The 57,671-nt window shown below is 72.3% G+C and carries 45 protein-coding genes and 4 pseudogenes (1 of these 49 cut by a window edge); 24 read left to right on the plus strand and 25 right to left on the minus strand.

Annotated features, from left to right (window positions below):
- On the plus strand, positions 1-1,426 hold a 1,426-nt coding region (locus tag C2142_RS40760; RefSeq protein ID WP_241002930.1), incomplete at its 5' end, for an OB-fold nucleic acid binding domain-containing protein.
- Between the two features lie 76 nt (positions 1,427-1,502).
- Here the strand turns inward: C2142_RS40760 and C2142_RS33555 are convergent.
- Positions 1,503-2,534, minus strand: a complete 1,032-nt coding sequence (locus tag C2142_RS33555; protein WP_148646560.1) for a saccharopine dehydrogenase NADP-binding domain-containing protein — start codon at positions 2,532-2,534, stop codon at positions 1,503-1,505.
- A gap of 97 nt (positions 2,535-2,631) precedes the next feature.
- On the opposite strand from C2142_RS33555, the gene C2142_RS33560 reads away from it, so the two are divergent.
- The gene (locus C2142_RS33560; protein WP_148646561.1) at positions 2,632-3,579 is read left to right on the plus strand and encodes a helix-turn-helix domain-containing protein; all 948 of its coding nucleotides are present in this window, start codon (positions 2,632-2,634) and stop codon (positions 3,577-3,579) included.
- 94 nt (positions 3,580-3,673) lie between these two features.
- On the opposite strand, the gene C2142_RS33565 is transcribed toward C2142_RS33560, so the two are convergent.
- Positions 3,674-3,892 carry a hypothetical protein gene (locus C2142_RS33565; protein ID WP_148646562.1) on the minus strand — a complete coding sequence of 73 codons (219 nt, stop codon included), beginning with the start codon at positions 3,890-3,892 and terminating at the stop codon, positions 3,674-3,676.
- Positions 3,893-4,243: 351 nt separating this feature from the next.
- On the opposite strand from C2142_RS33565, the gene C2142_RS33570 reads away from it, so the two are divergent.
- Positions 4,244-5,587: an FAD-dependent monooxygenase gene (locus tag C2142_RS33570; RefSeq protein ID WP_148646563.1), complete on the plus strand. Its 1,344-nt coding sequence runs from the start codon at positions 4,244-4,246 to the stop codon at positions 5,585-5,587.
- Between the two features lie 114 nt (positions 5,588-5,701).
- Here C2142_RS33570 and C2142_RS33575 read toward each other — a convergent pair.
- Positions 5,702-6,719: pseudogene (locus C2142_RS33575) on the minus strand (molybdopterin cofactor-binding domain-containing protein); the annotation flags it as partial.
- Positions 6,719-6,838, minus strand: a pseudogene (locus C2142_RS40765) (FAD-binding molybdopterin dehydrogenase); the annotation flags it as partial. The pseudogenes C2142_RS33575 and C2142_RS40765, both read right to left, overlap by 1 nt.
- 440 nt (positions 6,839-7,278) lie before the next feature.
- Here C2142_RS40765 and C2142_RS33580 point away from each other — a divergent pair.
- Positions 7,279-8,370: a vWA domain-containing protein gene (locus C2142_RS33580; protein ID WP_148646564.1), complete on the plus strand. Its 1,092-nt coding sequence runs from the start codon at positions 7,279-7,281 to the stop codon at positions 8,368-8,370.
- A 201-nt stretch (positions 8,371-8,571) separates the two neighbouring features.
- Here the strand turns inward: C2142_RS33580 and C2142_RS33585 are convergent, their stop codons facing one another.
- The 3 genes from C2142_RS33585 to C2142_RS41785 all read right to left on the minus strand — a co-directional run bounded on the left by C2142_RS33585 (position 8,572) and on the right by C2142_RS41785 (position 13,213).
- Positions 8,572-9,033: a hypothetical protein gene (locus C2142_RS33585; protein ID WP_148646565.1), complete on the minus strand. Its 462-nt coding sequence runs from the start codon at positions 9,031-9,033 to the stop codon at positions 8,572-8,574.
- A 111-nt stretch (positions 9,034-9,144) separates the two neighbouring features.
- Positions 9,145-10,017 carry a BTAD domain-containing putative transcriptional regulator gene (locus C2142_RS33590; protein WP_148646566.1) on the minus strand — a complete coding sequence of 291 codons (873 nt, stop codon included), beginning with the start codon at positions 10,015-10,017 and terminating at the stop codon, positions 9,145-9,147.
- A 250-nt stretch (positions 10,018-10,267) separates the two neighbouring features.
- Positions 10,268-13,213 carry a BTAD domain-containing putative transcriptional regulator gene (locus C2142_RS41785; RefSeq protein WP_148646567.1) on the minus strand — a complete coding sequence of 982 codons (2,946 nt, stop codon included), beginning with the start codon at positions 13,211-13,213 and terminating at the stop codon, positions 10,268-10,270.
- A gap of 132 nt (positions 13,214-13,345) precedes the next feature.
- On the opposite strand from C2142_RS41785, the gene C2142_RS33600 reads away from it, so the two are divergent.
- The gene (locus C2142_RS33600; RefSeq protein ID WP_162002617.1) at positions 13,346-14,764 is read left to right on the plus strand and encodes a BTAD domain-containing putative transcriptional regulator; all 1,419 of its coding nucleotides are present in this window, start codon (positions 13,346-13,348) and stop codon (positions 14,762-14,764) included.
- A gap of 76 nt (positions 14,765-14,840) precedes the next feature.
- Here the strand turns inward: C2142_RS33600 and C2142_RS33605 are convergent, their stop codons facing one another.
- Together C2142_RS33605 and C2142_RS33610 are read right to left on the minus strand one after the other, a co-directional pair.
- Positions 14,841-15,320, minus strand: a complete 480-nt coding sequence (locus C2142_RS33605) for a hypothetical protein (protein ID WP_148646569.1) — start codon at positions 15,318-15,320, stop codon at positions 14,841-14,843.
- 325 nt (positions 15,321-15,645) lie between these two features.
- Positions 15,646-16,014: a hypothetical protein gene (locus tag C2142_RS33610; protein WP_148646570.1), complete on the minus strand. Its 369-nt coding sequence runs from the start codon at positions 16,012-16,014 to the stop codon at positions 15,646-15,648.
- Between the two features lie 316 nt (positions 16,015-16,330).
- On the opposite strand from C2142_RS33610, the gene C2142_RS33615 reads away from it, so the two are divergent.
- Positions 16,331-16,828 (plus strand): hypothetical protein, encoded by a 498-nt coding sequence (locus tag C2142_RS33615; RefSeq protein WP_148646571.1) that lies wholly within the window; start codon positions 16,331-16,333, stop codon positions 16,826-16,828.
- On the plus strand, positions 16,825-19,074 hold the full coding sequence (locus C2142_RS33620) for a M48 family metalloprotease (protein WP_148646572.1): 2,250 nt from the start codon (positions 16,825-16,827) through the stop codon (positions 19,072-19,074). Before C2142_RS33615 ends, C2142_RS33620 begins: the two co-directional genes overlap by 4 nt.
- A 177-nt stretch (positions 19,075-19,251) precedes the next feature.
- Here the strand turns inward: C2142_RS33620 and C2142_RS33625 are convergent, their stop codons facing one another.
- Both C2142_RS33625 and C2142_RS33630 read right to left on the minus strand, forming a co-directional pair.
- Positions 19,252-20,205: a Gfo/Idh/MocA family oxidoreductase gene (locus C2142_RS33625; protein ID WP_148646573.1), complete on the minus strand. Its 954-nt coding sequence runs from the start codon at positions 20,203-20,205 to the stop codon at positions 19,252-19,254.
- Between the two features lie 52 nt (positions 20,206-20,257).
- A complete protein-coding gene (locus tag C2142_RS33630; RefSeq protein ID WP_148646574.1) occupies positions 20,258-22,894 on the minus strand; it encodes a tetratricopeptide repeat protein in 2,637 nt (878 codons plus the stop codon).
- A gap of 386 nt (positions 22,895-23,280) precedes the next feature.
- Here C2142_RS33630 and C2142_RS33635 point away from each other — a divergent pair, with 386 nt between their 5' ends.
- Complete coding sequence (locus C2142_RS33635) at positions 23,281-23,517, plus strand: hypothetical protein (RefSeq protein WP_148646575.1); 237 nt, start codon at positions 23,281-23,283, stop codon at positions 23,515-23,517.
- Positions 23,518-23,823: 306 nt separating this feature from the next.
- Here the strand turns inward: C2142_RS33635 and C2142_RS33640 are convergent, their stop codons facing one another.
- From C2142_RS33640 to C2142_RS33670, 8 genes and pseudogenes are all read right to left on the minus strand, one after another.
- Positions 23,824-24,072, minus strand: coding sequence for a hypothetical protein (locus C2142_RS33640; RefSeq protein ID WP_148646576.1), 249 nt, complete (start codon positions 24,070-24,072; stop codon positions 23,824-23,826).
- Positions 24,073-24,454: 382 nt separating this feature from the next.
- Positions 24,455-25,075, minus strand: coding sequence for an RCC1 domain-containing protein (locus C2142_RS33645; RefSeq protein WP_148646577.1), 621 nt, complete (start codon positions 25,073-25,075; stop codon positions 24,455-24,457).
- Positions 25,072-25,794, minus strand: a complete 723-nt coding sequence (locus C2142_RS33650) for a 2OG-Fe(II) oxygenase (protein WP_241002931.1) — start codon at positions 25,792-25,794, stop codon at positions 25,072-25,074. Before C2142_RS33650 ends, C2142_RS33645 begins: the two co-directional genes overlap by 4 nt.
- The gene (locus C2142_RS33655; RefSeq protein WP_153882839.1) at positions 25,791-26,174 is read right to left on the minus strand and encodes a tail fiber domain-containing protein; all 384 of its coding nucleotides are present in this window, start codon (positions 26,172-26,174) and stop codon (positions 25,791-25,793) included. The genes C2142_RS33650 and C2142_RS33655 overlap by 4 nt, the downstream gene beginning before the upstream one ends.
- Before the next feature lie 68 nt (positions 26,175-26,242).
- Complete coding sequence (locus C2142_RS33660; protein ID WP_148646580.1) at positions 26,243-26,785, minus strand: hypothetical protein; 543 nt, start codon at positions 26,783-26,785, stop codon at positions 26,243-26,245.
- Complete coding sequence (locus C2142_RS33665) at positions 26,782-28,416, minus strand: aminotransferase class V-fold PLP-dependent enzyme (RefSeq protein ID WP_241003321.1); 1,635 nt, start codon at positions 28,414-28,416, stop codon at positions 26,782-26,784. The genes C2142_RS33660 and C2142_RS33665 overlap by 4 nt, the downstream gene beginning before the upstream one ends.
- 75 nt (positions 28,417-28,491) lie before the next feature.
- Positions 28,492-28,806 (minus strand): annotated as a pseudogene (locus C2142_RS40775) (transposase); the annotation flags it as partial.
- Complete coding sequence (locus tag C2142_RS33670; RefSeq protein ID WP_148646581.1) at positions 28,734-29,738, minus strand: hypothetical protein; 1,005 nt, start codon at positions 29,736-29,738, stop codon at positions 28,734-28,736. The gene C2142_RS33670 and the pseudogene C2142_RS40775, both read right to left, overlap by 73 nt.
- 417 nt (positions 29,739-30,155) lie before the next feature.
- On the opposite strand from C2142_RS33670, the gene C2142_RS33675 reads away from it, so the two are divergent.
- On the plus strand, positions 30,156-30,293 hold the full coding sequence (locus C2142_RS33675; RefSeq protein WP_153882840.1) for a hypothetical protein: 138 nt from the start codon (positions 30,156-30,158) through the stop codon (positions 30,291-30,293).
- Between the two features lie 186 nt (positions 30,294-30,479).
- Here C2142_RS33675 and C2142_RS33680 read toward each other — a convergent pair whose 3' ends face one another.
- The gene (locus tag C2142_RS33680) at positions 30,480-33,161 is read right to left on the minus strand and encodes a glycosyl hydrolase (RefSeq protein ID WP_148646712.1); all 2,682 of its coding nucleotides are present in this window, start codon (positions 33,159-33,161) and stop codon (positions 30,480-30,482) included.
- Between the two features lie 266 nt (positions 33,162-33,427).
- Positions 33,428-33,589: a hypothetical protein gene (locus C2142_RS33685; RefSeq protein WP_208693244.1), complete on the minus strand. Its 162-nt coding sequence runs from the start codon at positions 33,587-33,589 to the stop codon at positions 33,428-33,430.
- 906 nt (positions 33,590-34,495) lie between these two features.
- Between C2142_RS33685 and C2142_RS33690 the strand changes: the two genes are divergently transcribed.
- The 3 genes from C2142_RS33690 (at position 34,496) to C2142_RS33700 (ending at position 37,405) form a co-directional block, all read left to right on the plus strand.
- The gene (locus tag C2142_RS33690; RefSeq protein WP_148646583.1) at positions 34,496-35,293 is read left to right on the plus strand and encodes a MerR family transcriptional regulator; all 798 of its coding nucleotides are present in this window, start codon (positions 34,496-34,498) and stop codon (positions 35,291-35,293) included.
- Between the two features lie 298 nt (positions 35,294-35,591).
- Complete coding sequence (locus tag C2142_RS33695) at positions 35,592-36,977, plus strand: SagB family peptide dehydrogenase (RefSeq protein WP_148646584.1); 1,386 nt, start codon at positions 35,592-35,594, stop codon at positions 36,975-36,977.
- Between the two features lie 74 nt (positions 36,978-37,051).
- Entirely contained in the window at positions 37,052-37,405 is a 354-nt protein-coding gene (locus C2142_RS33700; protein ID WP_148646585.1) for a hypothetical protein, read from the plus strand.
- An 87-nt stretch (positions 37,406-37,492) separates the two neighbouring features.
- Here the strand turns inward: C2142_RS33700 and C2142_RS33705 are convergent, their stop codons facing one another.
- A complete protein-coding gene (locus C2142_RS33705; RefSeq protein ID WP_162002618.1) occupies positions 37,493-38,413 on the minus strand; it encodes a cupin domain-containing protein in 921 nt (306 codons plus the stop codon).
- Positions 38,414-38,839: 426 nt separating this feature from the next.
- Between C2142_RS33705 and C2142_RS33710 the strand changes: the two genes are divergently transcribed.
- The 9 genes from C2142_RS33710 (at position 38,840) to C2142_RS33750 (ending at position 50,967) form a co-directional block, all read left to right on the plus strand.
- A complete protein-coding gene (locus C2142_RS33710) occupies positions 38,840-39,850 on the plus strand; it encodes an LLM class flavin-dependent oxidoreductase (protein ID WP_241003322.1) in 1,011 nt (336 codons plus the stop codon).
- A 78-nt stretch (positions 39,851-39,928) separates the two neighbouring features.
- A complete protein-coding gene (locus tag C2142_RS33715) occupies positions 39,929-41,248 on the plus strand; it encodes an NtaA/DmoA family FMN-dependent monooxygenase (protein ID WP_148646588.1) in 1,320 nt (439 codons plus the stop codon).
- A 451-nt stretch (positions 41,249-41,699) separates the two neighbouring features.
- On the plus strand, positions 41,700-43,112 hold the full coding sequence (locus tag C2142_RS41790; protein WP_148646589.1) for a phenylacetate--CoA ligase family protein: 1,413 nt from the start codon (positions 41,700-41,702) through the stop codon (positions 43,110-43,112).
- 13 nt (positions 43,113-43,125) lie between these two features.
- Positions 43,126-43,674 carry a nucleoside 2-deoxyribosyltransferase domain-containing protein gene (locus C2142_RS33725; protein ID WP_148646590.1) on the plus strand — a complete coding sequence of 183 codons (549 nt, stop codon included), beginning with the start codon at positions 43,126-43,128 and terminating at the stop codon, positions 43,672-43,674.
- Between the two features lie 40 nt (positions 43,675-43,714).
- Complete coding sequence (locus tag C2142_RS33730) at positions 43,715-44,521, plus strand: HlyD family efflux transporter periplasmic adaptor subunit (RefSeq protein WP_148646591.1); 807 nt, start codon at positions 43,715-43,717, stop codon at positions 44,519-44,521.
- Positions 44,522-46,729 carry an NHLP family bacteriocin export ABC transporter peptidase/permease/ATPase subunit gene (locus tag C2142_RS33735; RefSeq protein ID WP_148646592.1) on the plus strand — a complete coding sequence of 736 codons (2,208 nt, stop codon included), beginning with the start codon at positions 44,522-44,524 and terminating at the stop codon, positions 46,727-46,729.
- A gap of 3 nt (positions 46,730-46,732) precedes the next feature.
- The gene (locus C2142_RS33740; protein ID WP_148646593.1) at positions 46,733-49,732 is read left to right on the plus strand and encodes an NHLP bacteriocin export ABC transporter permease/ATPase subunit; all 3,000 of its coding nucleotides are present in this window, start codon (positions 46,733-46,735) and stop codon (positions 49,730-49,732) included.
- Positions 49,729-50,739 carry a hypothetical protein gene (locus tag C2142_RS33745; protein WP_148646594.1) on the plus strand — a complete coding sequence of 337 codons (1,011 nt, stop codon included), beginning with the start codon at positions 49,729-49,731 and terminating at the stop codon, positions 50,737-50,739. Before C2142_RS33740 ends, C2142_RS33745 begins: the two co-directional genes overlap by 4 nt.
- A gap of 81 nt (positions 50,740-50,820) precedes the next feature.
- Positions 50,821-50,967 (plus strand): hypothetical protein, encoded by a 147-nt coding sequence (locus C2142_RS33750; RefSeq protein WP_153882841.1) that lies wholly within the window; start codon positions 50,821-50,823, stop codon positions 50,965-50,967.
- A 404-nt stretch (positions 50,968-51,371) separates the two neighbouring features.
- Here the strand turns inward: C2142_RS33750 and C2142_RS33755 are convergent, their stop codons facing one another.
- A complete protein-coding gene (locus C2142_RS33755; protein WP_148646595.1) occupies positions 51,372-52,715 on the minus strand; it encodes a hypothetical protein in 1,344 nt (447 codons plus the stop codon).
- 787 nt (positions 52,716-53,502) lie between these two features.
- On the opposite strand from C2142_RS33755, the gene C2142_RS33760 reads away from it, so the two are divergent.
- Positions 53,503-53,934 (plus strand): hypothetical protein, encoded by a 432-nt coding sequence (locus tag C2142_RS33760; protein ID WP_148646596.1) that lies wholly within the window; start codon positions 53,503-53,505, stop codon positions 53,932-53,934.
- 438 nt (positions 53,935-54,372) lie between these two features.
- Here C2142_RS33760 and C2142_RS40790 read toward each other — a convergent pair.
- Positions 54,373-54,474, minus strand: a pseudogene (locus C2142_RS40790) (site-specific DNA-methyltransferase); the annotation flags it as partial.
- Positions 54,475-54,631: 157 nt separating this feature from the next.
- Here C2142_RS40790 and C2142_RS33765 point away from each other — a divergent pair.
- A complete protein-coding gene (locus tag C2142_RS33765) occupies positions 54,632-55,315 on the plus strand; it encodes a hemerythrin domain-containing protein (RefSeq protein WP_162002619.1) in 684 nt (227 codons plus the stop codon).
- Positions 55,316-55,413: 98 nt separating this feature from the next.
- Complete coding sequence (locus C2142_RS33770) at positions 55,414-56,358, plus strand: TIGR03619 family F420-dependent LLM class oxidoreductase (protein ID WP_148646598.1); 945 nt, start codon at positions 55,414-55,416, stop codon at positions 56,356-56,358.
- A gap of 121 nt (positions 56,359-56,479) precedes the next feature.
- Here C2142_RS33770 and C2142_RS33775 read toward each other — a convergent pair whose 3' ends face one another.
- Positions 56,480-57,671, minus strand: partial view of a BTAD domain-containing putative transcriptional regulator gene (locus C2142_RS33775; RefSeq protein WP_148646599.1) — the 3' portion only. Its footprint extends 2,192 nt past the window's final position; 1,192 of the gene's 3,384 nt are visible here — the last part of the coding sequence; its start codon lies beyond the right edge, outside the window; the stop codon is at positions 56,480-56,482.

Raw genomic sequence — 57,671 nt, forward strand, 5'->3', positions numbered from 1 at the left:
CTACCAGGAGCAGGTGCAGCGCGCCGCCCAGGTGCTGGCCGGCTACTCGCTCGGCCAGGCCGACCTGCTCCGCCGCGCGATGGGCAAGAAGAAGAAGGAGGTGCTGGAGAAGGAGTTCGTCCCCTTCCACGCGGGCTGCAAGGAGCGCGGCTACTCCGACGAGGCCATCCAGGCCGTGTGGGACGTCCTCGTCCCCTTCGCCGGCTACGCCTTCAACAAATCGCACTCCGCCGCGTACGGCCTGGTCTCGTACCAGACCGCCTACCTCAAGGCCAACTACCCCGCCGAGTACATGGCCGCCCTGCTCACCTCGGTCGCCGACGACAAGGACAAGATGGCCGTCTACCTGGCGGAGTGCCGCCAGATGGGCATCAAGATCCTCTCCCCCGACGTCAACGAGTCCGTGGTCGACTTCACCGCCGTCGGCAGCGACGTCCGCTTCGGCCTCAAGGCCGTCCGCAACGTCGGCGTGCCGGTCATCGAGTCGCTGGTGAAGACCCGGAAGGAGAAGGGCAAGTACACCTCCTTCGCCGACTTCCTCGACAAGGTCGAGCTGGTGGTCTGCAACAAACGCACCGTCGACTCCCTGGTCAAGGCCGGCGCCTTCGACTCCCTCGGACACACCCGGCTCTCGCTCAGCACCGTCCACGAGACCGCGATCGACGCCGTGACCGGGCTGAAGAAGCAGCAGGCGATCGGCCAGGACGACCTCTTCGGCGCCCTCGACGGCGCGGAGGGCTCCGGCCCGGCCATCGGGCTCGACTTCGAGCTCACCGACCGCGAGTGGCCGCGCCGCCAACTGCTCAGCCTGGAACGCGAGATGCTCGGCCTCTACGTCTCCAGCCACCCGCTCGACGGCGCCGAGCACATCCTCTCCAAGAACCGCGACACCTCCATCGCCGAACTCCTCGGCTCCGGCCGGACCGAAGGCGAGGTCCGGCTGTCCGGCCTGATCACCGCCGTCGACCGCCGGATCAACAAGGCCGGCAACGCCTGGGCGATCATCACCCTCGCCGACCGCGACGGCTCGGTCGAGGTGCTGTTCTTCCCCGCCACCTACAACCTGATGGCCGAGCAGATGGTCGAGGACAACGTCATCTCGGCCCGCGGGCGCCTCAACGAGCGGGACGGCTCACTGAGCATCTTCGGCCAGGAGATCACCACCCTCGACGTCTCCTCCGCCGAGCTCGGCACCAAGCCGCCGGTCCAGATCAACATGCCGCTCGGCAGGATCACCGCCAACACGGTCGCCGAACTCAAGCTCGCCCTCCAGGCCCACCCCGGCGACGTCCCCGTCCGCCTGCTGACCACCAACTGGGACAAGGACACCCTCTACGAGCTCGGCTTCCTGGTGAACCCCGACAACGGCCTCGCCTCGGACATCAAGACGCTCCTCGGCACGAACTCCTGGGCGGGGACGGTCTAGGCGGCCGCGGCGGGCGGCTGCCGGGGACGGTCGGACCGGCCGGAACAGGCAGCCGCGTCCGCGGGCGGGTGGCCCGTCAGCGCGGGAGCTCGACCGCCAGGTGCGGGGCCAGCGACCGGAGGAAGTCCGCGGCGTCGAACATCGCGCCGGCCGAGGCCAGGCCCGTAGTCCGGGTCCGCCCGGCCAGGATGCGGCGGACGGCCTCCACCGCGAGCGGTGCGGTGATCGCGTAGATGTCCCGGCCGCGGGCGGTGGCGCGGCGCTCGACGCCGTCCGCGCGGACCAGCACGTCGACGACGAAGGTCTGGTCCGACCGCCCCAGGTCGTCGACCGCCTCCGGCGCCGGCGTGTCCTCCCCGGCCAGGTCCCGCGCGGCCTCGACGGTCATGTGGGTACGGACGTCCGGCACGGCCAGGTGGCTGGGCACGGTGACGACGTCGGCCATGGTGAACTCCGCGACCACGGCGCGCCGGCCCAGCGGCTCCGGGAAGTGCCAGTCCCGCTCCGACGCCTGGTCGTCGTGGTACTGCAGCGCACCGTCCGCGAACCGCACCCGGCGGCCCGCGCGACGCCGGTGGGACACCTCGCCGGCCGTCCGGGTGCCCGGCGTGGGGTGCCAGCCGCTCAGCCCGTACGCGACCTCCACCGTGTCCGCCGCCGTCCACTCCCCCATCGCCGCGGTGACCAGGAGGTCGCCCAGCCCGCCGTAGAAGGCCATCGCCGGCACCACGGGCGTGCCCGTCCGCCGGGCCGCCTCCGCGTGGTCGGCGAACATCGCGGCGTTCGCCTCGATCTCCGCCGCGACGTCGACGTACGGGATCCCCGCACGCAGGGCCGCCTCGACGACCGGCCCTCCCGTCACCGCGAACGGCCCGGCACAGTTGATGACGGCCGCCGCACCCGCGAGGGCCCGGTCCAGCGCGTCCGGGTCGTCGACGGCTGCGGGCCGCACGTCCACGTCGCCCCACTCGGCGGCCAGCGCCTCCAGCCGGGCCGCGTCACGGCCGGAGACCACGGCGGCCAGGCCGCGCCTGCGCAGTTCGGCGACCACGAACCGGCCGGTGTGCCCCGTCGCCCCGTAAACCACCACTGCCGTCGTCGTACTCATCGTTCCCCCGCTCTCGCCGTGCTGACGGATTCAGTCTGGCCGCCGGCGGGACCGGAGCGTGATGGTCCGAAAGGACGTCACCCGTACACTTTCGGACATGCCCACCGTCGCGCTGCTGACCGCCGGTCACCTGCTGCACTTCGAACTGGCCGTGGCCCACGAGATCTTCGGCAACCCCCCGCGCGAGGTCACGGAGGGCTGGTACGACGTCCTGCTCTGCGGGCCCGGGCCGGTGCGGGTCGGGCCGTTCACGGTCGAGCCCGACCACGGCCTGGAACGCGCGGCCGGGGCGGACACCGTGATCGTGCCCGCGTGCGCCGACATCGACGAGCCGCCGCCGGCCGAGCTGGTCGAAGCCGTGCGCACCGCCCACGCGGCGGGCGCCCGGGTCGCCTCGCTCTGCACCGGGGCGTTCGTGCTCGGGGCCGCGGGCCTGCTGGACGGCCGGCGGGCCACCACCCACTGGGCCCACGCCGCGGAGCTGGCCGCACGCCACCCGCTGGCCGTGGTCGACCCCGACGTGCTCTACACGGACAACGGCAGCGTTCTCACGGCTGCGGGCAAGGCCGCCGCCGTGGACCTCTGCCTGCACCTCGTCCACCTCGACCACGGTGCGGCCGTCGCCAACTCCGTCGCCCGCCGTCTCGTCATGCCGCCGCACCGGCCAGGCGGCCAGGCGCAGTTCGTGGCGACGCCGGTGCAGGTCACCGGAGAGCACGTCCTCGCCGACCTGCTCGCCTGGGTCCGGCAGCGGCTCGACCAGCCGCTCACGGTGACCGACATGGCCCGGAGGGCGAACACCAGCCCGCGCCACCTCGGCCGGCAGTTCCGGTCGGTGACCGGGCAGCCGCCGCTCCAGTGGCTCCTGACCCAACGCGTGCGCCGTGCCCAGGAGTTGCTGGAGGCCACCGACCAGAGCGTCGAGTCGGTCGCCGTCGCGACCGGCATGGGGACGGCCACGACGCTGCGCCGCCAGTTCAAGCGGGTCGTCGGTGTCCCGCCCGACACCTACCGGCGCTCGTTCCGCAGCGCCGGGCCCGCCTGACGGCGCCGCAGGCCCGGCGTCGCCCGGGACGGGCGGCAGCGGGCACGCGCCGGTGCAGCGGGCGGCCGGGCGGGCGCGTGGCCGGGCGGGCGCGTCAGTCGAGGTACTGCATGGCGATCCGGCAGTGCGCCGCCCGGCCGCGCAGCTGCTCGGAGGAGGACGGCCGGTCGCCCGGGACCGGCCGGACGCCGGGGCCGTCCGGCCGGTTGCGGCGGCGGACCGGGCCGGCGGCCGGCCCCCCGTCCGGTCCCGCGTCCTGCTCCCCGGCGCCCGGCGGGGCCTCGACGGCAACCAGGATCTGGCTCTCACTCATGGGGACGGCTCCCTCGGATCGGCGGAGGCGGTCTCTCCGCACCCGCGGTTCCAGTGGACCCCCGGTCCGCCCCGGCCGCCGCCGGTCTTGACGCGCGGCCTACGCGCCGGCGCACGTCCTTGACGGCTTCCTGACGGCCGGCCGCCGGTATGGGCGCGCGGTCGGCGGGGTAGGCACCCGGGGGCTGCGCCGGGCCCGCGGAGCACCTCCTGGCCGGGCGTCCCGGCGACAGCGGGCTCGTCGAACAACCGTCCGTACCTCGATCGGGTGAACTTCACCGCCCGGCCGGGCGTGGCGCGGACGGCTGCCGCAAGGGTGAACCCGGGTCAGGGACTGGTTGGCGGAGGTCGCATGGGCAAGAAGTACGCATCAGGAAGGGCCGTCGTCATCGGCGGCAGCTACGCGGGGCTCGTGACCGCGCGCGTCCTGGCCGAGTTCTTCGGCGAGGTCGTCCTCGTCGAGCGGGACGCCGTCGGCGCCGACACCGGAGCCCACCCGAGCGCGCCGCAGGGCTATCACGCCCACGCCATGCTCGCCAAGGGCGGCGAGGTCCTGGAGAAGCTGTTCCCCGGGCTGCGCGACGAACTCTCCGGCGCCGGGGCGCCGGTGTTCGACTACGGGCAGGGGATCGACTTCCTGCTCCCGACCGGGTTCGCCCCGCGCGAGCGGACCGGGGTCATGATCCAGACCTTCACCCGCGACGAGCTGGAACGGCGGATCCGGCGCCGGGTGCTCGCCCTCCCCGAGGTCAGGCTGCTGCCCTCCACCCGGTGCGAGGGGCTCCTGCGGGCTGCGTCGGGCCGGGTCACCGGGGTGCGCTGCGGCACGCAGGGAGCCGAGCCGGAGGACCTCACCGCCGACCTGGTGGTCGACGCCTCCGGCCGCACCAGCAAGCTGGAGACGTGGCTGGCCGCGTCCGGGGTCACGGTGCCGCCGAAGAAGGTGGTCAAGGCCAGGATCACCTACACGTCGATGAACTTCGACCGGTCCGAGGACGACCCCGCCGACTTCCACGTCGCCTACCAGATGCTGTCCGCCCCCCGGGTGCGGCAGGCCGGCGTCCTCCTGGCCGTGGAGCGCAACCGCTGGACGTGCTCCCTCTTCGCCTTCGACGAGGAGCCGCCCACCGACGACGACGGCTACCTCGGCTTCGCCAAGGGCCTGAGGAACCCCCGGCTGGCCGAGCAGATCGGGCGGCGCACCGTCCAGGAGGCCGTTCACCGCTACACCAACCTCGACAACCAGTGGCGGCAGTTCCACGCCGTCAGGAACTGGCCCGAGCGGCTCATCGCCCTCGGGGACGCCGTCTGCGTCTTCAACCCCGTGTACGGCCAGGGCCTGACGGTGGCCGCGCTGGAGGCCGACCTCCTGCGCGGAATGCTCGCGCGGCGCAGGCCCGGGGAGGGGCTGGACGGTCTCGGCCCGGCCTACCAGAAGCGGCTGGGCCGGCTCCTGCTCCCGCCGTGGACGTTGTCCACCAACTCCGACCTGATGTGGAACCCCGCCAACCAGCCGCTCGGCGCGCGGATCGCGCACTGGTACAACGACCGCCTGTTCCGCGTCGCCGTGAGGGACGCGGGCGTCTGGGCGCGCTTCGTCCGGGTCGTGAACATGACCGCCTCCCCCGCCACGCTGTTCCACCCGTCCGTCGCACTGAAGGTCCTGACCGCGACGACCACCCGCGCCCGACCGTGAGGCGGTGCGGCCCCGGCGGCACCCCTCGTGGACGGCGGGCCTCGTAGACGACACCCCGCGTGGACGGCGGCCCTCGTGGACGGCGGCCGGGGCGTCGGCCCGCCGCCCCGGCCGTCAATGAGCGGTGCCCGGGCGTCCGCGGTGCTCGTCGAGGGCCCGCCAGACCTTGTCGCGCAGGAACGGCGCCTCGGTGAAGCGGATGCCGGTGGCGTCGCGCAGGGCGTTGGCGAAGGCGGGCGGCACCGGGTTGAAGGGACTCTCGGACATCGACTTGGCGCCGAGCGGGCCGATGGCGTCCGAGGTCTCCGAGAAGTGCACCTCGGTGCGCGGCACGTCCGCGAACGCGGGCAGCCGGTAGCGGCGGAAGGCGGCGGTGGTGACCTCGCCGCGGTCGTCGACGAGGACCTGCTCGAACAGGGTGGCGCCCAGGGCCTGCGCGACACCGCCCTCGACCTGGCCGCGGCACTGGAGCGGGTTCATCACCTTGCCGGCGTCGGCGCCGTGGACACTGCGCAGGATGCGGATCTCGCCGGTGTCCGGGTCGACGGCGATCCGGAACCACTGGGAGTTGAAGGCGACCGAGCGTGGCGAGCCGCCGAAGTGGCCGTCGGCCGAAAGCTCGACGCCCCTGCCGCGCGCGGCCTCGAAGACCTCCTTGAGCGCGACCGTCCGGCCGTCGCACTCCACCGAGTCGGCGGTGAGCCGTAGCAGGCAGGTCGTACAGGTCGCAGAGGGCGCGCCGGGTCAGGAACGGCACCTGGGTGGACGAACGGACCACGATCCGCTCCCCGCCCCCCTCAACGCTCTCCCCGTTCTCGCCGCCCTCGCCACTCTCACTGCCCTCCCCGTTCTCGCTGCTCTCGCCGCTCTCATCGGGGGTCTCCTCGAAGTAGACGACGCAACCGTGGGTCTCCAGGCTGGCGTGCTGCACCCGCTGGGTCCGGAAGGTCTCCTCGTAGACCAGGTCGGCCTCGCGGTAGCCCTGTTCGACGTCGCCCAGCTCGCCGTGGGCCTCGCCGCAGACGTTGTTCCCGGCGCGGGCGATGCGGCTCTCCGGCCCCTTGGGGTGGATCACCGGGGCGCCGGGCAGCATCGCCTCCTCGGGGTCGAGGACGTACGGGAGTTCCTCGTACGGATGTGCGGCTGCGGCTCCGAGAACAGGTACGTCCCGCCGCCGAGCCAGGCGTCCCCGGGCCGCCATGTGCCGCGACGCCGCGCGTCGCGCATCTCCACCACCGTGTTCAGGTCCACCTGCAACCACCGTCCCGAGACCGTTCAGTACGGCGATTGAAGCAACGCCCGCGGACGGGGACGAGTGGGTTCGGGTACCACTCCTCCCTGCCCGGACTGGAGGATCAGCCAGGCGGGCGCCCGCCCCGTCCTCGACGGCGCAGGGCCGGCGGGGGTGCCATTCCGAGCGCGCGGAATTCGGACTTCCGACGCCCGTCGCAATTCCCGCGTCCGCAAAGGGAACCCGAGGAGAAGGCGCTTGTCCGACCCGCAGCTGCCGACTGTCCGTCCGTCAGCACCCGTCGTCTTGCGAAATGGGCGGTCGACGGCGGTCGGCATCCATGAAGTCGCAGGTCGGACGGACTGTCAGTGCCTCACCGTAGTGTGGAGACATCGTTGGAGGGGGCGCCGGAAAAGGCGTCGGAAACGGCGTCGAAAAAGCGCTGGAAAAGGGTGGAACCATGTCTGCGAACAGGATCAAGCACAAGGTCAACCACGTCTCGCTCGTGGTCGACAAGTCCGGCTCGATGCGCCAGCACGAGGCCCAGCTCGTCCGCGTGGTGGACGAGTTCGTGAAGGGCCTCCAGGAGGAGTCCGACCGGCTCGGCCACGAGACCCGCATCAGCCTCTACGCCTTCGATCACCAGGTGCAGAACCTGGTCTGGGACATGGACGTCAAGCACCTGCCGTCCCTGCGGGGCCTCTACGGGGTCGACAACGGTGCGACGGCGCTGATCGAGTCGGCCGTGAAGTCCATCGACGACCTCAAGAACATCTGGGAAGGATACGGGGAGCACTCCTTCCTCCAGGTCGTCGTCACCGACGGCGAGGAGAACGCCTCCGGCTACTCCGAGACCGGCCAGATGCACACCCGCATGGCCTCCCGCAAGGGCAGCACCGTGCTGCGCACGTGGATGGACCGCATCCAGGGCGCCATGGACGACCTCCCCGACCACTGGACCTCGGCGATCCTCGTCCCGAACTCGCTGGCCAAGCGCACCGCCCAGGAGTACGGCTTCCCCGCGGGCAACATCGCGATCTGGGACGCGGACTCCAGCAAGGGCGTCGAGGAGGCCATCGGCACCGTCAAGACGGCCGCGACGAGCTTCCTCCGGGGCCGCGAGCAGGGCGTGCGCGGCACCAGGAACCTGTTCACCATGGGCCAGGACCTCAGCACCACCGAGGTGAAGGCCAACCTCGACGCCCTGGACGCCGGCAAGTACATCCTGATCCCGGTCGACCAGCAGCTGCCGATCCGCGAATTCGTCACCAGCGCCGGGCACCCGTACAAGACCGGCTGCGCCTTCTACGAGCTGTCCAAGCGCGAGAAGATCCAGGGCAACAAGCAGCTCGCCGTGGCCGAGAAGGACCCGGCCACCGGCCGGATGACCGGCAGGGTGTTCTCGGGCCCGGCCGCCCGCCAGCTCCTCGGCCTGCCGAAGTCGGAGGCCACGGTGAAGCCGGGCGACAACCCGTCGTACACCGTCTTCGTCCAGTCGACCTCCGTCAACCGGAAGCTGGTGCCGGACACCAAGCTGCTCGTCCTCCTGTAGCCGGGAACCGCGCTCCGGCCGAGGCCCCGACCGGGCGCCACCGCCCCGTCCGGGCGCGCGCCCCGACGACGCGCCCCGACGACGCGTCCCGCCGGCTCGGCTCCAGCACACCGGCGGCATCCGTGACACGCCGCCCGGGCCATCCCCTCCGAGGGAGCACCTCCGGCCTCGGCAGGGCCCGGGCGCCTGACGAGCCTGCGGTCACCGTCCGAGGTGGTCGGCCAGGGACTCGATGGTGCGGCGCCGCGCGGTGTACATCGACACCGCCGAGCCGTCGGCGAAGTGCAGCCGGAACCGGGCCATCGCCTGCCACCTCGGGCGGCGCTCGATCCGGGCGACGAAGTTCCGGGGCGCGTGCCACAGCAGCCGGCCGGGCTTGCGGACGTCCAGCGTCGCAACGACCGCGGTCCGGCGGTCGGTGACCACCAGCAGCCTGACCATCGCGGCGCCCTCCGTGGTGGGGAAGCCGTCCGCCAGGCTGCCGGCGCCTCCCGACACCCCGCCCAGCTGGCCCAGCGCGTTGCCGACCTTGGCGCCCACACCGTGGCCGACGCCCTTGGCGCCCGCCACGGGTACCACCGTGGCGACGTCGAGCAGCTGCTCACCGGGCTCCAGTAGCGGTTCCAGGGCGGGGCGATAACGGTTCATCAGTATCTCGGTCACCGCGGAAGAGTAGCGGGCGGCGATCACCCGAGGTCAGGCGGGCCTCCGGACGCGGCAGGCCCCGGTTCCCCGGCCGGGGCGCTCACCGGGACTCCCGGCGCAGCAGCCCGCTCACCGCGGCGCCGGATCGTCGCGCAGGACCTCCGCGTGGGCCCGCCGCAGGTGTCCGCCCGGGTCGATCCCGAGTCTGTCCCGCAGTACCGCCCGGGCCTCGTGGTAGGTGGACAGCGCCTCCGCGCGCCGGCCGCTCTGGTGCAGGCCGGTCATGAAGAGCGCGCGGAGGCGCTCGTCCAGCGGGTGCTCGGCGACCAGGCCGGACAGCTCGGCCACCGCCGGATCGAGCCTGCCGAGGGCCAGTTCGGCGGCAAGCCGCGTGACCAGGGCCGAGAGCCGCAGATCGCTCAGGTGGGTGCGGTAGCGCTCGGCGTGCTCGCCCGGCACGCCGCCCAGCGGCATCGTGTCCCGCCACAGGCCGAGCCCTTCGCGCAGGTGCCGGACCTCGGCGGCCCGGTCCCCCGACTCCCGGGCCGTGCGGGCGAGTTCCAGCGACCGGCGGAAGGCGCCGAGGTCCAGCGCGGCCGACGGGAGCCTGAGGACGTATCCCCCGGTCACCGAGGCGATGACGGAACGCGGCTCGCCGCCCGGCGAGGTCAGCGCCCGGCGCAGCCGGTAGACGTACGTGCGGACGATGGTCTCCGCCGTGGCCGGTGCGCCGTCCCCCCAGATGACCTCCACCAGCCGGCCGGTGGCGATGTAGGACCCCTCCTGCATCAGCAGGGCGGCCAGCAGCGCCCGCTGCTGGGGCTGGCCGAGATCCGCCTCGGCGTCCCCGTGCCAGGCGGTGAGCGGGCCGAGGACGGAGAACCTCGGACCCTCCCGGTGGTCGGCGGAGCCCGCGGGCGGCCGGGACGGCGCCCGCGGCGGCGCGGGGACGGACCAGGGGTCCGCCGAGACCGGCCGACCCGTCATCAAGGTGTCCAGCATGGCTTCGTGATCTCCCGTCGTGTCGAACGTCGGAGGCCGGACCGTGTGCGCGCCGCCCGGGTGGCCGGCGCCGGTTCCCCCGTCCTCCGTCGGGGCCGACCGGCCTGGTAGCGGATCGGCCGGCCCCCGTGGACACCACGCTATGGACGCCCGGTGGACAACCGATGGACGGGAACGGCGGCGGGGCCGGGGCCGTCGTCGCGGACTGCCCGCACCCTGCCGCGCGCCCGCCGCACGCCCGCCCCGTGCCCTACTCCAGGGCCGCCAGCAGCTCCCTGACCTGCGCCGCGTCCTCGTCGAGACCCAGCCGCCCGTACACCTCCAGCCCCTCCGCCAGGCAGGCCCGGGCCTGGCGCGGGCGGCCGAGGCCGGTGAGCGCGGTGCCGAGCGTGCGCAGCAGGGCGGCCTCCAGGGCGGCGCTGGTGCGGCGGGCGAGCGGGAGGACCGCCTCGGCGGCGTCGAGGGCGAGCAGCCAGCGGCCGGCCTCGGCGTGGATGCGGGCGGCGAGGTCGCCGGCCGCGGCCTCGAACACGGTGACCTGGAGGGCGGCGAACTCCTCGCGCGCACCGGCGGCATGGGCGAGCGCCGCCTCCGGGTCGCCGCACAGCCGCAGCACCCTGGCGAGGTAGTAGCGGCCGGTTGCGGCGGAGACCGGTCCGGAGCCGCTCATCAGCCGGGCGCAGCGCTCGGCCGCTTCCCGGGCCTCGGCGAGCCGGCCGGTCTGGGCGCAGCTGAACGCGAACTCGCCGAGCGCGCTGCCTTCGGAGCGTTCGGCGCCGAGCCGGCGGAACAGGTGCGCGGCGCGGCCGGCGTGCTCGGCGGCCTCGGCGTGGCGGCCGTGGATGCGGGCGTTGCCGCCGAGGGTGAGCAGGGACTTGGCGAGCACCCGCCCGGTCGCCGCGGAGGTGCAGAGCTCGACGGCCCGGCGGATCTCCTCCTCGGACTCGGCGTAGCGGTTGACGTGCCAGAGATTGGCGCCGCGCAGGTAGCGGGCGAGGGCGAGCGCTCCGTGGTCACCGCGCGCGGCGGCCTCCCGGGCCAGCCGCTCGGCGAGGTCGGCGATGACCGTGGTCTGGGTGCGCTCGGCGAGGACCGCGCCCATCCGGTCGGCGAGTTCGGCGGCGCGGTCGAGCGGCAGGTCCGGGTCGGCACAGCTCAGGGCGATGGCGGCGGCGTGCACCTCGGCCTGCTCGCGCATCCAGCGGACCGCCTCGGCGCCGTCGGCGAAGGCCCGCCCCGGGGAGTGGACGCTCACGCCGAGCAGGCTGAGCTCGACCGGGTCGGCCTTGCGGGCGGCGCGGTCGGCGTTGCGGGCGGTGGCGAGGCAGAAGTCGGTGAGCCGGCCGGCGGCGGCGGTGCGTTCGGCGGCGCCGTCCTCGGCGGCGAGCCGGCCGCGGGCGTAGGCGCGGACGAGGTCGTGGAAGCCGTAGCGGCCGTAGCGCGGGGAGTGCAGGAGGTTGAGGTCGACGAGGGTTTCGAGCAGCTCGCCGGTTTCGGCCTCGGGGCGGTCGAGCAGGGCGGCGGCGCAGGGCAGCGGGACGTCGGGGGCGTCGGACAGGGCGAGCAGCCGGAAGGCGCGGGTGAGTTCGGCGTCGAGGCGGTGGTAGGAGAGGGCGAAGCTGGCCTCCACGGTCCGTTCGCCGTCGCTGATTTCGGCCAGCCGGTGTTCCCGGCGCAGCCCTTCGGCGAGGGCCGCCAGGGTGAGCGAGGGGTCGGCGGCGAGCCGGGAGGCGACGATGCGGACGGCGAGCGGCAGCAGCCCGCAGGCCCGGACGATCTCCTCGGCGGCCCCGGGCTCGGCGGCGGCGCGCTCGGCTCCGACGATGCGGGTGAGCAGTTCGAGCGCCTGCCCGGGCGGCAGGGTGTCCAGCCGCATCTGGTGCGCCCCGGCGAGGCCGTCCAGCCGGTGGCGGCTGGTGATGAGGACGGCGCAGCCCGCCGAGCCGGGGAGCAGCGGTTCGACGTGGCCGGGGGTGGCGGCGTTGTCGAGGACGACCAGGACCCGCCGCCCGGCGAGCGCCGAGCGGTAGAGGGCGCTGCGCTCCCGGGTGTCCGGCGGGATCTCGGCGGGCGCCACGCCGAGGGCGCGCAGGAAGCCGGCGAGCACGGTGCCCGGGTCGGGCGGGGTGTGGTCGGCGCCGCGCAGGTCGGCGAAGAGCTGCCCGTCGGGGAAGCGGCCGCGCATCCGGCGGGCCACGTGAACGGCGAGGGTGGTCTTGCCGACGCCGCCCATGCCGTCCAGGGCGGAGACCACGACGGCCCGCCCGCCGGCGGCGGCGAGGCGGTCGGCGAGGGCCTCGGCCTCCTCCGACCGTCCGGTGAAGTCGGCGAGTCCGGAGGGGAGTTGGTCGGGCACCTGCCAGCTGTCGGCGGCGGGATCGGCGGCTGCGGTGGCGCTGGTGGCGGCGGCCGTGGGCAGCAGGGCGGGGTCCTCGCGCAGGATGCGCAGCTGCAGCGCCGCCGGGCCGTCCTCGCCGGAAGGGCCGGGCGGGAGCGCGGCACGGGCGTCCTCGTACACCGCGAGCGCCTCGGTCTTGCGGCCCGCCTGGTAGAGGGCGCGCATCAGGACGGCGGTGAGCCGGGGGCGGCCCGGGTGCTCCAGGGCCAGCGCGGCGGCCTCCGCCGTCAGGTCGGTGCGGTCGCCGAGTTCGGCGTCCAGCCCGAGCTGCGCCTCCTTGGCCGAGATCCGCTGCTCGGCCAGGCGGGCCCGGACCGCCTCGGCGTGCGGCCCGGGCAGTCCCGCCAGCGGTTCGCCGGTCCACAGCCGCTGGGCGCGTCGCAGCACCTCCCGCACCTCCTGCGGCGGCGCGTCCGCCTCCCGCAGCCGTTCGGCGCCGGCCAGCAGCGCCTCCCAGGCGGCCACGTCGACCTCGGCCTCCGGCACCCGCAGGGCGTACCCGTCGCCGACCCGCGCCAGCGGCATCCGCTGCGGATCGTCGCCCGCGTACGGCCGGAACGCGGCGCGCAGCCGGGAGACGGCCAGCTGGACGGCCTTGCGCGGATCGGCCGGCTCGGCGCCGCCCCACACGCCCTCGACCAGGACCGAGGTCGCGACCGTCCGCCCGCCGGCGTCCAGCAGGACGGCGAGCACGGCCCGCTGCTGAGGCCGGCCCAGCTCCAGTTCCCGTTCCCCGTACCAGGCACGCACCGGTCCCAGCAGTCCGAACCGCAGCCCGGAGCCCCCCATGTCAGCCATCTACCGTCCCTCAAGAGTCGTCCGGCGCCGGGATCCCGCCATGTCCGTACGGCCGGTGACGCCCCCCTACCCCGGTCACCTATGCTTCGCACAGATTGTGCACCGACGGCTCATGGCTTCGGGGGTGGGGGCATGGGGTTCGATTTCCGGGTGCTGGGGTCGCTGCGGGCCCGGCGCGACGGCCGTGAGCTCGATCTCGGCAGGCCGCAGCAGCGGGCCGTGCTCGCCGCCCTGCTGCTCGCCCCGGGCCAACTGGTGCCCACGGAACGGCTGGTCAAGGGACTGTGGGGCGAGGACGACGCCCGCTGGCCGAAGGATCCGGCGGGCCAGATCGGCACCCACGCGCACCGGCTGCGCCGCGCCCTGGCCGAGCCGGGGCTGCTGGTGGCGGCGGCGGGCGGCTACCGGCTGGGGGTGGAACGCGGCGCCGTCGACCTCTTCCGCTACGAGGACGGAGTGGCGCAGGCGAGCGCGCTGCGCAGGCGGGACCCGGTGCGGGCACGCGCCCGGCTGGCGGAGGCGCTCGGGGTGTGGGAGGGGCGCTGCGCGCTGGACGGCGTGCCGGGCGTCTTCGCCGAGCGCGCCCGGGGGCGGCTGGCGGCGGGGCGGTTCGCGGCGGTGAAGGCGCTGCACGACCTGGACCTGGCGCTCGGACGGCACGCCGAGGCACTGCCCGCACTGGACACGCTGGCGGCCGGGCACCCGCACGACGAGGAGGTGCAGCGCCTGCACCTGCTGGCGCTGCACCACTGCGGCCGCACGGCGGAGGCGCTGGCGGCCTACGGGGCACTGTGCGAGCGGCTGGACCGCGAGCTGGGGCTGGAACCGGTGCCCGCGCTGGTGGAGCTGGCCGGCCGGATCCGTCGCGGGGAGGCGCCGGTGCCGGCGCGGCGGCTGCCGCGGCCGTGCCAACTGCCGCCGGGCATCCCCGACCTGGTCGGACGGGCGGCGCTGGTGCGGGAGGCGGAGCGGGTACTGCGGGGCGACGGCGCACCGGTCCTGGGCCTGTCCGGCCCGGCGGGCAGCGGCACGTCGGCACTGGCGGTGCACGTGGCGCACGCCGTCCAGGACGCTTTCCCGGACGGGCAGTTGTACGCGAGTGGCGGTGAACCCGGCCCCGCGCTGGCGGGGTTCCTGCGGGCGCTCGGGGAGTGGCCGGCGGAGGGCACCGGCCCGGACGAGCTGACCGCGCGCTACCGGGCCGCGCTCGCCGGGCGGCGGGTGCTGGTCGTGCTCGACGGTGTGCCCGACCCCGCGCCGCTGCTGCCCGAGGTCCCGGGCTGCGCGGCGGTGGTGGCCGGACCGGAGCCGGGGACGCTGCCCGCGGACGCCGTACGGCTGGCGGTGGGACCGCTGGAGCCGCACGACGCCTACGAGCTGCTGGCCCGGATCGCGGGCGCCGACCGGATCCGCCAGGAGCCGGCCGCGGTGGCCGAGGTGGCCGGCCTCTGCGGCCACCTGCCCGTCCTGCTGCGCACGGCGGCCACCCGCCTCGCGGCCCGGCCGCAGTGGTCGGTGGCCGATCTGGTCGGGTGGCTCGCCCGCGGGTGACCCCGGCCCGCCCGGACGCGGCGTGGGGTACGACCCGGGCTGGGGCTGGGGCTGCGGCGCAGGGCTGCGGGCCGGGCTACGGCTGGGGCGCGTAGAGGTCGGACGACAGGGCGCGGGAGGTCTCGGTAGTGCTGCGGGGGATGATCCCGCCACCCCAGTGCACGACGACGCTGCCCGCGTCGTTGACCGTCAGCTGGGCGTGCGGGTGCCCGTACGTGCCGAGGGACCAGCAGGAGTGACCGTCGGCGGCGTAGACGACGAGGTTCCCGTCGCTCTGCATGACGGCCTTGTAGCCGCAGCCGACGGTGTAGCTGGCCCAGACCGCGCCCTTGCCGTTCTGGTAGATGACCAGGTTGCCGTCGTTCTGCATGACCAGCTGGGTGCTGTACGAGTCGACGTGCCAGCCCTGGTAGAGCGGCTCGTCGTCCCAGATGGTGTGGGTGCCCGGGTTGTACGCCGCCTGCGCGCTCCCCGCCCCCGCCAGCGTTCCGGCCAGCGCCAGCGCGCCGGTCGCCATGCCGATGGCCATGTGCCGCAGCACCTTCGTCGCCTTCATGTCCCCGTGTGCCTCTCTCGTGATGTCGCGCCCGTGAACGAGCGGGGCGCCCTGTGCGACCGATCATGGGCGAGCGCGGTAGACAAACGATGAACGCCTCCGTTGATCGGAGGGACGACGGGGCGCCGGACGCCGCCGGCGGGCCGGGAGGGCACTCCGGGAGAGCCGGTACACGCCGCGCCTGCCCACCGGGTTCCGAGGCCCGCGGGCGCGGTGGTGCGCCACCGCTCCCGGGCCGGGGCACGGGCCTCATGCCGGGCACCCGCGTCCCCGGGGCACCCGCATCCACGGCAACCGCGACCGGGTGGCCGGGCAGAGCCCCTGGTCAGGGGCGGGGACGGACGGTCATGCCTGGGCGGCGGCGGTGCACTGTCAGGTAGACGACGCCGTCCGGGCCCGCCGAGACGCCGCGCACCGCGCCGCGCGGCAGCAGGAGCACGGCACCGGACCGCAGGTCGTGGTCGGCGCCCGCGCAGCGCAGCGTCCCCTCGCCGGCGAGCCCCACGGCCAGGACGTCCAGATCGGGCTCGACGTGTTCGGGGACGGTGGCGTCCGGCCGCAGCCGCACCACATTGGCATCGAGCTGGCGCTGGTCACCGGTCAGCCGCCACAACGCTCCGGCCGCGTCGGCAGCGGCGTCGCGCAACAGGTCGTCCAGAATCACGCCGTCACCGGCGGTGCCCGAGTCCGTCATGCCGGACATCATCGCACCGCACTCCCGCGAGGCTCCGGTCCCCGTGACGATGTCGCCGTGCCGTCCGCTCCACCGACAACACCGTCACGGGGCACAGTCCGGGCCCCGACCCGGCGGTACGCGGACGGGCGACGGGCGACGGGCGACGGGCGACGGGCGACGGGCGACGGGCGACGGGCGACGACGCCCAGACCTGACGTTTCAGTGTCGACCGGTGGAATGCAGTCGAATTGACGTGTTGTCAGAAAACGTTCTCAGACGCCCGATCCATTCGGCATACTGGGCGGGCCGTGGAGGTTCGTCGAACTGGGGTGCCATGGGGTGGGAAGACGATCACGAGCTCGTCGCATCGCTGGCACGCTCCGCCGTCGCCCGGACGGCAGCCGATGAACTTCCCTTCTTCGAGCTCACGGCCGCCGGTTTCCTCACCGGCTCGGAGCGCGCCCGTCGCACCGCCAGGAAGGACGAGCCACTCGGCTTCGGCGGCGACGCCGCGCTGGTCCTGGTCAGCACGGCCGCCCTGACCGTCACCATCGACGTCCTCAAGCAACTCAGCCAGTACTACTCCGAGCGCTTGGTCCAGGGTGCGGCTCGTCGGACCCGGGGGTGGTTCAGACGCCGCTCCACGGCCGCCGCCGCGCCGGCCGGTGTACCGCTGCCACGGCTGTCGGCGGTCCAGATCGCCGAGCTGCGCGAACTGGCCTACCGTCGCGCCAAGGACGCGCAGGTGCCGGACGCTTCGGCGGCCCTGATCGCCGACGCCATCGTCGGCGGCATCGTCACCCGGTCCGAGGCGCACGACGAGCAACAATGACGGCAGGGCCCGGCCCCCACCCGCGTCCCAACCCGTTCGCCGTGCCCTCCGGCACGGTCTCCCGGTTCGCCCTGCTCATCGTCTCGGCGTCCGCCGCCGTGACCGATTTCGGCCCGCTGCTGACGGGCCACCTGCTCGGGCGCGGTGGGGAGGACGGGCAATCGACCGCGACCGACGACTGCACCCGCCGTCAGGCCGCCGAGGCCGCGCAACGCGCTGCCTCCTCGGGCTCCGGCATCTTCGACGCGGACCGTTGGCAGCTGGAGAGCTGCCCGCACTCCCCCGACGGGTTCTCCCCCTGGGCCGGTCTCGCGGCCCTGGCTGTGTTCTGGCTGCTGGTGCTGGCCTGCTACTGGTGGACACCGCCCTGGCGGATCCGCCGCCGCCACCTGCGGCCGCTTCCCGCCGCGCGGCTGGCCGGCCTGGCTACCTGCCTGGACGAACTGCGCCGCCTCGCCGGGGTCGGGGAACACGTCCACTACCTGGTGGACGCCCTCGACCCGACGGCCTCGGGCCTCGCCTTCGGCCGCCCGGGCCGACGGTACATCGTGCTGAGCGGCGGCATGCTCGCGCTGTTCTCCCGTGACCCGCAGGCCTTTCGCAGTGTCGTCCGACACGAACTGGCACACCTGCGCAACCGCGACCTGGACATCACCTTCGTCACGGTGGCCGTGTGGCGGGTGTTCGCGGCGACCGTACTGCTGCCGCTCATCCCGATGCTGGTGTTCCTCCTCGCTCTCGGGCCGGCCGGGGGGATCGACTGGGCGAGAGCCACGCAGGAGCTCGGGCAACTGCTGCTGCTGGGGGCGATGATCCCGTTCACCCGCAACGCCGTGCTCCGCAGCCGCGAACTGCACGCGGACGCGCGGGCCGCCGAGAGCGAGACCGGCCGGGCCGAACTGGCCCAGGTGTTCAGACGGCCGGCAAGCCGACCGCCGGGCGGCCGGCTCCGGCAGCTGCTCGCCGTACACCCCCCGGTGCGGGCGCGGCTGGCAGCCGTGGAGGACTCACGAGTACTGGTCCGGACGGGGTTCTGGGAGGCCCTGGGGATGGGCCTGGCCGTCACGCTCGCCTACGACGCGCTCATCGCACTCAGTGTCGGCCTGCTCGGCACCTCCACCGCGACCCCGATGGCAGCGGCCCTGAGCGGAGTGCTCCTCGCCACCGGTCTCAGCGCGAGCCTGTGGCGGGACGCCGCGCGGGCCTTCGTCGACGGCCTGCCGATGCGGTCCGCAGCCGTCGGGTGGGGCCTCGCGCTCGGCCTCGTCCTCGGCTTCACCACGTCGAGGCGGCAGAGCGCGGACGCCACCGTGGCGCTGCGCGGGCCGGTCTCCGCGGTTGTCGTGCTCTGGACGGTGCTGGTCGCGCTCAGTGGCTGGCTGGTGGTCCGGTGGCTTGCCCTGATCGCCAGGACCTGGCTGCCGGTCGGCGCCGCGAGCCGGCGACCGTTGGCGGCATTCGCGGTCGGCGCCGCGGCAGGCAGCGTGGTGGTCACAGTATGGCTGAAGATCGTTCTGCAGGTGCCCATATGGGCCAGCTTCATCGAAGCCCTCGTCCTGCCCGGCGCCTCAGCGGTGGTGATCCTGCTGGCCGCCGTCGTGATGACCGTCGTCTCCGATCTGGCGTCGGTCCGGATGGTGCTGCTCGTCCTCGTGCTCGCGCTGGCACCCGTGGTCACCCCGGCCCTCGGACGACTGTTCGTCGGACGGGGTTCGCACCGGGCGCCTGTGGTCCTCGACGTGGCCGCGCCCTACCGGCAGCCGAGCCTGCCCGCCGCCGAACCCGCCGCGGCGGTCGGCTTCGGGTTGCTCGTCGGGTTGTCGGCGTCGGCGCTCACCGCGGTGCTCCAGGTCATGACGGTGAGCGGCAGCAAGGACGGTGCCGCCACGGGTGGCGGCACCGTCTACCTCTGCGCGGCACTGGCGCAGGTGATCGCAGGCATCGGCGCCGGGCTGCGGGCGCCCGCGCTCCGGGTGGCGCACGCCGCCCTCGGTCAGATCACCGCGCTGGCCGTGGTGCTCGTGGCCGGGACACTGGGCGCCAGGTTCGTGAACTGCACGGCCTCCATCGAGCTCTGCGCGAGCGCGCCCGGTGCCGCCGAGATGTCGACCGGCGTGGCGCTCTACAAGGTCTGCCTGCCCCTCACCATCGCCGGGGCGGCCGGTCTCGGCTGGTGGCGAGCACGTGCCTCCCGTCAGCCGTCCCCGGCTCCGCTCCTTCCCCACCGGCCCGACCTGCGCCCTTGACGTTCCAGGCCGACGGTCCGGCGTGGACACCCAGGTGAGCGCCGTGTGCGGACCCGGCTTCCGAAGCCCCGGTCGACCAGGGCCTTTCGGACGGCACCGCCGGCGTGCCCGGCGACCTGGTCAGCGGTCATGCCGGCGGCGTCTGTCACCTTCCCGGCGTCCGACCGTGATCGGCAACTACCGCGCTTCGGGCACCGCGCGGTGGATGCCGGTGATCGCCGCCGCCGTGTCGAACCCGAGCACCGGGTCGGGCCGGCCGGAGAGCAGGCTGGCGTAGAGCGGGCGGTAGTGGGCGACCTTCCGCGGAGTCCGCCCGTCGTTGCCGAAGACCGCGATCAACTCACCACCCCTGGCGGCGAATCCGGTCATGGCGGTGTGGTCGATCCAGACCTCCACCCCGGACCGGCCGAACACGAGACTGCTCTCCTTGCTGCTGGAGCCGGTCAGCCAGCTGCTGCGCAGTCGGGCCGTACCCGCCTCGCCCCGGGAGCGGAAGCCCACGGTGCACCACGCGCTCGCGCCGCCGTCCGTCTGCCGGGCGGAGGTGAGTTCGGTGAGGTCGACGAAGCGGGTGAGCATGCTGAGCTGGTTCACCCCGGAGTCCGTCCAGCTGGAGACGTACGAGGCGAAGGCCTCCGCCCCTCGCAGGACATAGGGGTCGTAGAAGGCGGAGGTGATGGTCGTCACCGGCCCCCAGTCGGGGTGCGCGGCGTGCAGCTCCGCCGCCCAGTCGACCTCGGGTGAGAAGGCGAAGTGGTGCGCGGTGAACACGCGGCCGCGCACGTCGGCCTTGCCGTCCAGCTCGCGCAGCGTCGCGAGGGCGGCACTGTCGTGCACGAGCGGCTTCTCCACCAGCACGCGGGCCGTGGAGCGGAGCAGGGCCAGGGACGTCAGCTCGGCGTGCGTCTCCGTCGGAGTGGCGAGGACCACCAGGTCCGGTCGGTGCTCGTCGAGCGCCCGGACGAGGTCGCCGTAGTGGGGCGGTGTCGAGCCCCGGAACTCGACCGGTGCCGAGCGCCAGGGGTCGACCGTGAACTCCAACCGCACGTCCGGCCGTTCGTCAAGGACGGCGAGGTGGGTCCCGGCGATGATGCCGACCCCGACCAGGCCGACGCGTACCGGGTTGGTCATGAGCTCTCGTCCCCTCGTCCGATCCGGCCCGGCATCCCAGGGCTCCGGCGCCTCATCGTCTCGCGGCCACCTCGGCCCACCGGCCCAACGACACGGCCGGACCGTCGACCCACTCGACGTGCGGGTCGTGCTCCGCGGCCTTCGGGACACCGTCGATCCAGCTCGTCACGATCGGGACCCAGTAGGTGTTTCCACCCGACCTGCGGGTGCGCGCATCGAGCTCGGCCCGTGTGCGGCGGGCGCCGTCGTGGTCACCGCCGAGGACTCCGAGCAGGATCTGGGCCACGTCGGCCAGGGTGTGGCCCCCGCGGTAGCCGATGCCGTCCGCCAGCTGCCGGGTGCCCCCGACCGCCTCCAGTGCGGTCCCGGCGTCACCGGCCACTGCGTGCACGACCGCCTCGGCGGAGCGGATCTTGACCAGTTCGACGGGGTTGGGCACCAGGTCGAGAAGGTCCCGTGCGCGGGCCGCAGTGTCCGAGACCACCGCCGTGTCGCCGGACCAGCAGGCGGTCTGCGCCAGGTTGGCCAGCGCCTTCGCCTCGGCGGCGGCCAGGCCCTCACGCCGGGCCAGGCCGATCGCCTCGGTGTACGCCGCGGTCGCCTCGTCGAAACGGGCGTTCACCCGCCAGATGTGCCCGATCAGCCGGAGCCGCTCGCCCTCGTCCTCCGGCCCGCGGCTGCGCTGCTCCCGCAGCAGACCGAGAGCCGTGCCGAAACGCCCGTTGAGGTAGTCGAAGTCGCAGAGCCAGTAACGGGCCGCCGCGTCGAACTCGCCGCCCACCAGCGCACGGTAGATGTCCGCCGCCTCGGCGTAGTCGCCGTGGTTGCGCAGCGCGTGGGCGAGGTGGATCTCCACCAGCTGCGCCGTCGCACTGCCCCGCCGTACGCCCTCCCCCGCGCCACGCAGCAGCTCGACCGCCTCCGCAGCGTGGCCGGTGCGGCGCAGTTGGACACCCCGTATGGCGGCGAGAACTGCCTGGTACTCCGGCGTCGCGGCCTGTTCGGCGGTGAGTCCGGCGCCGAGCTCCGACCACTGGCCGGCCTCGACGAGGCGTTGAGTGGCACGGGCCATCCAGTCCTCGAAGACACCGTGCGCCGCCGAGAGCTTGAGCCCGGATTCGAGGGCCTGGGCAACGGCGACCCTCCCGGTGGACGGCCCAAGGGGCTCACCGAGCCAGGCGAGCAGTCGGGCCGCAACCTCGCTCCGGTCACGGTCGGACCATCCGTCGGGAAGTGTTCGGTCCGCCTCCCCGATGGCATGGCGCAGTGCCGCGTGGAGGGCGTACGGCAGGACATAGGCGTCGTCGTGCGTCAGGAACGGCCGGCGCAGGAACCGGGCCACGCTGCCGTCGGAGACGTTGGGCTGCCCGGCCCGCAGCAGGTCGGCGCCGACCCGGTCGGTGAGCGCCGCGGTTCGGACGAGGTCGCGTTCCGCTCGGGGCAGGTCACGGATCGACCGGGTGGCGACCGCCGTGAACGAGCCGCCGAAGTCCGCGGCCGACGGCTGCCCGCCACGGGCGAGGAGTGCGACGAAATGCGAAACGGACAGGTCGAGGTACAGGGGCAGGCCCTGCCCGCCGGCGATAATGCGACGGCGGACCTCCTCCGGCATCGCCGGGTCGCCGTCGCGGGTGAGCGCCTCGCGGAGGTAGCTGTCGGCGTCGGAGTCCGAGAGGTAACCGACCAGGTGCTGCCGCGGTTCGACGGTGTCGTTGCTGAAGTGCAGGTTGGGCCAGTACTGGGGGCCGGTGAAGTCCAGCTCTCCGCCCGCCCCCGCGTCGGCCCAGTCGATGCGGTTGCGACCGGTGATCACGAACAGCACGTTGGGCATCAGGTAGACGCAGCGTTGGATCAGGCGTTCCACCGTGCGGTCGGTACGGCCGTTGACCACCTCGAAGGTGTCGAGGAACACGCACACCGTGGGCCGCCTGGCCGGCCGGCCCCGGCGGGGCTGGCGGTCCAGGTCCCAGGCGAGCAGGTACGGGAAGTACGAGAGCGTCTCGTAGTCGGCGTCGGCCTCGACCAGGTCGGCGAACAGCTCGCAGTCGGCCAGCAGGCGTCCCTCGCGGACCCGGTCCCGGACGGCGCGATAGGTGGCCAGGGCCGCGCGGTGTGCCAGCCCGGTCAGACCGCCGAGCCCTGCAGGGTCGACGTCCCGCACGGTCTCCGCGATCTGGTCGCCGAGGCCAATGCTGCGGGAGGCACGGCGCAGGGCCGGTGAGGCGTCGAGGAAGTCCTGGAGGGCTTCCCCGGGGTGGGCGCGGGCCCAGTAGGAGGCGAGCGCCAGGTCGAAGGCCGGCCACCGGCCGCCCAGCTGCCCCAGCCCGGCCCGCAGGCGCAGCAGCAGGCTCTCGATGTCACAGGCGCCGTCCTCGGAGAGGTCGACCCGTACGGCCATGACGTCGTCGCGTTCCCCGGCCGCCGCGTCGGCGAGCAGCCGGCGCTCCAGCTCGTGGGAGAGCGTCGTCTTTCCTATGCCGCCGACCCCGTAGAGCGTCAGGACGTTGCGGCGGCCCTGCGCCCGGTCCACCACCGGCGAGACCTCGGCCTCGTCCAGCGTCCGTCGCAGGGACTCCACCGACCGGTTGAAGGCCGCGACCTCGTCGACCCGGTTGGTGAACACCTGTTGGGCCGTGACGGTGGACGACAGCCCGCGCATGAACGCGGCCCGCAGGTTCACCCGTGCCATCCCGCCTCCTTCTCCGCACCGCCTGGATGACGTCCGTCCGCATCGCCCGAGAGGTACACGATCTGAGATCCTGTCAGTTCCCGCCGGGGTGCCACAAGGAGCCGCCTCGGCAGGACCGGAACACAGCCGTGCGCCCGTGTCGTGCTCTCACGACAGCCAGCGGGTGGCCCGCCCCCGGGCCACCCGCGCGACGTCGACGCGCCAGGGCCCGTTCGGCTTGTCCCAACGCGCCTTGAGAAGCGCCTTGGCAACGCTCCGTCCGGATCTCCGCCCGCACGGCAGCCAGAAGCCCCGGAGCCGGGTAGGACTGCTCGGTCTGCGTCATAGGTGTGCGCTCCCCCCAGGGCGTCTGCACAGCGCTTCGTCCAGCATACGGAGTGTTACCGGTGCCCGAGCCGGATTCCGCCAAGGCACCGCGCACTCTGCTGGACCATCATTTTGCGGAGGCGGTGGGCCTGTTCGGACAGCCGGCCCACCCCTTCCGCGACGGCGCCTTCCGTAGTAACAACGACGCCTTCCGCATAGCCATCGGCAACGACGGCTGGGGGCGCCGCGGGTCGCCCGAGAAGACCTTGCAGGTCCTCCTGTGGGACGACACCAACCGCCCCCTACCCCGGGCCTGATCGACCATCCACGGTAGTCAGCGAAGGTCAGCAAGGCACCCGGGGGGCCACTGAGGGCACGCCCCGCCACCCCGCCCCGCGCCCAGGGGCTGTGCCTGGGGCCAACTTGTTGCGTGTGCGCAGGTGTCAGCAGAGATAGTCGAGGCAGTCGGGGCCGGCGGCCTCCCCGCCGGTACGACGCGACGTGCGGACGCGAGCGCCGCCGCTCGCCAGTGGGCGGGCGGCGGCGTGGTCCGGGCCGGGCCGGGCCGGGCCGGGCCGGTGCACTCGACGCCGGGCAGGGCCACCCGGCGTCCACCCGGCAGGCTAGTAGAACAAGACGGAGAGGCGGGCGGTGTTCGGGGCGACGTCACAGAAGTAGGTGACCGCCTCCCCGCGGGTCACGTAGGCCCGGCCGGCGGCGTCGCACGCGGCGCCGCTCGGGTACATGCCGATGTAGGTGTATCCGGTCGTCCTCGTGGTGGACGCCTGGGCGGCGGGGGCGGCCATCAGGCCGCCCGCAACCGTCAGCAGTCCGGCCAGGGCCATGGTGGAAACCGCTTTGCGCAGTGCCATGTCGGTGTCTTCCTCCCTTGGGCGAGCACGCCGGAGTCCGCTTCCCGGCGTTCGGCTGCGAGCCTTCCGGAATCCCGGATTCGAGGCAATGGTAGAGACCAATTTGGCAGGAAACAGTCGATCACCGCGGCTCGCCCGACGCCGGCCGGACGCCAACCCCGTGGCGTCCCCGTCGAGTTGCCCACGACCGAACCGGTGGGCTCCGCTCTCCCGCCCCACCCGATTCGATGGCGTACGGCGGCACGCCCACCCGCTTCCACGGACGCCCGGCCACCGCCGCCGCGAGCCGGCCACGGACCGCCCGCTCCCGGGGCCCTGCGCGAATCGGCCGGACGATCACTTGCCGGCAGGGCCCGCACAGTGCCCCGCGCAGTCGTCCGCCTTACGCCGGCCCGGTCCGTGGGTGTTCGGCTGCCCGATCCCCTGCCCGCTCGTCGTGCCGGGGCCGGCCCGGCCGTCCGAGGGGCGGGTTTTCAGGACCGGACCAGCGCCACGGAGTGGTTGGAGGCGGTGGCGATGGCGATGGCCCCGGCGAGCGGTTTGATGCACGGCGCGGTCTGCCCGATCGCACAGACCGGACCGGGGTCGAGCGGTCGGTGGTGGTGCCGTCGCCGAGCAGGCCGAAGCTGTTCGAGCCCCAGGCGTGCACGCCACCGTCGGCGCGCAGGGCCAGGGTCTGCGAGCCGGCGGCGACGGCGGTCAGGCTGCTCTCGAAGGTGCCGCACGGCGCGCTCAGCCCGACGGCGCAGACCCGGACCGGGGTCGTGCTGCCGGACGTGGTGCCGTTGCCGAGCTGCCCGCTGGAGTTGTACCCCCACGTGCGGGCCGTGCCGTCGCTGCGCAGGGCCACGGTGTGCCCGTAGCCGGCGGCGGCCCGGGTGACACCGTTGAGGAAGCTCGTACAGGGGGCGCTCGCCCCCTGGGCGCAGACCTGCACCGGGGTGGTGCGGTCGGTGGTGGTTCCGTCGCCGAGCTGTCCGAGGATGTTGCTTCCCCAGGTCATGACGGTGCCGGGCGGTTCGCGGGGTCAGGGCTGCACAGCCAGCCGTTGACGGCGAAGCGGCTGTCCGCGTGCTGCTTGCCCGGGCAGCCGACCGGCCGCACCTCGTGCCAGGCGGTGGGCCGGAAGAACACGATGCTGTCGTGCTCGGGCTCCCAGTCCCGCCAGGTGCGCTCCCGCCACTTCCCGGCGGTGTCGGTGTGCAGGGGCAGGGCGGCGTCGAACACGCGCAGTTCTCCGCCGCTGAACGGTCGGGGCGTGCGATGCAGGTAGTACACGAACGTGAGTAGGCGCCGGGGGGCCAACCTCACGTCGGTGTCCTGATGCGGCCGGTAGAAGTCGCCGTCGTTGTGCACGTTGAGGCCGTATTCGGGTTCCGTGTGCCGGCAGGAGACTCCAAGGGTGTGCTCGACCGCCTCCAACACCTCGTCGATGGCTGCCATCAGCTCGGGCGCGGCGAAGTCTCCTCGCGACCGGGACCGGCGGAAGTCGGGGACCAGCTCCTGGTCTCGAATCGTGGAGGGCTTCAACGTGTCGTCTGCGGAGGCGATGGCGCGCTCCAGTAGGGCGCCGGCCGTCTGCTCGCCCAGGAACTGGGTGATGCGGCAGACCGTCACCGGGAGCCGCCAGATCGCGTCCGCACTCACCGGCGACCGCCGGTCCACCGCCTCGGAGGGGCCCGTCAGGGTGTCGTGTCGTGCTGCGGTGTCCTGCGTCGTCATGGTGTCCTGCCTCTTGGATCGCGATGCGTGTTCGCTTCTCGTAGCCGATCCACCTCGGCCGTGAGCTCTGCCACGCGGCGGTGCAGTGCCTGGACGCACACCAGGGCGACGCCGAGGCCGTCGACGACGGGGATCTTGGTGTCGTCCTGGTTGAAGCCGAAGGCGGCGTGCCAGTCCTGGGCCATCGGCCCGAGGTGGCGCACGTCTTCGGGCTCCCAGAGATAGCGCCAGGTACTGACGGGCAGCGCGGCCACCGTCTCCAGAACCGCGTAGCCGTTGACCGCACCGACCGCACCGACCGCACCGACCGCACCGACCGCACCGACCGCACTGACCGCACCGCCCGCACCGACCGGAGCCGCGGCGCCGCCCTCCCGCACACCGGGCGAAGGACGGTCCGGGGCACCGTGGTTGGCCGCTCGGCACCGCCGACCGAAGATCCGCATCCCTACCGGCTCCAGTCGACCGGGACCACGTCCTGCTTGAGCCCGCGGTCACTGCAGACGGCGCACGGATTGCCCGGGAGCCCCGGGCCCTGGTCCGTGCCGATCGTGATCGCTCCGTGGGCCCCGGCCGGGGCGTGGATGCCGTCGCCGACCATCGCGGCCTCGTAGCCGCCCAGCAACTCCTGGAGGGTTCCGGGGCCCAGGTTCTCCGGAGCGGAGATCGCGGCGATGCCGTCGTAGTCCGTGTAGGCCGTTCCGAGCGTCCTGCCGCCCATCGTGGCGAACACGATCTTCGCACCGCGGATGGGCTCCCCGGTCACCGCGTCGGAGGCCATCGCGTTGATGTTCTCCAGTTGCAACTGGGTGACGTTCAAGGTGGCCTGGCTGGCCGTGAGCCTGGTCGGCTTCAGGTTGGGGCAGTCCGCCCCGCTGCTGCACGACGCGGGCGACGGGGTGGTCGCGGACGCGGTGACACCGCTGCCCGCGCCCAGTGATGCCAGGGCCGCGGCCATCACCGCGACGGTCTTACGGCCTACAGAACTCATGTCCACTCCCGCGGGAACTGCCCGAGCGTGGATCCGCGCCGGCCCATCACGGCCGGGGACGGCCTGGGCGCGTGCAGGACGCGACGGGTGCCGCCCCCTCCGGACGACGCGGCCGAGCGTATCCACGCCCATCCGGCCCAACCAGCCGACAACCGCGAGTTCGCACCATCTGATGAACGGTCGGCGCGGCGGTGACGAATGCGATCGACGCACACAAACCAATGAGCGATCGCCGGGAACCACGCCGTCACCGGCTCACCCCCGCATGGAACCGTCCGTCGACCACCGGGTTGGTGTCCGTGTGCGGGCCGCGCCCGTAGGGGAGTTCGACCAGCAGCATGGCCCCTCGCAGATACTGGTGTCCTCGTTCCGAAACGGTCGGTGGCCTGCGGGTCCGTCGGGGTGTGGCCGCAGGCAGGCCTCAGCGATGGCGAAGTGTCGCAGGGCCTCGAAGCCCTCGGGCAGGTCGAGGCGACCCTCAGGTCGACCGCGTCGACGACGTAGTCCCGGACGGTGTCGGACATGAAGTACGGAAAGCTCACGCGCGTCCAGCCGGGCTTGATGCCCTCGTGGCCCCGCACGACGATCTCGTCGCGCAACGCCGCCGAGTGGTCCTCCCCGATCCCGAGCAGCCGGTGCCCGTAGGGGCCGGCGCACGAACAACCCCCGCGGGCCTGGATGCCGAACAGGTCGTTGAGCAGCGCGACCACGAAGTTGTGGTGCAGGTAGCGGTCCTCGTGCCGGACGAGGAACGAGACGACCGGCAGGCGCCGTACGTGCATGGCACCGAGGATGACGATGTTCGGGTTGTCCTGCCAGCGGTCCAGGACCGCTTGCCAGGCCCGCTCCTCCCTGGCGTGGATCAGCTCGGCACCGACCGCCTCCTTGACCTCGAAGGCGAGGCCGGCACGGATCGACTCGACGATGGCAGGGGTGCCGCCGCCCGGCATGGTGGGAACGCGGTTGCAGACGAGGTCCCCCCGGACGACGAGCACCCCCGGGGACTGCGGGCCCCCGACGAACTTGTGCGGTGACAGGAAGACGGCGTCCTTGTGGTCGCCGCGACCAGGTGCCGACTCGGCGGCCCGGATCGGCAGGTACGGCCCGGCCGTGGCGAAGTCCCAGAAGGACAGCGCTCCATGGGCGTGCAGCAGGGCGGCGATGCGGTCGGTGTCGGTGAGGATGCCGGTCACGTTGGAGGCGGCCGAGAAGCTGCCGATCCGGAGCGGCCGGTCCGCGTGGCGGATGAGTTGGGCGCACAGGTCGTCCTCGTCGATCCGGCCGTCCGCGTCCAGCTGGATGACCACGACGTCGGCGACCGGCTCCCGCCAGGGCAGCTCGTTCGAGTGGTGTTCGTAGGGGCCCACGAAGACGACCGGGCGACGGTGCGGCGGGACGGCTTGCGCGGGGCCGTGCCGCCCGGCCGGGCTCTGCAGCTCCAGGATGCCGACGAGCTTGTTCACGGCGGCCGTGGTCCCCGACCCGCAGAACAGCACGACGTGCTCGTCGGTGCCGCCGACCGCGCGGTGGATCAGCCGGCGGCCGTCCTCGCGCAGGCGGGACGTCTGCAGTCCCGTGGCGGAGCTCTCCGTATGGGTGTTGGCGTAACGTGCCTCTATGTGGTTCGTCAAGGAAATCGGGCTGTATCCGGGATCCGTGAGCAGGCAGGATGGCGGGATGCCGGATCTGCTGTGGGACGACGTCAGGAAGTAGGCCCGTGAGGCCGGGTCGCTGAGCGAGGCGAACGCGGCCAGGAAGAACGCCCGTTTCAGCTGCTTGTTGCCCCGGCGGGACGGTTGCTCGCCGCGTATCGAGGACCCGGAACCGCGGGTCGCCGGGGCGAGCCCGGCGTAGGAGGCAAGGTGGGCGGCGGTCGGGAACGCTCCGGCGTCGCCGACGTCGATCAGGACGCGGGCACCGGTTCTGGTCCCGATGCCGGGCATGGAGGTCAGGACCTGTGACAGCGGGTGCTCGTCCAGCAGTTCCTGGATCCGCTTCTCCAGGAGCTTGCGCTGGTCGAGGACAGCCCGGCACCGCGCAGCAGGCCACGCGCGCGTTCAGCGCCACGCCGGTTGCGTGCAACGGCGGCCACATCCGGCCCGACCGCGGGAGGTGCAACTCCCGCGCAGCGTCGGCAGATGGTGCCACCACCCGCCACCGGATCCGCGCAACGCGCGCATTCCCCCACCCCACCGGCAGCGACCCCAGGCGCTATCACCGCCACCGGCATCCCCCGCTCCAGACGTGCCCGCACGAAGCCCGCCGGCGCCAGCACATGCGAGGGCAGACCGCCCAGCAGCGCCTCCCGCAGCCGCCCCACGTCCGGATCGCGGGCGAGCCAGTCCGCCACCAGCGGTGCGAGGTCCAGGACTTCGACCGCCCCCAACCGCAAGCGCCGGTCCCGGGCAGCCAGCCGCCCGAGGATTCCGGCCGCAGCGGCCCGGGCCTCCCCGTCGGCGCCCTCATCCTCGGCCGCCTCCGCCGCCGCGCGGGAGGAGGTGTTCCCCTCGCTCTTCTCCCCCTTGGGGGAAGTGCCGACCTCCCGGCCCTCCCCCTCACCGAGTGCCGGGTTTCGGACCGCAGTGTGCCAGGCCGCCTCGATCTCGTCCGCCTCCGTCAGCGGCACGCTGGTGACGAGGACGCGGGTCGTCCACGTGCCCTTCGTCGGGTGCTGGGAGCGCCGGACGTGCAGGAAGCCCTCCTCGATCAGCTGCGCCCGCGCCCCGGCAACGGCCGTGCGCCCTTCGGGCATGCGCTTGCCGATGGTGAGGACGGTGTCCCGACTGCCGGGCGGCAGCGACAGCGCCCACAGCAGCAGCGTCTTCGCCGTGGCCCGCAGCCGCGGGTGGCGGACGATCTCGTGTGACGCCCGTACGTAGCGTTCGGGCGCGATAAAGTGAACGTGCATGAGGAGTCCTGACTCCCTGTGCCGGACCCCGGGGTGTTCCAGCACCGCCGGGGTCGACTATTGGTCTGTAGCCGGACGGTAGCACGCGGTGACCACCCCCCGCCCCTGAATCCGGAATTCCGCCTGGGCCACGTGAAGTGGCGTCCGCCGAGCTCTCATCGGGGATCAACTGCGGACCGTGGACCGTTGAACCGGGCGGCACGGCCGTCAGTCACTCACCTCCGGAGACACGCGACAGCATGGTCAAGAAGACCCGTCCCGATTCCTTCCCCGTTCCCGTCGTGGGTGCGGATCCCGTCCAGCTCCGTTACAGCTAACTCGCCATCGCCGCCCACGAGGACCCCGGACCGGTCGGCAGCCACGGCTCGAACGTGTACTACGCCGTCATCGGCCCGCGGGGACTTTGGCCTGCAGGCCAGTTGGTCAAGGCGGCACTGAAGGTCCAGGGGGGAGACCGCCCAGTTGCGCAGCGACCAGCCGCACTCGGCGCTCCCGGTCCTGCGGGCGTTCGGCATCCATTGCGTCCAGCGGGTGCGGTGGGTGGACGACGAGACGTACCTGGAGTTCACGAAGCCGCAGAGCGCGGGCAGCTCGTTCTGACCGTCCTCGCCAGCCCATAGCGCTCCAACTCCCCACTCGTCAGCCGACAGGCCGACGGCGTGCCGTCCGCCGGCCTGTCGGCGCATCGGGCCTTCCCCTCCCCCCAACCGAACCGGCTCCGACGCCGCTGCCCGGCTCGGTCGCGGTGAGCGGGCCGGGCAGCGGGGCGGTCACGCGACCAGCGGATCAGTCGTCCGTCTCGTCGTAGCGCCCGTGACCGAGGCGGCGCAGGTCGAAGGACCAGATGCCGCGGCCGAAGGTGGCGGCGTAGAGCTTGCCGTCGGGGCCGGTCTTCAGCTGCTGAACCGAGGTGGTGGGCAGGTTGCGGCCGAGGACGCGCCAGTCGCTGGTACCGGGGGCACGGTAGAAGGCGGCAAGATCGGTGCCCAGCGCCAGGCCGTCGTTGGGGAGGATCTTGACCGAGGTTGCGGGGACGTCGGGCAGGTTGGCCGAGATGTCGGTCCAGGTGGCGCCACCGTTACGGGTCTCGAACAGGTGGCCGACGCCCGCGCCGGGGCCCTCGGTCCAGGTCCGCGAGAAGCCGTTGAAGGCGACCAGGACGTGCTGGGCGTCCTTCTCGTCCACCGCGAAGGAGGAGATGTACCGGTTCGGCAGGGTGCCGTCGACGGGCAGGTTGAGCTGGTGCCAGCCGGTGCCGTCGGTCTTGCCCACGGCGATGCCGCGGCTGAAGCCGACGTTGTTGCAGGGTCCGCACCAGCCCGCGTACACCGTGCCGTCGACCGTCGCGACGGCGGTGGCGACGTGGCCGTCACCGAGGTCGTAGGCGGAGGTCCACTCGCTGCCGCTGCGGATCGCGTAGCCCTTGTGCTGCACCCAGACGTGCCGGCCGCCGGCGATCCAGGTGTTGCCGTCCTTCGGGTCGCTGGTGATCGGCGCGATGAAGCGGGCCGCGCTGGTGTCCTTGTCCGGCGGGGCGACCTCGTAGGAGGTGGCCTTGCTCGGGTCCTTCGTCCAGCTGCCGTCGTTGACCGCGCAGTTCTGGGTGACCCACATGTCGAGGTAGACGTACTCCTCGGCGATGTTGCAGCCGTTGGCCGGGTCGACGAGGGTGTCTGCGCCGTCGCCGCCGAAGTTGGAGCCCATCACCTTGTCGTGGGCGCGCAGGATCGACTGACCGTTGTCCTGCAGGCCGCCGCTGACGATCACGCCCCGGCCCGAACGGTCCGCCGGGTCCTTCCCGACGCCGACCGAGTAGTACTGCAGGGTGTCGATGGTGCCGTCGTTGAGCGGCGTCCAGTCCTTGGCGTGCCCGTACGCGTCCAGCTGCCCGTTGGTCGGGCGCCGGTAGATGCCGCCGTCGTTGCCGACGTAGACGGTGGCCTTGCCCTGGTAGCTGCCGAAGGCGACGGCGTGCTGGTCGGAGTGGGTGGTCGGCGAGCAGTCGCCGGTCTGCTTGGCCGGGTCGATGCTCCAGCACGGGAAGCCGTTGTTCCAGTACGGCCCGACGGTGGCCCACGTGGTGCCGCTGTCGGTGGTCTCGAAGACCTCCTCCAGGCCCGCGTAGACGTGGTCCGGGTTGGCCGGGTCGACCTGGAGAAACTGGTTGTACCAGGCCTGGATGCCGGGCTGATAGCCGGCGTCCTGCAGCGCGGAGCCGGAGTTCTTCAGCTTGTCCTTGTCCGCAATCTGGGTCCACGGGCCGAACGGCGAGCCGGACTTGGAGACGTAGATGCCCTTGAGTCCGGTGTCCGGGTCGCTCGCCATGACCGCCGGGGACTGGTCGATCGCGTAGTAGCGCGAGCCGTCCGCCGAGCGCGCGAAGGTCACGTTGCCGACGTTCGCCGCATCCGTCGGCAGGTCCCCGAGGGAGCCGACGCGCTGCCAGGTGCCGTCCGCGGCCTTGCCGTAGAAGCCGTTGTAGGTGTCGCCGCTGCGCCAGCCCACCGCCAGGACCACCTTGTTCGGGTCCTTGGGATCGATCGCAATGTCGTTGGCGATGTTCTTGTATGGCGCGGCCGGGTCCCCGGCCTTCGAACCACCCGGCAGGTACTCCGGGTTGGGCGCGAACTCCATCGTCCACGGGCCCGAGAGCGTGGTGGCGGAGTGGCTCCAGACTCCCCGGCTGGTGGCCGCCCACACCTTGCCGCCGCCGAACCGCAGCGCGTGGATGATGGTCGACTCCAGCTCGGCGCCGCCCACCCGGTTGCCCGGCTGGAACTCACCGTGCTTGGGGTCGGAGAGCACGTACACGCCGGTACCGACGTACGAGGTGGCACCGGTGTTGGACTCACCTGTGGCGTACCAGAGCCGGCTGCCCGCGTCGAGGTTCAGGGTGCCGGTGGACAGCGTGGGCAGCTTGTCGGCGATCGGCTCCCAGTGGCCACCGCCGGTGCGGGAGCGGAACACCCCTCCGTTGGCCCCGCCCGCATAGACGTAACCGTCCTTGTCAGCCGCGATGCCGGTGATCCGGCCCGTCACCAGCCCTGAACCGCCACTGGAGTTGGAGTTGACGTCGCGGTAGCGCGGGTCGTCCGAGTTGTACGGCTTCTCGGTGACGTGGTCCCAGGATCCGGCGGTGTGCGGCATCGACTGGAGCTGCGCCCAGGCGGCGCCGTACGCGCCGGGCGCGACGATGCCGGGGGCGGTGCGCGCCTCGGTGTACTGTGCGGTGCCTTCGGCGGAGTTCTCGGCCTCGTCGCTCTCGTCCTCGCCGCCGCCCTCGGCCTTGGACTTGGCGGTGAACGCCTGGTCTGCGGCGGCCTTGCCCCGGATCTTCTGGGCGTGCTTCTGGCCGGTCTCGGTCAGGCGCTGGACGGGCACCGGCTTGGCGCCGGGCGCCGCCGGTGCGGGTGCGGCCAGGGCCTGCGTGGTGGTCAGTCCGAACGCGGTGAGCGTGACGGCGGACATCAGCAGCCGTCGCCGTTGCCTCTTGGGCACGATGCGGTCCTCCCCATAGGGCCGGTCACACGCGGTCGCGCGCCCCGGCGAAACAGAGTGAAGCCTGACGGCTGTCATGTCACCGCGGGAAGTGGGCTGCGTGTAATGGGTGATTAAAGATCCTCCCTGCAGCAGCAGTTGGGGAGCATCTGCGTCGGACTGGGACGGGGGAAGGGGCCCGGCCGGCAGTGCCGACCAGGCCCCGGCCCTGCGGACTCGTCCGCTATTGGGCCGGCTCAGCGCCGACAGAACCACGTGTAGGGGTTGCGCGGATCCGTCAGACCTGCGGAGGCGCCGGCGCCGTACTGGGTGACGCACTCCTTGTTGACGTCGATGCCGACGCTGTAGCCCCACGGGGAAGTACACCGCCAGCTGTAGGCGTTGTGCTGGTCGGTCACCACCGCGCGCAGTCCGTAGCCGGGGTATTGCGTGTTGCACCCCCGCTGCATGTCCACGCCGCCCAAGGTGCCGGCGGAGGCAGTGCTCGCCCCCAGCGCTCGGCAGCTCGCCGACCCGGCTGAACTTCCGGCTCTTTCGGAGTGCACCGGGAGCGCCCGGACGGCCGCCTCACGCCCGGCGCGGGCGCCTTGAGGGCGCACAAGGGCTCTGGCTTTGTCCCGCCCCGCCGTCCAGGCCGCCGCCGACGACACCCTCTTCCCACAGGAACCGCTCGGAACCGAGCCAGGAATCAGGGTCGAGAAGCTCTTGGGGGCTGTAGCTGCTGACGTCAGCTCTTCGCCCTGCTCGACCGACGTTCAGCCCATGGGGCACGCAAGCCTTTCGACCGCGTTGCGGAGGTCCTCCTGGGCGCTGCACTGGCCGTTGAGGGCAGCGGAATGCTGAGGGTTGACGAACCGCACATAGTTGGTCAGTCGGTTCAGGACGGACACGGTGCCCAGTTGGAACTTCAGGAACCAGTGGTGAACCCTCCTCGTCGCCGGGCCACCGGGGACCCGGGGGTCTGCGGGTGATGCGCGGCCCAGACATCGCAAGGGACGGTGATGAGCGAGGGGACTCACGACAGAGCGAAAGGGTTTGACATGACTCGCACTTGGTTGATCACCGGCGCGTCCCGGGGCTTCAAACGACGCCTGACCGAAGCGGTTCCGAAGAGCGGAGACCAGGTTACGGCCACGGCTCGGAGGCCCAGGGCAAGACGAAGCGGGCGGTCCTGCCTTCGGTGTGCCGGGTGCGGGGCGGGTGAACCCGGGGGCGTTCCGGTCCGTGAAACAGACTACCGGGGCGTGATCTTCGCGGCTTCCGACGCAGCCCCACCGCACCATGGCACTACCGAGGAGCAGTAGATGGAGCCGACTCCCCCGCAGGACGCGCCCCACTCCGATCGTCCGGACGCGTCCTACACAGTCGAGGAGATCTCCAGACTGGTGGGGATGTCACCGCGCAACATCCGTGCCCACCAGTCCCGCAAGCTGCTCCCGCCGCCGGCCCGCCGGGGGCGGATCGGTTACTACAACGAGACCCACGTCCGTCGCCTGCGGCACATCGTGCACCTCCAGCGCCAGGGCTTCAATCTGGTGTCCATCGCGGCCTTCCTCGGCGTGGGCGACCGCGATGACGAGGAAGCCCGGCTCGCCATCGCGGTCAGCCGGGCCGTGCGTGACCAGCCCGCGGTGTTCTACTCCCTGAACCGGCACGGCATGCTCGGCTGGGAGGCCGACGGCACTGTGACCGTTGCGCGGCCGGCGGTGTACCGGGCGACGATGGACCTCGTCCGGACGGGCGTCCCGCCGGCGACCGCCCTGCGGTGCCTGGCCCGGTCGCTGGACCGGATCGCCGGCGCCGCCGAGGAGTTGGTCGCTTCGTCGAGCACGGAACTCCTCGCCGGCGCCGCCGGAGAGCCGGGCACTCCGTCGGACGCGGTGCCCGTCGCCGGAGCACCTGTGCCCGCAACGGGACTGGCTGCTGCCAGGGCCGGCGGACCGCGGACCGCACGACTCACCGAGGGGTTGGTGGAGTTGCTGGTGAGCACGTTCAGGGCCGCCGCGGAGGACCGGGGCCGTGAGCTCGTCACCGAGTTGCTCACGGAGGCCGGTGGTGGCGACAGCTGGGTCGAGGAGCACCTGGTGGTCGAGAACGGGTAGACGCGGCCCGGGTCGTGCCGGCCACTCCCGGCCGGTGGCACGGTTCCGTGCAATGGTGAGCCGCTTCCGGGCTCGATCCTGTTCCTCTCTATGGACGGCCGCATCGCCGACAATCCGTCACTGTCCCTCAACGATGCCGGAGTTACGGTGTGGCGGCGGCTGGTCCTGGATCTCCACAGCCCTGCCGACGTGCCGCACGGCCGTCCCAGTACCGGAAGCATGAAGGCCAGTGAATCGCACAATCCCCCTGCCAGGCGCGGTGAAGACCGCGAGCTACCGACTCCGCGTCGATGCTCGGTTGACCGAGGAAGCGGGCGGATCGCTCGTCCTCGAACAGTCCCGCTACCGGCTGCGCCTGCCCGGGCTGGAGGCAGGACGTCGCGCCGTGCTGCTACGGATGGCGGAGACCTGGCTGAGTGACCTTCAGATAGCCCAGCTCGTGGCCGGGTTGGAAGGCGAATCGCGGCTCCTGCCGACCCAGTTGCTGGTGCGCCGGCTGCTGCTGCATTCCTGGTTGGAACGCCGGGTGTCCGTCGGAGCCCGTGCCGTGCTGGACGTCGTGCCCCGCCGCATCGGCGTCCAGAGTGTTCCACCGCAGCGCCGCCACCGGCCCGGAGCGGTCTACCGGATGTCCAGGTTCGCGGTGCTGCGTGCCGAGCAGGGCCGGATGGTGGCGTACTCGCCGCTCAGCACCGTCGGGATCAGCTGCCCCCGGTTCCGGCTGGCCGCCGTCCTGGCCCGCGCCTGTGCGCAGGAGATCGGGCTCGGCGAGGTGGCCGAAGAGCTGGAAGTCGACGAGTCGGCCGCGGGGTTCCTGCTGGACGAGTTGCTCTCCGCCCGCCTCCTGCTGCCCTCCGAGGAGGCCGAGACCGAGACCCGTGCGGCGCCGATGGCCCTCTGGTCGGCGGAGGAACTCTGGCTGCACGACCGCTCCCGCCCGGAGCGCCACGCGGCCCCGATCGGCGCGACCGACCGCTTCCGCGGTCTGCCGGAGGCGGACCTCGGGCGGACGGACACCGTCGACGGCCGCCCCTCGATCGATCTGCCCGCACCCTCGTACGTCACCCCGGCGTCCGGATCGTTGTCGACGGTGATGGCGAGGCGCCGCAGTGTGCGTCGCCACGATGCCAGCCGGCCGGTGACCCTGGCCCAGCTCGGCGAGTTCCTCCACCGGGTGCAGCGCTTCGAACTCCGTGACCGTGAGGGCGTGGTGACCGGCGTTCGGCCCTACCCGAGCGCGGGCGGCCTCGGCGAACTGGAGGTCTACCCCCTGATCTCGCAGTGCGATGGCCTGCCCGGCGGCCTCTACCACTACGACTCGGCGCGCCACCGTCTCGTGCTGGTCGCCTCGCCCGGGACGGAGACCGAGCGGATGCTGTCGTTCGCCCGTGGGACGGCCACCATGCCGGGCCCGCCGCAGGTCCTGTTCGTGATCACCGCCCGGGTCGGACCGCTGATGCGCAAGTACGAGGGGATCCCGTACACGCTGGCGCTCAAGGACGCCGGGATCCTGACCGCCTGGATGTATCTGGTCGCCACTGACATGGGCCTGGCTCCCTGCGCCCTCGGCGCGGGGGATGCCGCCTCCTTCTCCGCCCTGACCGGCCTGGACACGCTGGCCGAGCCGGCCATCGCCGAGTTCGCCCTCGGCTCCTGCCCGCCCGAAGGTCAGGCGCCGGAATGAGCCTGCGCAGACGAGTGGTCCCGACCCGGCAGAGCGCGCATCCCCCGTTGCACCAGAGAGCAGAGGACCGAGCCATGCACTCCACCGAACGCACCGCCTTCGCCTCCGGCTACAGCGCGGCGGTGGCCGCCGTGTGGTCCGATCCGGGCCAGGAACGGCTCCTGGCCCAGGACCCGCGCGTCCTGCTCGCCGAGCACGGCATCCGAGTGCCGCCGGGAACGACCGTGGTCGTCGACCGTGACCGGCCCTCGGCGCCGGAGGTGCTGGACGAGCAGATCCGGTCGTGGGAGGAGGCGGCCGTCAGCGGCCGGCTCACGCTGTTCGTGCCCCGTCCTGATCGGTTCGAGGCGCGGGACCTCTCGGAGGAGGAACTGGATTCGCTGGTGGCCGGCGTGGGCGTTCAGGGCTTTCCGGAGATTCCCTTCTGACACGCCGGGTGACCGCATCACGGAGGTGCGAGCTCCGGGGCCCCGTCCGCAACGGTCCGGCCCCGGTGCCCACCCACCGGTGCGGCGTCAGTTCCGCAGGGCTGCCGCCAGGTTCGTCAGCGTGCGGTGCGGCTCGGGTGAGGCGGCACCGGTCCGCGGCTGCGGGACGGTCTCCACGGCGGCGCACAGTGCTTCCGGGGTGAGTCCGGCCAGCCGCTCCCGGTAGTGGTCGAGCAGCGCCGCCGCGGTCCGGCGCAGCTCCACCGGGTCCACCGGGAGGGGAGGCAGGTCGAGCCCGTCGTCGAGGTGGCGGGTGAGGGCCGTACGCAGGTCGGCGGCGCCGGGCTGCCGGACGGTCAGTGACAGGTGGAAGGACAGGCCGTCGGTGTGACCGACGGCCGAGTGCGGTGCACCGCGCGGGATGTAGAGCACCTCGCCGGCGTGTGCCGTGGCCTCCAGTTGTACGGGGCCCGGGTCCGGCTCGGGGCCCGCCTGCCAGCGCCCGTCGTCGGGGATCGCGTGGATCTGCCACCTCTTGCTGCCGTGCAGCTGGAGCACGAAGACGTCCGCGTCGTCCCGGTGGGGGCCGAACCCCTGCTGCCCGGGCGGTGTCACGAAGAGGAAGGCCTCGACGCCGCGGCCCAGCTCGGCCCCGAGGCGGTCGACGAGTGCGGCCGCCCCGGAGTGCCAGTGTTCGATGTTGCGCATCAGCAGGGTGGCGCCGGCATCGAGATGGTGCATCACCTTGGCGGTGTCGGCGTAGCCGCGGAAGCTGCGGTCGATGAGGTGGTGGGCGCTGGTGTAGTCGCCCTGCTCCAGTGCCTTGCCCTGGGAGACGAGTTCGAGGTAGGGGATGCGCAGCAGACCTGAGGCCAGCACGGCGTCGACGTCCGCCAGGGTGACCGGTGGGGCGAGCGGTGCGGGCGGGCGCAGCAGACAGGCCTCGCGACGCCATGCCGTCGCCAGGAACGGTGCGGGGTCGCCCACCAGGGACCGGAGAGTTTCCATGCGGGGAGTGGCCTTCCGTAGGTGTCTTCCGACGGAAGGGCGCGGGGAGTTGCCGGCAGCCTCTTCCCGTACATTCCGCCTCTCGGCGAGACGATTCGAACCTAGGGCTCGTCGAACGGGCGGCGCAAGGATCATCCGACGCTTGCTCGGGTATCGGCAGGGGTAAAGCCGAACCGTTCCACCGGATCGTGCCGCCGTTGTTTTCGGAGAATTTCACGGCATCAATCGATGCAATCCTCCAGGGAATTGATCCATGAATCCGTGCTGCCGACCTGATTTCTTGTCGCCGTCGGGCGGCTGCACTAGGGTGGCGCAAAAAGACGGACGGTCCGGATTCTTCACGCCGCGTCCTGTGCTGGTCGTACGAGCACCGCCCGGCTTGTCGGCGGAAATACGTGACATTGGAGTCGCCCCGTGTTCCTGGGTGTGGAGATCGGCTCACCGGAATCCTCACGGCCCGCCGCGTCCGACTGCGCGCGCGCTGCGAAACTGGCCGAGCGGGGATCGTTGGTCTTCGTGACGTTGGACGAGACCCTCACGTCCCGGGCGGACTCCGCGCCCGCACGGCAGCGGCTCGCCCAGAGCAGGTTGAACCCGGTGGCCGCGCTGGCCCACGTCGCACCGCAGACCACGTCGATCGGGCTCGTCGCGACGGCGACCGTGACCCATGTCGAGCCCTTCCACGTGTCAAAGGCCCTGGCAACGCTGGATCATGTCAGCGCCGGGCGCGCGGGCTGGTGCGTGCGGGTGTCCACGAGCGCCGAGGAAGCACAGCTCTTCGGGGACCGCTCACCCCGCGACCTCCCCGGCCTCTACGAGGAGGCGGCCGAGTTCGTCGAGGTGGTCTCGCTGCTCTGGGACAGCTGGGAGGACGGTGCGGAGATCCGCGATGCCGCCACCGGGAGGTTCCTCGACCGGTCCAAGATCCGCGCCGTGGACCATCAGGGCAGGTACTTCCGGGTGAAGGGTCCCGGGATCGTCCCGCGGCCGCCTCAAGGGCACCCGGTGATGGCGGTGCGGATCACCTCGGACGACGATCTGCCGCTCGCAGCCCGTGCGGACATGGTCTTCGGCGGCCTTGAGCAGGTCGTCGGCGCTCGTCCGAGGCTCGGGGGAGGAACCAGGACGATCGCGGACCTCTTCGTGAACTGCCGCGGGCTGCCGGCCGGCCAGTGGGCGTGGGGGCTGGGCAGCGCGGTCGAGACCGGCGGAGTCCGCGACTTCGCGGACTTCCTCCAAGCGCGAGCGCGGACGGGCCTGGTGGACGGGTTCCGTCTCGTGTTCGCCGAGGTGACCACGGAGCTGGCCCGCTTCGTGGACGAAGCCGTCCCCGAACTGCGCACGCGTCGGCTCGTCCTCCCCTGGGGCGAGGACTGCCGCAGTTTCCGTGAGCGCCTGGGGCTGCCGCACAAGGCGCCCAACAGCATGGTCCCGTAGCCCGCCGGCCGCGCGATCCGCCCTCGACCACGGTGCGGCCGGATTCGCCGGACCCACCAACACGCTAGGAAGCCCGCAGTGAACCTTGGACGGCGCCGACTCCACCTGGGCGTTCTCTTCCCGGTCAATCCCACCACGACGGTGTGGAAGGGCGGCCGGCCGGGCAGCCAGATCGACTTCGCCGCGATCGCCCAGCTGGCCCGGACCGCCGAGCGCGGCCGGTTCGACTACCTGCTGCTCGCCGACGATCTCCGCCTGCCCGAGCGGAACGGCGAGGTGACCGAGATCGGGGTCGCTGGTCGGCACGATCTGCTGACGATCCTCTCCTCCGTCTCGGCCGTCACGGACAGACTGGGCTTGGTCGCCACCGTCAACACCACGTTCAACGAGCCCTATGACATGGCTCGTCAGCTCGCCACCGTCAACCACCTCTCGGGTGGGAGGTTGGGCTGGAACGCCGTGACGACGCCAGACGCCTGGGTCGGGCAGAACTTCCGTCGCGGCGGCTTCCTCCCGCATGCCCAACGCTACGAGCGCGCCGCCGAGTTCATCCGGCTGTGCCGCTCGATCTGGGCCGCCGACGGGACCGCCGGCAGCGTGCCGCTGGCCCACGAGGGACGTCACTTCCACGCCGGGGGTCCCGCGGCCACCGCGTACGACGGCGTCGAGCCGGTCCTGATGCAGGCGGGGGACTCGGAACAGGGAAGGGAATTCGCCGCCGCCCACGCGGAGGTGATCTACAGCAGGAAGAGGGGCCGCGCCGGCCGTGAGTTCTACGCCGACGTCAAGGGCAGGCTGGCGCGACACGGCCGCGGCCCGGGGCAGCTGAAGATCATGCCCGCGATCACCTACGTGGTCGGGCAGTCACGGGCGGACGCCGAGGAACTGGCGCGCACGAGACGCCTGGACATCGTGACACCGGAGATGGCGATCTACTACCTGGAGGGGCTCTGGGGACGCGACCTCTCCGCCTGCGACCCCGAAGGCCCGTTGCCCGACATCGCCCCGGACCCGGACGGCGCGGCGTTCATCACCGGGAGACCTACCCGCATGGACGCGCAGTGGCGGGCCGACCGAGTGGCGTTCCTCCGGCAGGTCGCGGAGTCCAGGGGGCTGTCGATCCGGCAACTCGTCGCGTTGGTCACGCACACGAAGGCGTTGGCGGGCACCCCGTCCGACATCGCGACCGAGATGATCGACGGCGTCGAGGCCGGCGGCTGCGACGGCTACATCATCGTCCCCGACCAGGCCCCCGGCGGGCTGGACGACTTCGTGGAGCACGTGGTGCCCGAGCTCCAGTCCCGTGGAGTTCTCCCCGCGGGGTACGAGTCCGGCACGCTCCGAGGCCATCTCGGTCTGCCGGAACACCCCCGACAGCCGGTGGACCGGGGTCGATGACACGGATCGCTGTCACCGTGGAGCGCTGCCCTGCGCGCCTTGGTGGCAATTCCGTGGAAGGCTTGCCGGCCGCCGGCTCCCGGAAATACCGTCTGCATTACCACCGAGCGGAACCCGGCGATCCGGCCGAATCCTTTCCCGGTGTTCACCGACGATCAGGAGGCCTTTCCATGGGCGAGAACGAGAAGCAGAACCTGCCGACCGACGTGAACGAGAACGACGAGTTCCGGGACGAGGACCTGGAGGGGATCGCCGGCGGCGAGTCGCACCGCTACCTGCTCTGACACCCCTGCTCCCGGCGTCGGCCGACCGGCAGCGCACCGCCACAGCCCGTGCTCATCACGGTATGTGGCGGGGCGTCGTCCCTCGCCGTGTTCCGGGCCCGACCGGCCCGGAACGCGGCCTGCGGCAGGCGACGTCCTCGGTAACCGGTCAGAAAGGGGTGCCCGTGATGCAGAATCATTCGCCCGACCCGAAAATCGCGGTGACGGAAATCGGCGAGAAGCTGAACCGCTTCCTCCGGTCGGCCCGTTACGCGGAGAAGCGGGCGGAAATCGAGAAGCTCGTCGAGTTCGACAGCGCGACGGCTGCCGACCGCCTTGCCGACATCCTGGCCCACGCCCGGGACCGGGTGCCCCGTTACCGGCCGTTGCAGGACCACGCGAACCCGGTGCTCGCGGATTTCCCGCTGACCCGGAAGGCGGACCTGCGCGACCGGTTCATCGACCTGATCAGCAGGGACGAGACCGGCCGGATGGAACCGGGCCACTACTTCATCCACGAGACCAGCGGCAGCACGGGCCAGCCGGTGCGGCTGTTGACGACCGCGGAGACCGGCGGACTGTCCAGCCTGGTGATCGCGGAGCGGCTCTGCCGCCACCTCGGCCTGCCCGACACCGGAACCGAACTGAACCTGGGGCTCCACTACGAGGGAACCCCGCTCGTCGAGGCCGGCTTCCTGCCCCGCCCGTACGTGCGGTGCAACCTGCGGGGCTTCGATCCGTCCTCCCCCTCCATCGTGGAGACCTACGCGTCGGTCGTCGGGGCCTTCCCCGTCGACCGGATCATCGGTACGTCGAGCCGGCTCGTCGGCCTGGCGCGGTACTGCCTGGACCGGGGAATCCGCCTGCGGCCCAGGGCCGTGGTGGCCTCCTACGAGCACCTGGTCGAGGAGGGCCGCCGGATGGTCGAGGAGGCCTTCCGGTGCCCGGTCACGATGGTCTACGCGACCTCCGAGACCGGCTCCGCCGCCTGGGAGTGCCGCCAGGGGAACCTGCACTTCCAGGACGACTTCGTCACCCCGGAACTGTTGCCCTACGACGGTGACGAGACGCTGAGGAGCATCGTCCTGACCGGGCTCCTCACCCGGGCGATGCCGGTGATCCGCTACGTCACGGGCGATCTGTGCTCACCGGCGACGGCCTGCGGGTGCGGGCTGCCCGGAACGGCGGTCGGCTCGCTGGTCGGCCGGTCGAAGGCGACGCTGGTGGGCGCCGACGGCCTCGTCTACTCGCCCTACGCGCTGCTGGCCGCACTGTCCAACGCGGGACTGGCGGACTTCCAGGTCCTCCAGGAGCGCCCGGGCATCCTGCAGCTCATCGTGCCGGACGCGACCGAGGAAGCCCGCAGGTGCGTCGAGCACCTCAACCGTGACCTCGCCTCGTACTTCCGCGAGGGGCAGGGCTTCCGCCTCCGGCTGGCCGCGACGAACACGTTCGTCCTCAGCGGCCGGGGCAAGCGCAACCCCGTCGTCCAGCGGCTCGACGTCGCCCCCGGCGCCGTGGAGGGCACCGGCTACCTGAGGTCCGGCGTCCGAAGCCCGGCGTACGCCGGCCCGGTGGCACAGAGCCCTTCCGTCCCGTAGAGGAGATTGTGCCGTGAACGGATCGATCCTCCGGGTCGTGGGATCGCTGGAGGAAGTCCCGTCCGCACGCGATGCGCTGACGGTGTTCCTGGCCGGCGGCATGCGCAACTGCCCCGACTGGCGGCAATGGGCGATCGAGGCGCTCGCCGATCAGTGGCACCGGGCGGGGGCCGACCGCCCCGTCACGGTGTTCAGCCCCAGCCGGGTCGTCTCCGCCCGCGCGTTCAGCCACGAGCTGGTGCGCTGGGAACACGACGCCCTCCGAACCTCCGACGTGGTCCTCTTCTGGTTCCCCCGGGGAAACGAGAAGGCACCCGAGCAGCCGATCGCGCTCTACGAACTCGGTGTCGCCGCCGCGACGTACAAGCCGATCGCCGTGGGCACCGAGCCCGGCTACGTGCGCCGCGACGACGTGGGGGCCCAGTTGCGGCTCATCCGTCCGGGCCTCCCGGTGCGCTGCGACCTGAGCTCCACGGTGGGTGACGTGGTCCGGGCGCTCCGCCGTGCGGAGAAGGCGCTGGGCGAGGCATTCTCGGCGGCCGGCACCCTCCAGGCCGTCTGACAGGCGAGCAGCGCCTCTCCCGCAGGAAGGAAGCCCAACCGTGCAGTTCCGTGAGCAGGCACTCGCCAAGCTCCAGTCCACCACCGACCTCGGGACAGCGGCCACGCTGGCCAAGCCACGCAGCCTGGTCGCCCTGCTCATGGTCACGGTGCTCGTCGCCTTCGGCTCGCTGTGGGCGTTCACCGGGGCGATACCGCGCCAGGTCACCGTTCCCGGCATCCTCACCTACGGTCAGGGCAGCTACACCCTGGACAGCCCCGTCTCCGGGCAGATCACCGGGGTCTTCGCCCAGCAGGGCACGACCTTCCCGGCGCAGGCTCCGCTGTTCACCGTCCAGGTCGACTCGACCCAGCAGACCGTCCGCGCCTTCAGTGGCGGACGCACCACGGCGATCCTGGCGCAGGTCGGCCAGGTGGTCACGGCGGGCACCAACCTCGCCGTGGTCGAGCGCGTCAGCGGTCCGACCGATCCGTTGATCGCGGTGCTGTACGCGCCGACGAGCAGCGCCGGGCTCATCTCCGAGGGCAGCACCGTGGACCTCGACCTGCGGTCCGCCCCGGCCCAGGAGTACGGGGTGATGCGCGGCGTCGTCCAGTCGGTCAGCCAGTTCTCCCAGACCCAGAAGCAGATCGCGGGCTTCCTCGGCGACGCCCAACTGGCCGGCCAGTTCTCCGGCCAGGGCCAACCGATGCAGGTGGTCGTGAGACTCCTGACCGCACCGGGCACGACGAGTGGGTTCCAGTGGTCCACCCGTACCGGCCCGCCGTACCTGATTGATTCCCGCACGCTGGTGAGCGCTTCCGTGCACTTGCCATCGGTCAGACCGATTAGCTGGGTGTTGTCGTAGATGTCCGTACTCACCACCACCGACGGTACTTCGAGGCTGCGGGCCTGGCTGCGACGCCGCCCGGCCCGCCGCGTCAAGCCACCGGTGATCTTCCAGATGGAAGCACTGGAGTGCGGGGCCGCCAGCCTCGCCATGATCCTCGCCCACTACAAGCGCTACGTGCCGCTGGAGGAGCTGCGGGTGGCCTGCGGAGTCTCGCGGGACGGCTCGAAGGCGTCGAACGTCCTCAAGGCGGCCCGGCGTTACGGCCTGACCGCGACCGGACGCCGGATGGACACCGAGGCGCTGTCGAAGCTGGCGCCCCCGGCGATCCTGTTCTGGGAGTTCAACCACTTCGTGGTCCTCAACGGGTTCGGCCGGCGCCTGGGCAAGGACGTCGTCCACCTCAACGACCCCGGCAGCGGCCCGCGGGTCGTCAACCTCGCGGACTTCGACGAGAGCTTCACCGGCGTGGTGCTCACCATGTCGCCGGGCGAGGAGTTCCGCCCCGGCGGCCGGCGCCCCGGCGTCCTCGCGAGCATGCCGACCCGGCTGCGCGGGAGTTGGGGCCTGCTCGCCCTGAGCGCCTACGCCAGCGTGCTGCTCGCCGTCGTCGGCGTGGCGTACCCCGCTCTCACCCGGGCGTTCGTCAACTCCATCCTGCTGGGCGGCGACCGTTCGTTCCTGATGGCGTTCTTCGGCCTGATGGCCGCGACCGTCATGGCGACGGGGGTGCTCACCTTCCTGCGCCAGGCGTTCCTGCTGCGCCTGCGCATCTCGAACGCGACGATCAACAGCAGCCGCTTCCTGCGCCACGTGTTCAGACTGCCGATCAACTTCTTCGTCCAGCGAAGTCCGGCGGACATCAGCAGTCGCGTGCAGTCCAACGACCAGGTCGCCGTGACCCTGTCCAACGACCTGTCGAGCACGCTGGTCAACGCGCTGGTCGTCGTGCTGTACGCGTGCCTGCTGTGGGCCTACGACCCCTGGCTGACGGTCCTGAGCGTGTCGCTGTCCCTGCTGAACATCGTGGCCCTGCGCGCGGTGGCCCGGATCAGGGCCGGCGGGGTCAGCCGACTGGCCACGGACGAGGCGCAGCTGCTGAACACCTCGTACAGCGGCCTGCAGCTCATCGAGACGATGAAGGCCACGGGCGGCGAGAACACCTTCTTCCGGCGCTGGGCCAAGGAACAGTCCGTCGTCGTCACCGGACAGCAGAGGATCGGCGTGCCGAGTGCCGTCATGGCGGTGGTCGCTCCCACCCTGGCGTCCGTCACCACCTCGCTGCTGCTGTTGATCGGCGGCCTGGAGGCGGTGAAGGGAGACCTGACGGTGGGTCTGCTCGTCGCCTTCCAGGCCCTGGTGTCGGCCTTCGTCAGCCCCATCGCGCAGCTGATCGCGGTGGCGCAGCGGGTCCAGGACTTCGCCGTCCAGGTGACCCGGCTGCGCGACGTGGAGAACTACCAGCCGGAACCGCGCCCGGCCGCGTCCGACGCCCCGGCCGGGCGGCTCGCCGGCAACCTGACGTTCGACCGGGTCACCTTCGGCTACAACCCGCTGGACGCCCCGCTGGTCAGCGAGTTCTCGTTCGCGGTGGGCCCCGGCCGGCAGGTCGCGCTGGTCGGGGGCTCGGGGAGCGGCAAGTCCACCGCGGTGCGCCTGATCTCGGGCCTCTACCGCCCGTGGGAGGGCTCGGTGGACATCGACGGTCTCCCGCGCGACGGCATCGCGCCGGAGGTGCTCAGCGCCTCGGTGGGCTTCGTCGACCAGGACGTCTTCCTGTTCGAGGGGACGGTGCGGGACAACATCACGCTGTGGGACACCTCCATCTCCGACGACCAGGTCATCGCCGCGCTCCGGGACGCCGCGGTGTACGACGTGGTGTCCTCGCGCCCGGGCGGCATCTACGCCCAGGTGGAGGAGGACGGCCGCAACTTCTCGGGCGGACAGCGCCAGCGGCTGGAGATCGCCAGAGCGCTCGTGCGCAACCCGCGCCTGCTCGTCCTGGACGAGGCGACCAGCGCCCTGGACGCCGAGACGGAACTCCTGATCATGAACAACATCCGCCGCCACGGCTGCGCCACGGTCGTCGTGGCCCACCGTCTGAGCACCATCCGCGACAGCGACGAGATCGTCGTGCTGAGCCGGGGCGACGTGGTCGAGCGGGGGACGCACGACGCCCTGTCCGCGGCCGGCGGCGCCTACGCCCAGCTCATCAGGGAGCACTGACGCATGAGGACGACATCCTCCGGGTCCGACCGGCCGCCCGTGGCGGCGGCCTGGACCGCCCAGGCCGACGTGGCCGTGGCGGCCTGGCGACCGCCCGCCGGGACCGGCACCGAGGTCTCCTTCGGCGAGGGACACGTCCGGTTGACGGACGGGGACGCGCTGTGGGTGGTGACCGACGGAGCCGTCGACATGTTCGTCATGGAGGTCGCCGAGGGCGGCCCGTGGCACTACGTCAGCCGTTTCACCCCGGGTGCCGTCATCGCCGCGCCGCCGTCGGGCCCCGCCGGCGTCCCGGTCCTGCGAGCCGTCCTCGGCTCCCGTGTCCTGCGCGTGGACGCCGCGGACGTGGCAGGACTCCTGCGCGCCGACGTCGGCTCCGGGGACACCGGCGAGTCGTCCGGTCGGCTTGCAGCCCTCGCCCGGGGGATCGACGCGGGGCTCGACGGCCTTCTCGGCTTCGTCGCGGAGAAGTCGGCCTGCGGGGAACAAGTGCTCCTGACCGCCGGAAGCCGGGGCGAACTGGCGGAAGGGGAACCAGGACGCTCGGCCGAGGGACTGGTCTGGGTGGAGGTCCTCGCCGGTCGGCTGCGGGTCGGAACGCCCGACAGCGGCGAGTGGCTCTCCCGCGGCGACATGTTCGTGGTCACCGAGAGCAGCACCGTCCACGGCGGGCCCTCGGCCTCGTTCACGACCTGCTCGACCGGTGACCTGCTGGCCGACGGCCGGTTGTGGGAGCGCCTGGCCGAGGTGAACGAGCGCCTGCTGCGGATGGCCGACCGGGTCATCGCCGCCGAGGGGGAGCGGGCCGAGTCCCGGATCCGGGCCGTGCGCGAGATGGAGGACACGCTGACCGACAAGGCCGACCGGGTCCTCCAGGCGGTACTCCAGCCGGCCGAGCACGTCTCGCGCAGCGGCCCCGTCCACAGCGAGGACGCCACCGAGGCGGCCTGCCGGATCGTGGCCGACGAACTGGGCATCCCCGTCCTGCCGGCGCGCGGCTCCGCGGCCGGCGGCAAGATGGGCCCGATCGAGGCGATCGCGGTGCGCTCGCGCTTCCGCATCCGCGCGGTGGACCTGGACGTGCGCTGGTGGCGCACCAACATCGGGCCGTTCGTCGGGCGCCGCTGCGACTCCGGCAAGCCGGTGGCGTTCGTCTGGCGGCGCGGACGGTACGTGGCCTGGGATCCCGTCACCGGCGAGCGGAGCCCGGTGCGGGATCGGACGGCGGCGGAGTTCGACGACACGGGGGTGCTGTTCTACCCGCCCCTGCCCGAGCGGCCGGTCGGCACGGGACGGCTGATCCTGTTCGGCCTGAAGGGCAGCGGGCGGGACATCCGCAACCTGATCGCGTTCACGCTGGTCGCGGTCGCCGTCAGCACCACGGTGCCCATCAGCACCGGGCTGATCCTGGGCACGCTCGTCCCGTACGCCGAGACGAACCTCATCGTGCAGGTGTCCGCCCTGACCCTGGTGGCCGCCCTCGCGTCGGCGGTCTTCGCGGTGCTGGAGAACCTGGCGCTGCTGCGCGTCGGGGGTCGCTTCGAGGCCAACCTGCAGGCCGCCGTCTGGGACCGGCTGCTGCGCCTGCCGGCGCCGTTCTTCCGCCGGTACTCCACGGGTGAACTGGCCAGTGCGGCACTGGGGGTGAAGAACATCCGCACGGTGCTGACGAACGTGAGCTACGTGGTGCTCTACTCCAGCGTGGTCGCGGTGGTGAACTTCGCCGTGATGTTCTGGTTCAGTGTGCCGCTGGCCCTGCTGACAGGGCTGTACGTGCTGGTCGGCGTGGTGTTCTTCGTCGTGCTGGGTGCGCGGCAGATGAAGTGGCAGACCCAGTCGCTGGATCTGGAGCACAAGCTCGCGAACCGGGTGTACCAGAGGCTCCGAGGTCTCCCCAAACTGCGGGTGGCGGGCGCCGAGAACCGCGCCTTCGCGGCCTGGGCCAACGAGTTCGCGCAACAGAAGGAGCTCCAGAAGCGCATCGGCAGGTACCAGAACGCGGCAGCCACGTTCAACGCCGTCTATCCGCTCATCTGCGTGCTGCTCACCTTCGCGGTCATCAGCGGGCCGGCCCGCGGGACGCTGTCGATGACCCGGTTCCTGTCGTTCAACGCGGCCCTGGGCATCGTCCTCGCGGCAGTCATCCAGGTGACCAACTCCCTCTCGTCGGCCTTCGCGGTGATCCCCATGTTCAAACGCATGAAGCCACTGCTCGCCGAGTTGCCGGAGGCCTCGGAAGCGCACACGGTGCCGGGTGAACTGACGGGGGAGATCGAGGTGAACCGGGTGACGTTCCGCTACGACGAGAACAGTCCACCGGTGCTCGACAACGTCTCCCTGAGCATGCGGCCGGGCGAGTTCGTGGCGGTCGTCGGCCCCAGCGGGTGCGGCAAGTCCACCCTGCTGCGGCTGCTGCTGGGCTTCGAGCATCCCACCAGCGGCAACGTCCTGTACGACGGCCAGGACCTGGCCACGCTGGACAGCACTGCGGTGCGCAGGCAGTGCGGCGTCGTCCTGCAGCAGACCAAGCCGTTCGCCGGCACCGTCTTCCAGGCCATCACCGGCACCCTCAACTACAGCCACGACGACGCGTGGGCCGCCGCCGAACTGGCGGGCATCGCCGCGGACATCCGCGCCATGCCGATGGGGATGCACACGTTGGTGAGCGACAGCGGGACCTTCTCCGGCGGCCAGCGCCAGCGCCTCGCCATCGCGCACGCCCTGATCCGCCGGCCCAGGATCCTCTTCTTCGACGAGGCCACCAGCGCGCTGGACAACGAGACCCAGCGGATCGTCACGGAGAGCACACAGCGCTTGAACGCGACCCGGGTCGTCATCGCGCACCGGCTCTCGACCGTCCTCGACGCCGACAAGGTCGTCGTACTCGCCGAGGGCCGGGTCGCCGAGTGCGGACCGCCGTCCGAACTGCTCCGCGACTCCACGAGCCTCTTTCACCAGCTGGTGCGCAGGCAGATGCACGAATCAGAAGGAGCGATGGCATGAACCGCAAGAAGAGAGGCCTCCGTCTGCAGGCCGCCGCGGCAACCTTCCTACTGGGTCTCGGCGGCACGGCCGGCTGCGGCACGGTCCGCAGCGGCGACACGGGCGCACACGCGACGGCCGCGGAGGCGGTCGTCTCCCAGGCGGACGCGTCCGCCGCGGTCAGCAGCTACGACGCCGCGAACAACCGGGTCAACGAGGCCCTGGACGGCGCGGGTCTGGCCGGCATCGAGACCGAGCCGCTGCTCAGTGCGGACGTCGCCTGGATGCGCATCAGCAAGGAGCTGAACCAGCCGGTCGCTCCCATCAGTGACCAGGCCATCACCGTCTACGCCACCTCGGGCGCGGCCTTCCCCCACTGGTTCCTCGCCGTGTCCAGCCGGGCGCAGGGAGGCGTGCCCTTCCCCGGTCCCACCTACCGGGTCTTCGTGCAGGAAGCCCCCGGAGCGTCCTACCTGCCCGCGTACTCGCTCAACGTCACCGGGCCGGTGCCCAAGGTCGCCGTCAACGGTGCGGGCGCCGCCTCCGCCGTCACGAGCCCGGACGGCCTCCTGACGCCTCCGGACTCCCTGGCAGCCGACATCCTCGCCCACTACCAGCAGAACCTCACCGGCAAGGACAAGTTCTCCTACAGCGCTCCGCTGGACGACAACCTCTCCAACGGTTACACCGTCGGCGTGAAGGCCCTGAGCGGTCGCGGCACGACCCTGACCAGGACGCTGAGTCGGACGCTCCCCAAGACCTTCGCCCTGCGGACCGAGGACGGCGGCGTGCTCGCGTTCACCTCCGACGTCATCACCGACACGCTGACCCCGGCCAAGGCCGACGGCACCGTCTCCCTGGCCCCGAAGAGCCGTGACGCCGCGCTGTTGGGAAAGCCCGAGGGAGCGACGGCGGGCCGGTTCACCATCAGTCGGCTGGAGACGTTCCTGACGTACGTCCCGACCGCCGCCTCGGGGGCGAAAGCCCAGGTCATCGGCTACAACGAGGTTCCCATCACTGTCAGTTGACCACTGCCAGATCCACGAGAACCATCCACGAGCTCAATCCACGAGATCCCACGAGAAACATCACCAGAGGAGTTCACCACCATGAAGGACGACATCTCCCGCACCACCGACGCCGACGACACCACCGTGGTGGCGAGTGCGGAAGTCAACGAGGAGATCAGCGAAGGAGACCTGGACGCCATCGGCGCGGGCGACGGGGGGCAGCCGACCTACCCGCCGTACGTGTGAGCGCCCGTGTCCGCGACCTCGGCGACGGGGTCGCGGGCACGACGCCGCGAGCGGCCCTCTGCTCCTCCCCCGGGCCTCAACGGGATCCGGCCCAACGGGATCCGGGCCCCTACAGCTCCGTCCCCTTGAGCGCCCCACTCCCGGGGTCACTCAAGGGGACGGTGCGTTCCCGAGAACCGTGCGCCCTACTGGAGGGTGACGCCGGCAGGCACGCGGTGGCGCGGATCCGTGCGCCAGGTGTCCGGCAGTGGCTGGAAGAGGGTGCCGGGCCGGGCCCAGAGGACGGTGGTGACGCGGGGATTGGCCAGGAGCCCGGGGCACTCCACGCGGTGCCAGTTGCCCTGTCTCCTGACGGTGTCACCGAAGACGATCCGAACCTCGCCCCCCGGGGCCCGGGCGTACCGTCACAGGTAGGCCGAGCGTTCGGGGATGTCCGGGAGGGCCAGGTGCTGGACCACGGGGTTGCGCTTGCCGCTCGCGGTGAACTGGAAGTCCTGGTCCGGACGGTGGCGCAGCCGGAAGCCCTGCCCGGCGCCGAAGTAGGCGGCGAGGAGGGTGTTGAGGTCGCGGACGCAGGCGGCGGCCGGTTCCGCAGGGCCGGCGGTGACGAGGTCGAGCGTGCCCGGTGCGTTCTGGACGACCTGGTAGTCCGGGAGACCGGCGGCGGCGAGCGCGGCGAGCAGCGAGTACGGCGAGTAGACGGCTCCGTCCTCGCCGACCAGGCTGCTGCGGGTGCGGCCCACGAGTCCTTCGGTGACGGTGCCGGGCAGGCCGCAGCCACACTCGACCGGGCGGGGGGCGAGGTCGCCCGTGACGTAGCGGATGATCGGCATGGGCGTGGACACCAGGGAGGTCAGGACGATCTCGCCCACCTCCCGGCCGTCCGCGGCCTCGATCTCCGGCAGGACGAAGTCGTCCTGGAAGTGCAGGCGCCCCTGCCCGCACTCGAAGGCCGCGTAGCCGGTCTCCGCGGTCGCGTACAGCATGGTCACCGGGCAGTCGAAGGCTTCCTCCACCAGGCGGCGGCCGCTGTCGGGCATGTGCTCGTACGTGGCGACGACACCGTGCGGGCGCAGGGCGATTCCGCGTTCCAGGCAGTACCGGGCGAGGGTGATGACGCGGTGGGAGGACCCGGTGATCTGGTCGGCCGGAAAGCGGCCCACCACGGCCTCGTAGTCGGCGACGATGCCGGGATCGTCGGGGTCGTATCCCCGCAGGTTGCACTTGACGTAGGGGCGGGGCAGCATCACCGGTTCGAACAACGGGGTACCGGGGAACAGCAGCCCCATGTTGAGCACGGTGCCGCTGTCCGGCAGGCCGAGGAAGGCGCTGAACCGCTCCCGGATGACGTTGTTCAGCAGTCCGCCGGTCTCCGCGGTGGACAGCAGGGTGACGGGCTGTCCGGTGCTGCCGCTGGTCTGGGACAGGAAGAACGCGCCGGGGGCCATCCGGCCGGTCGCGTCGCGGGTGACGAAGTCGAGGAAGTGCTCGCGCAGGTCGTTCTTGCGGATCCGCGGGAAGTCGCGCAGGCCCGGCTGCTCGTGGGCGCGCAGGGCGGCGTAGTACGGTGCCCGTTCCACGGCGGTGGCCAGCAGGTGGTCGAGGCGTTCGCGTCCCCGGTCCGGGTCGTACGGCGCCAGGCTCTCGATCTCCCGGCGCTTCTCCAGGAACCAGCGGGACGACGTCTTGCGCGTGATGCGCTCGCGCAGCCGCTCGAATTCGTGCGCCAGATCGCTTGGCAGGTTCAACGCGTTCCTCCGTACGGACGACCGGCCGGGTGCCGACGGAAGTCGCCGGCACCCGGCCGAGGAGCGGACGTCAGATGGTCTCAAGGCCACCCGAGATGGTCTCCAGGTCCTCGTCGCCGATCTCGGCCTCGAACTCGGCGGCGGTCTCCGGGGTGGTGTTCTGGGTGTCGCTCATGATTCCTCCAAGGATTTCCGGGATTTCCGGGATTTCCGGGTGAATTCCGATGGAAGCCGTTCGGGGGTTCGGGGGAATCGACCGGCCCCATCGCCATGCTTTTTGACTCGGTGAGACGCTTCGAAGCTATGGGCCCCGGACCAGGGGTCACAAGAGTTCCCGGCCCTTTCCCCGAAAGCGTGCACGGCGCGAACGGGAACGTTCCATCGATCCGCTCCGCAGTCCTGGCGAGCGACGGCATGGCACTGCGGGCCGACCGGCGCCGTATACCGGCGCAGTTGTGGCACGCATCCGTGCAAGCGTGGGCGCGGCGGCGGCCGAGTGCGGTGCCGCCGGCGTTCGGCGCCGCGTCGACGGCGTCCTTCCCGCCTATGCTCCCGACCCGACGGCCCCCGCAGCGCGGGTGGTTCGGCCTCCCGCGCGCAGCCCCAGAGAGGACCCCGGATGTTGCTCGGCCCGCCCCCGACACCCCGCCCAGGCCCCGCCGAGACCATCAGGGCCGAGTTGCTCGGAGAGTGGGTTCCCTACGTGGACGGGAGGCCGACCAACGGCGGCGGCGTCGTTCTGCCCGGTCAGACGGACGACATGTCCAGGTGGGTGACGAGGGAACAGATGCGCAACGCCACGAAGAGCGCCGGTCCCACCGCCCTTTGGTACTACTGCGGCACCTACCGGGGGAAGCCGGTCGAAGATTCGGCGAAGGCCACAGCCGGGAAGCACGGCGGTCGGACGATGATGATGCTGATCGAAGAGCTCAGCCTTCCGACCCCGTACTACTCCGACTACTCCGAGAGGGCCGCGGCCTTCTGGCGAAACGCTTCGGTGGGATTCTCCGAGGCCGCCCGGGGCGAGATCCGGATCGTCTTCGGCGACGCCGTACGGAAGGGGAACACCTGGCAGCGCGTGGAATGCCCGATACTCATGGCGAACCCGCACGTCACCGCCGTCCTGTGGGCTCAACCCGGCACCCTGTTCCGACAACTCCTGAGCCGGGGACAGAGCGACCCGCGCTTCCAACTGCCCGCCGGGATCACCCTGCACTGACCCCCCGGGCCACGCGGCGGCGAGCCCGCGGGCAGGACGGCAAGCCGGCCTCCTGAGTCGCCGCGCGTCCGGTGCGTGGCGGTCAAGCGATCCCGAGAGATCCGGACCACCCGGCTGACGATCCGCCAGGAAAGCGAGCAAAAGGTCAACCCCTGCCGGCCCGGCGGGGAGCAGGACACCGTGTAGCTGGTGGCGTACGACCAGCTGGGAGCATCCCCGCTCGCGCGGGGATGCTCCCCATCCGGCCACACGGCCGCCGACGCCGCCGCGTTGCTCCCCGCACGGGTTCGGTCATCTGGGGACGGGCGGCCTGGAGGTTCGGATCGCCTCGTCGGCGGACGTGGGAAGGGCGGTGCCGCTGATCGCGCAGGCTTGGGGGATACGGAAGGGCGGCTGCGGCCTGCCAGCCCGTACGTGATTCTCATGATCACGCCTCCGGGGTCCGGCAAGGAGGAATCCGTCCTGGGTCAGCTCTGCTCGGAGCCCCTGCTCGGCAACGTCGGCATCGTGCGGAGACAGCTCGATGCCCAGGAACCTCCTGTCCCCGTCCGCTTTGGGAATCGCTTCTCACAGTAGCCACCTCGCCGCGCCCGACGGCCCATCCGCGGTCCTGTCAGCGCGGCGGGCTGCGGCGACCGGTGCAGCGCGGCAAGTCGGGTGCAAGTGCCCTGCAACCGGGCTCCGAAGACTGGGTGTCATGACTTCGAGCAACTCCTCCGATGCCACCGTCCACCACTACACCCGCGAAATGGCGATGATCCACCAGGTGTTCCGCCGCGAGTCGCGCCTGCTGGCCGAACTCGTCCAGGAGGTGCGCCCCGGCGACACCGGGCGTTCCCGGATCCTCGCCGAGCACTGGCGGCAGTACTCCGTCGGCCTGCACGCCCACCACACCGGCGAGGACGAGATGCTCTGGCCGGTGTTGCTGCCCCACCTGGACCTCGACGCCGAGCAGGTCCTGGCGATGGAGGCGCAGCACCACGAGCTCAGCGACGGGATCGCGGAGGTCCGGGGGCTCGTGGACCGGTGGGAGTCCCGTGCCCTGGCCGAGGACCGTGACGAGCTCGCCGCGGCCCTGCACCGGCACCACCGGCAGCTGTGCGCCCATCTCGACGAGGAGGAGCGGGAGGTCATGCCGCTGGTCGCGCTCCACGTGAACGAGAAGCAGTGGCAGGCGGTGGGGGAGCGGGGCCTCGCCGAGACGCCCAAGAACCGGCTGATGATCGCCCTGGGCGCCATCGTGGAGGACAGCTCGCCCGAGGAGCGCCGGGAGTTCTTCGCCCGGCTGCCCCTTCCGGCCCGGGTGCTGTGGCGGCTCTTCGGGCAGCGGCAGTACCGCCGCGAGACCGACCGGATCCGCGGCCGGCGCACCACCGCCTGATGGGCCGTCCCCGTCCGGCGACCGGCCCCGAGCCTCGCCGCCGACGCCCCGCCCCTTCCCGTCCCACCCCCGCCGTCCCGACCGAGGAACTCCCACCGATGCGCATCGGATTTTCCGTCCCCCAGTTCGGCCCGTTCGCCGACCCCGACCGCAGCGCCGCGATGTGCACTGCGCTGGAAGCACTCGGCTGCCACAGCCTCTGGGTGGCCGACCGGCTGCTGGCGCCGCTCACGCCCCCCGACGGCTACGCCGGCGGGGGGCCGATGCCCGTCCGGTACGGCACCCACCTCGACCCGCTGCTCGCCCTGGGCCTGGCGGCCTCGGTCACGGAACGGGTGCGGCTGGGCAGCAGCACGCTCAACGCCCTGTGGCAGCCGCCCCTGGTGCTCGCCCGGGCGCTGACGACCCTCGACCTGATCAGCCGAGGGCGGCTGGAGGTGGGCATCGGGCTGGGCTGGATGCGTGAGGAGTACCAGGCCGCCGGGGTGCCCTGGCAGGGCCGCGGCGCCCGGCTGGAGGAGACCCTCGATGTCCTGGACGCCGTGTGGCGCGGTGATCCGGTCGTCCACACCGGCCGGCTGTGGACGATCCCCGAGTCGACCGTGCTCCCCAAACCCCTGCAGGGCCCGAGGCCTCCGGTCCTGCTGGGCGGCTTCACCCCGCCGGCCCTGGAGCGGGTCGGCAGACGGGCGGACGGCTGGCTCGCGGCCTCGATGCCGCTGCCCTACCTCGGCGGTCTCTGGGCGGTCGCCGTCGAGGCCGCCGAGCGGGCGGGGCGGGACCCGGCGGGACTGCGCCGGGTGTTCCGGGTGAACCCCGAAGTCACCACGGTGGAGGCGGATCCCTCGGAGATCCACCACCGTGGGACGGTGCGCCAGATCTGCGACCACCTCAGGGTGATGTGCGGGTCGGCGACGGACGAGGTGCTGGTGGACCTGCAGCTGACGACCGATTCGCCCGAGGAGTTCCTCGACCTGGCCGCGGCCTTCATGGCCGAACTGACCGAGCCGTCCCCATCTCGCCCGGCCCTAAGGCTTGTCTGACCATTCGCCTCACATCAGCGCGTGGCGTCGGGCGCCCGGCGGGGCATGCCGCCGGACCGTCCTCGTACTGGACGTACGTGGGCGATTCGCGGCCCCCGCCGCCCCTTGCGTGACAGTGCCGCTACGCGGGTGTCGGCGGCAGCCCGTCCAAGGCCGTCCGTGCGGCGCCCGCCCACAGGGGGGAGTCCCAGGCGGCCGCCACCCGTGCGGCTTCGAGGTAGTGGCACCGGGCCCGGTCGGGGCGGTCCAGGAACCGGGCGAGGTCGCCCAGGGTCTGCGCGACGGGCCTGAAGACGATGCTGAGGCTGCTCGCCCCGCCCGCGAAGGCCTCCAGGGGAAGCAGGTCCCGGTACACCTCGGCGGCCGCCGCCCGGTCGCCCAGGGCGATGGCGGCCGCGCCGCGCAGCCCGGTCAGGACGGAGAAGGCGAAGTCACGCCGGAGCGGCGCGCGCCGGCCGAACACCTCCCGGGCCTCGTCGGGCCTGCCGGCGGCCAGCAGCGCGAGAGCGGTGAGGGCCTCGTTGACCGGCTGGTACTGCTCCCACACCGCGAGCAGCATCGGCAGCACCTCGGCCAGCCGGCCCTGCTGCAGCCGGATGCACCCGACGGCCAGCGCCGCCAGCCCGTTGAGGTCCACCGCTCCCCGGGCGCGCAGCTCCGCCACCCCCGCCCCCAACGCCTGCTCCGCCTCCTCGAAACGACCCCGGGCCATGGCGAGCATGGGATCGCGCAGCCTCGCCACCGCGAACGCGCCCTGGAGCTCGTAGGTACGGGCGATCCCGTCCGCCTGGACCAGGCACCGCTCCATCTCGGCCGGGTCGTTGCGGGCGGCGGCGATCCGGGCGGCGGTGTAGGACGTCATCCAGGCGTACTCGGGGCTGTCCTGGGAGGCGGCCACCTCGGCCAGTTCCCGGTGGAGCTCCAAGTAGGCGGCGGGTTCGAGTTCGCAGTCGACCCGGCGCAGCAGCGAGGTGAGCGTCAGGCCCCGCAGCCGGGGCTCGCCCACCCTGCGGGCGAGTTCCACGGCCTCGCGGGAGACGGCCACGGCGCTGGGGTCGATGTCGTCGAGCGCGTCGGCCAGCTGATCGAGGAGCAGGCACCGCTGCCGGTCGGATGCAGCCGGGGCCTCCAACAGCGTCCCGAGCTCCTCGACGGCCTCGGGGTCGAAGGACGCGTACGCGCGCACGCGCCAGGGTGTCGGTTCGGTCCACGTCGTGTAGGCGGCGGTCAGCAGGTCGTCCCGGCCCTCGGCACGGGCCACCTGGACGGCCTGCTGCTGTGCCTCGCGGGCCGGCACCACGGCCCCCATCCGG

This window comes from Streptomyces sp. CB01881, assembly GCF_002953255.1.
Classification (GTDB): domain Bacteria; phylum Actinomycetota; class Actinomycetes; order Streptomycetales; family Streptomycetaceae; genus Kitasatospora.

Coding starts and splice junctions, on each gene's coding strand:
- C2142_RS33690 (WP_148646583.1), top strand. CDS start 34,496: ATGGAGCCGACTCCCCCGCAGGACGCGCCCCACTCCGATCGTCCGGAC.
- C2142_RS33630 (WP_148646574.1), bottom strand. CDS start 22,894: ATGGCACGGGTGAACCTGCGGGCCGCGTTCATGCGCGGGCTGTCGTCC.
- C2142_RS33745 (WP_148646594.1), top strand. CDS start 49,729: ATGAACCGCAAGAAGAGAGGCCTCCGTCTGCAGGCCGCCGCGGCAACC.
- C2142_RS33620 (WP_148646572.1), top strand. CDS start 16,825: ATGACGGCAGGGCCCGGCCCCCACCCGCGTCCCAACCCGTTCGCCGTG.
- C2142_RS33600 (WP_162002617.1), top strand. CDS start 13,346: ATGGGGTTCGATTTCCGGGTGCTGGGGTCGCTGCGGGCCCGGCGCGAC.
- C2142_RS33610 (WP_148646570.1), bottom strand. CDS start 16,014: ATGACGGACTCGGGCACCGCCGGTGACGGCGTGATTCTGGACGACCTG.
- C2142_RS33680 (WP_148646712.1), bottom strand. CDS start 33,161: ATGTCCGCCGTCACGCTCACCGCGTTCGGACTGACCACCACGCAGGCC.
- C2142_RS41790 (WP_148646589.1), top strand. CDS start 41,700: ATGCAGAATCATTCGCCCGACCCGAAAATCGCGGTGACGGAAATCGGC.
- C2142_RS33625 (WP_148646573.1), bottom strand. CDS start 20,205: ATGACCAACCCGGTACGCGTCGGCCTGGTCGGGGTCGGCATCATCGCC.
- C2142_RS33770 (WP_148646598.1), top strand. CDS start 55,414: ATGCGCATCGGATTTTCCGTCCCCCAGTTCGGCCCGTTCGCCGACCCC.
- C2142_RS33650 (WP_241002931.1), bottom strand. CDS start 25,794: ATGACGACGCAGGACACCGCAGCACGACACGACACCCTGACGGGCCCC.
- C2142_RS33740 (WP_148646593.1), top strand. CDS start 46,733: ATGAGGACGACATCCTCCGGGTCCGACCGGCCGCCCGTGGCGGCGGCC.
- C2142_RS33735 (WP_148646592.1), top strand. CDS start 44,522: ATGTCCGTACTCACCACCACCGACGGTACTTCGAGGCTGCGGGCCTGG.
- C2142_RS33765 (WP_162002619.1), top strand. CDS start 54,632: ATGACTTCGAGCAACTCCTCCGATGCCACCGTCCACCACTACACCCGC.
- C2142_RS33640 (WP_148646576.1), bottom strand. CDS start 24,072: ATGGCACTGCGCAAAGCGGTTTCCACCATGGCCCTGGCCGGACTGCTG.
- C2142_RS41785 (WP_148646567.1), bottom strand. CDS start 13,213: ATGGCTGACATGGGGGGCTCCGGGCTGCGGTTCGGACTGCTGGGACCG.
- C2142_RS33560 (WP_148646561.1), top strand. CDS start 2,632: ATGCCCACCGTCGCGCTGCTGACCGCCGGTCACCTGCTGCACTTCGAA.
- C2142_RS33615 (WP_148646571.1), top strand. CDS start 16,331: ATGGGGTGGGAAGACGATCACGAGCTCGTCGCATCGCTGGCACGCTCC.
- C2142_RS33705 (WP_162002618.1), bottom strand. CDS start 38,413: ATGGAAACTCTCCGGTCCCTGGTGGGCGACCCCGCACCGTTCCTGGCG.
- C2142_RS33700 (WP_148646585.1), top strand. CDS start 37,052: ATGCACTCCACCGAACGCACCGCCTTCGCCTCCGGCTACAGCGCGGCG.
- C2142_RS33645 (WP_148646577.1), bottom strand. CDS start 25,075: ATGACCTGGGGAAGCAACATCCTCGGACAGCTCGGCGACGGAACCACC.
- C2142_RS33590 (WP_148646566.1), bottom strand. CDS start 10,017: ATGCTGGACACCTTGATGACGGGTCGGCCGGTCTCGGCGGACCCCTGG.
- C2142_RS33605 (WP_148646569.1), bottom strand. CDS start 15,320: ATGAAGGCGACGAAGGTGCTGCGGCACATGGCCATCGGCATGGCGACC.
- C2142_RS33750 (WP_153882841.1), top strand. CDS start 50,821: ATGAAGGACGACATCTCCCGCACCACCGACGCCGACGACACCACCGTG.
- C2142_RS33565 (WP_148646562.1), bottom strand. CDS start 3,892: ATGAGTGAGAGCCAGATCCTGGTTGCCGTCGAGGCCCCGCCGGGCGCC.
- C2142_RS33660 (WP_148646580.1), bottom strand. CDS start 26,785: ATGAGTTCTGTAGGCCGTAAGACCGTCGCGGTGATGGCCGCGGCCCTG.
- C2142_RS33760 (WP_148646596.1), top strand. CDS start 53,503: ATGCGCAACGCCACGAAGAGCGCCGGTCCCACCGCCCTTTGGTACTAC.
- C2142_RS33570 (WP_148646563.1), top strand. CDS start 4,244: ATGGGCAAGAAGTACGCATCAGGAAGGGCCGTCGTCATCGGCGGCAGC.
- C2142_RS33580 (WP_148646564.1), top strand. CDS start 7,279: ATGTCTGCGAACAGGATCAAGCACAAGGTCAACCACGTCTCGCTCGTG.
- C2142_RS33555 (WP_148646560.1), bottom strand. CDS start 2,534: ATGAGTACGACGACGGCAGTGGTGGTTTACGGGGCGACGGGGCACACC.